Raw genomic sequence first — 56476 nt, 5'->3', positions numbered from 1 at the left:
GGGCCGCCGCGTCGCGCACGCCACCGACGAGGCCGTCCTCGACGTCGCCCCGCCCGACGAGGGCTGGGTACCCACCGGTGAACTGCCCTTCGAGACCCGCCGGGGCTACGCCGCCGCGGCCGGCCGGGACGGCGACCCGGACAGGGGCGAACTCCTCGTCGTCAAGGGGGCCCCCGAGACGATCCTGCCCGCCTGCCGGGACCTCCCCGGCCACGCCTGGGACACCGCCCACGAACTGGCCGGGCAAGGGCTGCGCGTCCTCGCCGTCGCCCGCCGCCCCTGCCGGGCCGACGACGCCGAAACCGAACTCGACGCGCCGCTCGCGGACCTGGAGTTCAGCGGCTTCGTCGCCCTGGCCGACGTCCCGCGCGACACCTCGCACGCCCTGCTCGCGGAACTGCGCCGCTCCGGCATCCTGCCCGTCATGCTCACCGGCGACCACCCGGAGACCGCCCGCGCCATCGCCCTGCAACTGGGCTGGCCGGAAGAGACCGAAGCCGTGACCGGTGACGAACTCGTCGCCATGGAGCGCCGCGAACGCGTGCGGGTGCTGCGCGGCGCGGGCGTCATCGCCCGGGTCGCACCCGAGCAGAAGCTGCACGTCGTCGAGGCCCTGCAACAGGCCGGTCGAGTCGTGGCGATGGCCGGCGACGGTGCCAACGACGCCGCCGCCATCCGCGCCGCCGACGTCGGGGTCGGCGTCGAGTCCCGCGGCTCCGCGGCCGCCCGCAACGCCGCCGACCTCGTACTCACCACCGGCGACCTGTCCGTGCTCGTGGACGCGGTCGCCGAGGGCCGCGCCCTGTGGCGCAGCGTCGCCGACGCGGTGAGCATCCTCATCGGCGGCAACGCCGGCGAGGTCGGCTTCAGCGTCCTCGGCACCCTGCTCGCCGGCGCCTCACCCCTGTCGACCCGTCAGCTGCTGCTGGTCAACCTGCTCACCGACATGTTCCCGGCCATGGCCGTCGCGGTCACACCCAGCAGCGACCCCTCGACCGCGGAACACGCCGCGACCGGCCCGATGGGCCTCGACGTCCTCGGCGCGCCCCTGCTGCGCTCCATCCGCCGCCGCGGCATCACCACCTGCTTCGGCGCGGTCGCGGCGTACATCATCGGCCGCCTCACCCCCGGCACCGAACGCCGGTCCACCACCATGGCCCTGTGCGGCGTGGTCGGCGCCCAGCTCGTGCAGACCCTCTCCGGGCGGCGCCACAGCACCCTGGTGTGGGTCACGGCCCTCGGCTCGGCCGCCGTTCTGGCCGCCCTCGTCCAGACCCCCGGCGTCAGCCACTTCTTCGGCTGCACCCCGCTCGGCCCCGTCGCCTGGGCCGGCGTCGCCCTGGCCATCGCCCTGTCGGCCCTGGCCCCCCGCCTGGAGCGCCTCCAGGCGGTCCACACCCTCTACGACGGAGCGGCACGACTCGCCCTGCGCCTGAACGACCTGAGCCGGCAGGCCCGGGAGCTCTTCCGGAGCGGGATCGCCGCCCCGGTGGCGTAGCGGGCGCACACAGCAGGAGGCCGCCACCACCACATGCAGTGGTGGTGGCGGCCTCCTCACGTCCGGTCAGACCTCGCCGCGCCAGGCGCCCGTCTCCGCCCCGCGGGCCTCCATGAACTCCTTGAACCGCTTCAGATCACCGGAGACCTGCCGCGTCACGAACCCGAGCTTGTCGCCCACGGTCTCGGCCACACCACTGGGGTCGAAGTCCATCTGCAGCATGACCTTGGTCGTGTCCTCCTGGATCCGGTGGAACGTCACCACACCGGCCTGCCGCGCCTCGCCGCCCACGGTGGTCCAGGCGACCCGCTCGTCCGGGACCTGCTCGGTGATCTCCGCGTCGAACTCCCGCTTCTGTCCGCCGACCTTCGTCACCCAGTGCGTGAGGGTGTCGGTGCGCTGCTCGATGCGCTCGACGCCGTCCATGAACTCGGGGAAGGACTCGAACTGCGTCCACTGGTTGTACGCGGTGTGCACCGGCACGCGGACCTCGATGGATTCCTCTACCTGCGACAAGGCGATACCTCTCTTTCTCGTACGTGAGCGGCGGACGGGTACCAGATCTCGCGCCGCTCACTCATCGTCATCGCGAGTTGTCCGACCAGGTGTCTTTTCCGCTCTCGCTGGTACCCGGCCCGCACCTACGGACCGGGAGGTGATCGCCATGACGGACACGCACCGCACGGCCCCTGCCGCTCCCCGCACGGGGAGCGCGCCGGCGGCCGGGGAAGAGCCCGTGAGCGAGCTGGTGCAGCGGGCCACCGAGCAACTGACCGACCTGGTGCGCGGCGAGATGCGCCTCGCTCAGGCGGAGATGACCGAGAAGGGCAAACGCTTCGGTAAGGGCGGCGGCCTGTTCGGCGGAGCCGGCGTACTCGGCTTCGTCACCCTGCAGGCCCTGGTCGCCACGGTGATCGCCGCCCTGGCCGTACCGCTGCCGGTCTGGGCGGCGGCGCTGATCGTCACGGGCGTACTGGCCGTCGCCACGGGCCTGACGGCGCTGGCCGGCCGCAAACAGGTGCGCAGCGCCACCCCGCCCGCCCCGCAGCGGACCATCGACAGCGTGAAGGCCGACGTGGCCGAGATCAAGGAGAGTGCACAGCGATGACCCAGCCTCCGCACGACGAGCCGAGCGCCCGCAGCCAGGAGGAACTGCGCGCGCAGGTCGAGCAGACCCGCCACGAACTCGGCGACACCGTCCAGGAACTGGCGGACCGGGCCGACGTCAAGACCCGCGCCCGTGAGAAGGCCGTCGCGGTCAGGGAACAGGCCGGGGTCAAGGCCGAGGAATGGGGCGGGCAGGCCAGGACCAAGGCCGCGCACGTGGCCCACATCGTCGAGGAGAAGCTGCCCGAGCCGGTGAAGCAGAAGGGCGCCGCCGCCGCTCAGGGCGCGAAGGAGAAGGCCGCACAGGCCGAACAGGTCTGGCAGGACAAGGCTCCGCAGCAGGTGCGCGACCACCGGGCCGCGCTGCTGGCGGGCGCCGGTGCCGTCCTCGTGGCCTGCCTGCTGATCCGCCGTCGCGGCAACCGCTGAGCGTCGGCGACACCCGGCCCCCGCCGCCGCTTGCGGTGACGGGGGCCCAGGCGGCAAGGTCGGTGCCGTGGCCACCTTGCTGATCGTCCATCACACGCCCTCGCCCCACTGCCAGGCGATGTTCGAAGCCGTCGTCTCCGGGGCGACGGACCCCGACATCGAGGACGTGCGGGTCGTCCGCGTGCCCGCGCTGTCCGCCACCGCCTCCGACGTCCTCGCCGCCGACGGCTTCCTCCTCGGCACTCCCGCGAACCTCGGCTACATGTCCGGTGCCCTCAAGCACTTCTTCGACCAGGTCTACTACCCGTGCCTGGACGCCACCCGCGGGCATCCCTTCGGCTACTGGGTGCACGGCGGCAACGACGTCACCGGAGCGGTGCGCGGGATCGAGTCGGTGACGACCGGCCTCGGCTGGCGTCGCACCGCCGAGGCCGTGACCGTGACCGGCGAGCCGGACAAGGGCGACCTCCAGCGGTGCTGGGAACTGGGCGCGACGGTCGCCGCCGGACTCATGGGCTGAACCGTCCGGCCCCCGTCAGGTCTCGTCCAGTCGGCGCCGGTCCTGCTCGTCCCACTTCGTGGTGTCGCGCGGCTGGGTGTACGGCTCGGCCTCGGGCGGATGACCGCCGGCGATGGCCCGCTGCCGCACCGTCTCCGCGTCGAACTCCAGACCCAGCAGGATCGCCAGATTGGTGATCCACAGCCACACCAGGAAGACGATGACGCCGGCCATGGTGCCGTAGGTCTTGTTGTACGAGGCGAAGTTGGCCACGTAGAACGCGAAACCGGCGGAGGCGATCAACCAGATCAGCAGGGCGATCAGACTGCCCGGCGTGATCCAGCGAAAGCCCTTCACCTTGGCGTTCGGGGTCGCCCAGTACAGGATCGCGATCATGGTCGTCACCAGCAGGACCAGAACGGGCCACTTCGCGATCGACCACACCGTCAGCGCGGTGTCGCCGATCCCCAGAGTCGTCCCGACCTGTCGGGCCAGCCCACCCGTGAAGACCACGATCACCGCACTGATCACGGCCATCACGAGCAGCACGACTGTCACGGCGACCCGCACCGGCAGCAGTTTCCACACCGGCCGGCCCTCGGGCATGTCGTAGACGGCGTTGGCCGAGCGGATGAACGCGGCCACGTAGCCGGACGCCGACCACACCGCCAGCACCAGACCGACGATCGCCATCAGCGAGCCGATGCCGGCGTTGCCCTGCAACTGCTCGACGGCCCGGGTGATGATGTCGCGGGCCGAGCCGGGGGCCAGTTGCTGGACGTTCTCGAGCACCTTGTCCGTGGTCGACTTGCCGGTGAGGCCCAGTATCGACACCAGCACCAGGAGTGCGGGGAACAGCGCCAGCACGCCGTAGTAGGTCAGGGCGGCTGCCCGGTCGGTCAGCTCGTCGTCCTTGAACTCCCGCAGGCTGCCCTTCAGCACCGCGCCCCACGACTTCCGGGGCAGGTCGGACGGCGTGTCCGGCGCCGCACGCTCCACCTCGGGGCTCGGCCCGGGCTCCTCGGAAGCGGAGGCGGGGGTTTCCCGGCGTTCCTCCTCCGGAGTCTCCCGGCGTTCCGTCTCCGGAGTCTCCCGGCGTTCCGTCTCCGGCGTTTCCCGGCGTTCCCCCTCGATCCCCGGGCGTGGGCTCTCCCGAGGTGGGGTTTCAGTCTCGTGATGTTCTTTTCGTCCCGGAATATGCAGCTTCACCATGTGAGCCGGGTAACCCCGGGCGGGACCCTTAAGCCGCGCTGCTTCGAGCTGGGCTTGAACTGGGCTCAATGGGGTTGAGGGAGCGCTCCCACCACGTGCACGATGCCGTCATGACCACAGCGCCCGTCATCCGCCCGTACCGCCCCGAGGACCGGCCCGCCCTCGACGACATCTGCATCCGCACCGCCCATGACGGGGGCGACAGCCGCCCCCACTACTCGGACCCGGGCATCTTCCCGGCGACCTTCGCGGCGCCGTACGTCCATCTGGAGCCGGACCTGGCTTTCGTGCTGGACGACGGGCGGGGGCAGGCGGTCGGCTACATCCTCGGCGCGGCCGACACCCCGCGCTTCGCCGAAGCCTTCCGCACCGCATGGCTGCCCCTGGTCGCCGGCCGCTACCCGGAGCCGCCCCGGCCGCCGCGCACCCCGGACGAGGCGATCGCGGGCCTGCTGCACCACCCCGAACGGATGGTGCTGCCGGAACTGGCCGCCCACCCCGCGCACCTGCACATCGACCTGCTGCCCGAATGGCAGGGCCGCGGTTACGGACGCCGCCTGATGCGGACGCTGCTGCAGGCCCTTCAGGACGGGGGAGTCCCGGCCGTCCACCTGGCCATGGCGACCGCCAACACCCGGGCCCGGGCCTTCTACGACCGCATGGGCTTCGAGGAGATCGACGTACCCGAGCCGGGTGCGGCCACCTACCTGGGACGCACCACGAAGGAACTCGACCGGCTCTGACCGACACGGAAGTGGCGCAATCACACATTGCCGACCCGGGCCATCGGGTGCAATGTGCAAGATGGGAGCGCTCCCACTTCGAAAGATGATCGAAAGTACGAGGACTGAACGCACGGCAACCCCCACATCCGAAAGAGAGAGATCATGAATTGTCATGGTCATGATGTAAGACTCCCCGGTCTCACATCCCGTCTGACGCTAGCCCTGAGCGTGCTGCTCGCCGCACTGCTCAGCCTGATCCCCTGGAGCGGCACCGCCGTCGCCCACGGCTCGGTCGTCGACCCGGCCTCGCGCAACTACGGCTGCTGGCTGCGCTGGGGGAGCGACTTCCAGAACCCGGAGATGGCCCGTCTCGACCCCATGTGCTGGCAGGCGTGGCAGGACAACCCCAACGCCATGTGGAACTGGAACGGCCTGTACCGCAACGGCTCCGGCGGGAACTTCCAGGCCGTCGTCCCCAACGGCCAGCTGTGCAGCGGCGGCCGGACCGAGGGCGGCCGGTACAACTCCCTCGACACGGTCGGAGCCTGGAAGACGACGGACATCACCGGCAACTTCACCGTGAAGCTGTACGACCAGGCCAGTCACGGCGCCGACTACTTCCTGGTGTACGTCACGCGGCAGGGCTTCGACCTCGCCACCCAGCCGCTGACCTGGAACGACCTCCAGCTCGTCAAGCGCACCGGCAGGTACGCGCCCAGCCAGAACTACGAGATTCCCGTGAGTACTTCGGGGCTGAGTGGCCGGCACGTCGTGTACACGATCTGGCAGGCCTCGCACATGGACCAGACCTACTTCCTGTGCAGTGACGTGAACTTCCGCTGACCTGCGCGTCCCCGCCGGGCGGTGCGTCCGGCGGGGCTCGGGCCGGCCCGGGCTGCATGAGAATTCCCCGAAAGTTTTCGAGGTGAGTGAACACACCGGTGCTCCCGTACGTATGGGGCGAGGGGATTTTCATGCCCGGCACGCCACAAGCGCAGGAGAGCACCCTTGGGACGCAACACGCGAAGACGCCCTACCGGCCCACGACGCGCGACCTTCGCCGCATTCGCACTGATCCTGGGCGGCGGCGGCCTGATGGCCGCGAACGTCTACGCCTCCGCCACGGACGGCGGTTCGGGCGGTGAGTCCGCCCAGACGCGGTCCGGCGCGGGGGAACGGACCGCGGGCGCCACGATCGACTGCCCGGACGTCGGCGGCAAGCTGACCTCGGTTCCCGAGCAGGCGCGGGGGGAGGTCGACAAGGAACTCGCCCTCCTGGACGAGCAGATCGCCAACGCCTATCAGCGGCTGAGCGAATCGGCACAACAGGTGCGGCAGGATCCCGGCTTCGCCGGCAACGCGATCGTGAACCCGCTGAAGGAGAAGCGGACCGCGACCCTCGAACGCATCGCGATCGCCATCGACCGCGTGGGGGACCGCCCCCAGGGGCTCGAAGCCCTCGCCGCCTGCACCGTGGAGGACGGCAACCAGGCTCCCGCGCAGGGCGAAGGCCAGGACGGCGGTGGCGCCGAGCAGCCCGGCCAGGAGCAGGGCAACGGCCAGGGCCAGGGCCAGGGCGCCAACGGCGGACAGGCGGGCAACGGCCCCGTCGCCGCCGACTTCGCGGACATCAAGAGCGTCCAGCCCAACGTGAACGACCCCCGCCAGAAGGGCAACGCGTCCCGCGGCTCCTTCGCCACCAGTTGCGGAGTGAACGACAACGGCCTGTTCAACTCCGACAACATCATCGCCGCCCCGGGCGTCACCAACGGCGCCCACCACTTCCACGACTACGTCGGCAACCAGGCCAACAACGCCTTCGCCAGCGACCAGGACCTCGCGAACGCCGAGACCAGCTGCGACGACCAGGGCGACAAGTCGTCGTACTACTGGCCCGTCGTACGCCTGCAGAACGGCACCCAGGAGCAGGACGCCGACAAGCCCGGCGGCGGCATCGAGGGCAACGCCGGCGAGATCGTCACGCCGAAGCAGGTCACGCTGACGTTCGTCGGCAACCCGCGCGAGAAGGTCGCGGCCATGCCGCGGCTGCTGCGCATCATCACCGGCGACGCCAAGTCGTTCGTCAACGGCCCCGCCAACGCCAACGCCTCCTGGAGCTGCACCGGCTTCGAGGACCGGCAGCTGAAGGACAAGTACCCGCTGTGCCCGCAGGGCAGCGACGTCGTGCGGACCTTCAAGTTCCAGAGCTGCTGGGACGGGCGCAACATCGACAGCGCCAACCACCGCACCCACGTGGCGTTCGCGGACGCCGCCGGCACCTGCCCGTCCGGCTTCCGCCCCATCCCGCAGCTGGTCCAGCGCATCGTCTACGACATCGACGCGCCGAGCCTGAACGACGGCGGCCGTACGACACCGCTGTTCGCGGTCGACTCCTTCCCGGAGCAGCTGCACAAGCCGGTCACGGACCACGGCGACTTCATCAACATCTTCGACGAGAAGCTGATGGGGGAGATGGTCGACTGCATCAACGACGGCCGCACGTGCGGCGCCGGAGCGGGCGGCGGGCAGACCCCGGCACCCGGCGAGGAGCCCCAGGAGGAACCGACGAACACCCCTGAGGCCCCGCAGGAGCAGCCGACCAAGACGCCCGAGGCTCCTCAGGAGGAGCCGACGAAGACCCCGGAGGCCCCACAGGAGGAGCCGACGCAGACGCCCGGCGCCCCGCAGAGCGGCAACGGCGGCGGGAAGCCCGGTGACAAGGGCGACGGCGGTGACGACGGCAGGGGTGAGGCTGCGAAGCCCCCGGCGGACAAGCCGGCCCCCGAACCGGAGCCCGGCGACGCGTCCACGGCTCCCGGCGACGCCGGGCCCGAGGTGAAGGCGACCTCCTCTGCCGACGGCGGCAACGCCGCGGAGCAGGACGGCGGTTCGAAGGGCGGCGACGGCCAGGACACGGACGGCCTCGGCCAGTCCCAGGCCGTCGGCACGGCGACCAGTGCCGCGCCGACCCCCTCGGTCCCGTCCCGGACCGAGCCGCAGGCGGTCGGCGAGGGCGGCCTGGCCGACACCGGAGCCCAGCTCTGGCCGGCCGCGGCCGGCGCCGTCCTGGTCATCGCGGGCTTCGTCGTCCTGCGCCGGGTGCGGCGCGGCTAGGAGCCACGCCCGGGCGTGAGCCACGAACGGCGGCGGGGTCCCACCGGACCCCGCCGCCGTTCCGCGTGCCGGGCCCAGGCCGTACCCCGGCACCCTTCGACGGCCGCCGAAGCACCCACCCTCTAGCGTGACCCCATGAACCTCACCTGGAACGGCGCACGCGGCGGAGCGGCAGCGTGACGCCGTGGGAGATGACCGCCGTGCTGGCCGCCGGCACGGGCGCCGGGGCCGTCAACGCCGTCGTCGGCTCGGGGACGCTGATCACCTTTCCGGTCCTGCTGGCCACCGGACTGCCCCCGGTCACGGCCACGGTGTCGAACGGGCTCGGCCTGGTCCCCGGTTCCATCACCGCGGCCGTCGGCTACCGCGAGGAACTGCGCGGCCAGGGCAGGCGCGTCCTCCTGCTCGGCATCGGTGCCGTGCTGGGCGGCCTCGCGGGCGCCGTGCTGCTGCTGACCCTGCCCGCGTCGGCGTTCGAACGGATCGTGCCGGTCCTGGTGGGTCTCGCGCTCGTCCTGGTCGCGTGCCAGCCCTGGATCGCGAAGAGGGTGCGCCGCCGCCGCGCGTCGGGCGGTCCCGTCCGCCGCGACGGCGGCCCGCTGCTGTTCGCCGGGCTGACGCTCGCCAGCGTCTACGGCGGCTACTTCTCCGCCGCGCAGGGCATCATCTACGTCTCCCTGATGGGCATGCTGCTCGACGAGACGCTCCAGCGGCTCAACGCCGTGAAGAACGTGCTGGCGGCCGTCGTCAACACCGTCGCCGCCCTGCTGTTCCTGTTCTTCGCCCACTTCGACTGGACGGCCGTCGTGCTCATCGCCGCCGGATCAGCGCTCGGCGGCCTGATCGGAGCCAGAACGGGCCGCCGCTTCAGCCCCGCTGTTCTGCGGACCCTGATCGTGTCGGTCGGCACCCTCGCCCTCGTCCACCTGGTGCTCCGCTGACGGGCTCGTCCGACCGGCGCGTTCGCGGGGCGCCCGGCCGGGAGGGCCGTCGGTCCTCCCACCCGGGCGCCCGGTACGGATCAGGGGCGGCGCCGCTGGTCCCCCTGCTCGTCGGTTCCCTCTGAATCGATGCGTTCCTTGCGGACCTCGCCGGTGACGGTCTCCTCCTCCGTGACCTCTTCCGTGCTCAGGCGGACCCGCTCCTTCGGCACAGCCCTGGTCTCCACCACGGGCTCTTCCTCGTAGAGGGTGACGTCGTGTTCCGCCTCGGTGATGTCCGGACCGGTCATCGCCCTGTCCCGGTTGGTGTCGCTGACCGGCTCGCGCTCGACGCGGACCTCTTCGTGGCGTACGGGCACGGTGTACTGCTGCTCTTCGGTGACGACGTACTTGTGCAGCCGTGCCCGGCCGGCCTCGCGGCGTTCGACACCGACGTGCATTTCCTCCTCGGACCGCGTCATCGCGTCGTCGGCGGTGCCGGTGGTGCCGGTGGTGCCGGTGGCCTGGCCGGTGCCGGAACGCGGGTCCTGCCAGGCGGCGTTCCAGTCGATGCCGTAATACTGGTACAGGCGCTCCTCCTCCTGCTCGGACAGGTGGCCGCCGGCGTCTATGTCGACGTTGGGCGCGTCCTTGACCTGGTCCTTGGCGAACGGCACCTCGAGGTGGTCCTCGACGAAGGCCGCGTCGTGGATGGGCACGAAGGACTCGTTGGTGCCGAACAGGCCGGTCCGTACGCTGACCCACTCGGGCTCGCCGGTGACGTCGTCGAAGAAGACGTGCCTGGCATCGCCGATCTTGTCGCCCCTGGCGTCATGGACCGGGTGGTCCAGCACGGTGGGGATCTGCTCTCGGGTGATCATGTGCACTCCTGAACTCTTGATGGACAGGTCCCGGTCGACCGGCCGGGGTGGCGGAATCAGCGGTCGGCTCCGCCGAATCCGCCCCCGCGCGCGCCCTGTCCGTCCTTCGCGGAGCGCATGGCTCCCGCGGTGGCGGCGAGGGCGAGCAGCAGGGCGATGACGCCCGTGATGATGTTGTTGACGACCGTGCGGGTGGTGTCGACATTGCCTGCCACCACCCATGGCGCGACGACCGTCCACACGCCCAGGGCGCACGCGGCCCACGCCATGCTGTGCGTGCGGTCGTAGGCACGGCCGAAGCCGCCGCTCATCAGCAGGGCGTAGCCGATGCCTGTGATGAGGTTGGTGACGGCCAGCCGGGCGAAGCCGCCGCCGTTGAATCCCACGATCCAGGGGGAGGCCGCGAGGTAGAGGCCCGTGAGCAGGGCCAGCGTCTCCACCATCTGCGCCCGGGGGGTTGTCGTGGCGCGCTCGGCCAGCGTGTGACGCTGGCGCATGTCGAGGATGTCGGGGTGGGTTTCCATGGTCGACCCGGAGCTGGGTGACGTCACTGCAATCGCCTCCGGAGACAGGGGGTCCGTTCTTGGTCGTGCCGGTTTCCGAGTACGGCAGGTCAGGCGGGCTGGGGGATGCCTACGGTCCGGGGCTGCGGGTCTGCCCGCGTGTCTCCTCGGCCGTGGTCTGGGCGGACTGACGGGCCTGGTCGGTGACCTGCCCGGCCTGTTCCCGGGCCTGTTCCTTGGTGGCGCGGGCGGCTTCGGAGGCGGTGTCCTTGACCTCCTGGGCGGCCTGGCGGCCGGCCTGGGTGGCGTCCTCCTTGAGGTGCTGGGCGGACTCCAACGCGGCCTGTTTCACCGGCTCGACGGCCTGCCCGGCCCGCTGTGCGGCCTGTTCCTCGGCCTGCGAGGTGGGCAGCAGTGAGGCGGTCAGCAGTCCGGCGCCGAAGGCGATCAGGCCGGCCGCCAGCGGGTTGCCCTGGGTCTGCCGCATCGCCTGCTCCGGTGCCTGCCGTGCCGCCTCACCCGCCTGCCCGGCGGCCTGACGAGCGGTGCCGGTGACCTTCCCGGCGGCCTGACGCGCGGTGTCCGCGGCCTGGCCGGTGGTGTCCTGCAGCGACTGGGCGGCCTGCTGTGTGCGGTCGGCGCTCTGGCCGGTGATCTCCGTGGCGCTGCCCATCACGCGCTCCCTGACCCCGTGCAGCGCGCCGCGGACGCGCCGGGTGCGACGCCGTACCATCCGGCGGGGGCGGGCGCGGTCGGCCAGCCGGGAGACGTCCTCGGACAGTCTCTCCCGCGTGGATTCGATGTCGGCCCTTATCTGGTCGGGTGCCGTGCCCATTGCATGTCCTCCTTCAGCGTCTGCATGGTCTGCTCCGGCTTCGGCGACACGGTGCGCATCTGCGCGCGGCCCCGGCGGTAGAGGACCAGGCCGATCACCGCCCATATCGCGGTGACGATCAGCGCGGCCCATCCCGGGTCCATGACGTTGGCCAGGGCGAACATCGCCGCCAGGGTCAGAAAGACGGCCACCATGTAGCCGGCGAACCCGGCGCCGCCGAACATCCCGGCGGCCTTGCCCGCCTTGGTGGCCTCTTCCCGGATCTCGGCCTTGGCCAGTTCCGCCTCCTGGTGCAGCAGCTGCTGCACGTCCGACGTCACCGTCGACAGCAGTTCCCCCACCGAGCTGTCCTCCTGCCCGCGGTGCTTCGGGGCGTGGCGCTGCGGGGCGTGTGGCGTGAGCGACGACATCTATGCCTCCCCGTGACCCGGCAGCCCCGGCGGCGCCGCGTCCCCGGGCAGGCTCTGCGGGCCGGAGGTGCGCGGCTGCGCCGACGGGTTCGAGCCGGAACCGTCGGCCTTGCCGCCGGCCTTGGCGAGCCGTCCGACGGCGAACCCGGCCAGTACCGCCCCGCCGAGGAAGGCGCCGGGCCGGCGGCGGGCGAAGTCCTGCAGGTCGCCGACCAGGCCGCCCACGCCCCGCGTGTCCAGGTAGTCGGCGGCACGGTGACCGCGGTCGGCCGCCTGTGTCACGAGGCTCTTGGCGGGTGAATCCGTGTCGGCGCCGTCCGCGAGACCGGACAGGTCGTCCGCCCACTGCCGCATCACCTGTGCTCCGCGTCGCGCCTGGCTCTCGGCCTCCTCGGTGACCCGTGTCCGCAGGTCACCGGCCATCGCGCCGGCCTGTGCCCGGGCCTCACCGGTTACGGCTCTGACCTGGTCGGTGGCCGTGCCGACGACCTCACCGGCCCCTTCTCTGGCCTGCCCGGCCGTGGCCGACGCCTCCTGCTTCGCCGTCTGTCCGGCCTGCTGAGCACGACTGGTGCTCGCATTCGCCATCTCGCTCATGGGTCCTCTCCCTCAGGCACCGCCCGTGGATTTCGATCTCGTCAGGAACCGGTCCGCGCGCGGCGACGGCAGACGCCGTCCACCACCGCGCTTCGGCGCGTCCGGCCGGCTGCCGGGGGCTCGCCGCCGGCACTTCGTACTCCGGCGTTCGTCCCACACGCACCCTCCTCGATTAACCACACCCGCCAGGCCAAAACAGCAAAAATGGGACTTTTCGGGTCGAGGGGTTCAGGGTGATGTGTGCAGCCGCCTCAAACAGCCGATACCGCAAGGGAGTTGGAGCGCGCCTCAGTGGGCCGCCGAGCCTGCCCCGGCCTGTGCTCCTTCGGCGTCGATGTGCGGCAGGGCCCGGTCCAGCCACCGCGGCATCCACCAGGCGTGCCGCCCGAGCAGTGTCATCACGGCCGGCACCATGAGCAGGCGTACGACGGTCGCGTCGATGAGCACGCTGACGGCCAGCCCCAGGCCGAGCATCTTGACCACGATGTTGTCGCTGACGATGAACGCCGCGAACACGCTCACCATGATCAGCGCGGCGCAGGTGATGACCCGGGCCGTGATCTCCAGGGCATGGGCCACGGAGGCCTTGGCGTCCCCGGTGCGCAGCCATGCCTCGTGGACGCGGGAGAGCAGGAAGATCTCGTAGTCCATGCTGAGGCCGAAGATGATGGCGAACATCATCATCGGCACATAGCTCTCGATGGGCACCGTGCCGTTGACGCCGAGCGCGGGACCGCCCCAGCCCCACTGGAACACCGCGACGACCACACCGTAGGAGGCGGCGATCGACAGGACGTTCAGGACGGCCGCCTTGACGGCGACGAGCAGCCCCCGGAACACGGCCAGGATGATCAGGAACGCCAGGCCGACCACGACGAGGATGATCACGACCAGCCGGGAGGCGACGATGTCGAGGAAGTCGACCTGGGCCGCCGTCGTACCGGTGACATAGCCCTTGGCGTCCGTGCCCTGAACCGCGTCCGGCAGCGTGTGGTCGACCAGACGATTGGTCAGGTCCGTGGTCGTGGCGCTCTGCGGGGACCGCGTCGAGTAGACGGTGCCGACCAGGACATCGCCGTCCTGTGTGGGGGTCAGGGGGGTGACGACGGCGGCTCCCTGGACCGAGTCGAGCGACTGCTGGGCCTTCGAGGCCAGGCCGGAACGCTGCGAGCTCGGCACGTCGGTCTGGTCGATGACGACGGTGAGCGGTCCGTTGGACCCGGGCCCGAACGCGTCGGTCATCAGGTCGTAGGCCCGCCGGTCGGTGAAGGACGTCGGATCGGCGCCGTCGCCGACGTGGCCGAGCTGGATGGAGAGCACGGGGATCGCGAGCACCACGACCACGGCGACACCCGCCGACAGGAACCACAGCGGTCGGTGCTCGACCCGCTGCGCGTACCGGTGCCAGGTGCCCTGCGGTGTCTCGCCCGCCGCGGTCTCGGCGACGGGACGGCGCACCCGGTAGCGGTCGATGCGGCGGCCGACGAGTCCGAGCAGGGCCGGGACCAGGGTGAGCGCGCCGACGACGGCCGAGACGACGGTGACCGCGGCGGCGAGCCCGAGCAGACCGATGAACCCGACCCCGGAGGCCGACAGGCCCGCGAGCGCGACGATCACCGTGCAGCCGGAGACGAGGACGGCGTGACCGCTGGTGGCCGCGGCCTGCCCGGCGGCCCGTACCGGGTCCGCGCCGTCGGCGAGGTTCTGCCGATGGCGGGTGATCATGAACAGGGCGTAGTCGATCCCGACGCCGAGCCCGATCATGGTGGCCAGGGTCGGGGAGACCGTCGCGAAGGTGAACGCGGCGGCCAGCAGGCCGAGCAGCGCCAGACCGCCGACGATGCTGATGAGCGCGGTGAGCAGCGGGACGACGGCGGCGATGACACTCCCGAACCCGACCAGCAGCACGATGACGGCCACGGCGAAACCGATCAGCTCGCTCACCCGGTCGTCGGCGTCAGGCCGGGCGAGTTCGCCGAGCGGCCCGCCGTACTCGACCTGCGCACCGGCCGACCGCAGCGACTGCACGGCACTGTCGACCCCGTTCAGATAGTCGTCGCCGAGCGTCGAGGGCTGCACGTCGAACCGGACGGTGATGTACGCCGTCTTCTGGTCGTCGGACAGCGGCCCGACGTTCTGCTGCTGCGACTGCCCCGAGGACGACCCCGGCGCGGACAGCGGGTTCTGGGCCGACAGGACGTGCGGCAGCTTCTCCAGGTCGGCGACCGTGGCCGAGACCTGGGAACTCAGCGCGGTCAGGGCCTGCCGGTCGTCGTGCAGCACGATCTGGCTGCTGTAGCCGCCGGCTTGCGGATCGTGCGCCTTCAGCACGTCCAGGCCCTTCTGGGACTGCGCCTGGGGCAGGGAGAAGTTGTCGGAGTACTCCCCGCCGGCCACCCGGCTGACGACCTGCAATGCCACCAGCGCCACCAGCCAGGTGATGATGACGATCGCGAAGTGGCGTGCGCACCATTCGCCCAGCCGCCGCAGCACGCCCCCACGCGCGGCCTTCTGGTCCTCTTCACCGGTGCGGCTGTGCGGCATGGACGTCGTCTCCTGTGTCGGCCGGGAGGTGCGATGCCGTCCCATTAGAGGCGCGCCGGATCACTCCGGCGTTCCAGGCACGCGGGCTCCACGGGACTCCGGGCGCCCGTTCCCCCGAAAGGCCCGACCCCGTGAACGGCTCTCACGCCCCGCCCGCCTCAGCGCTCCCGATCCGAGCGCCACACCGAGCCCCACCAGCGCGCTGCCCGCCCCCTGCGCCGGTCCGTAGGAGCCCGTGCCGACGAGCGGTGCGGTGCAGGCCGCCGCCACCGGGATGAGGCCGGAGAACAGGGTGGCGCGTTCCGCGCCGATCCGCTGCATGCCCATGTACCAGCACACGAATCCGACCACGGTGACGACCACCGCCTGCCACAGCAGCGCGGCCGTCTCGACGCTGTCCGGACGCCGCAGCCAGCCGGCGCCGTCGACGAGCAGCCCGACCGCCGCCGACTCCAGCGCGGCGATCGCGCACACCGTGGCGGACAGCAGCCGGGGGCCGAGCGGCCGCAGTACGGGAACCGCGAGCACGGCGAATCCGACCTCCCCGGCCAGGGCGCACACGGAGAAGGCGATGCCCGTGGCGTCCGCGCGCCCCCAGCCCTGAACCGTGAAGGCGCCGACGGCCACGAGCAACGCCCCGTACAGCACCGCCCGTTGGGGCCTGCGCCCGTCCAGCAGGGGCACGAGCACGGCGACGGCCACCGGCGCGCAGCCCACGAACACCCCGGGCACCGCCGGTTCCGCCGTGCGCTCGGCGGCGATGACGGCCAGGTTGAAGCCGACCATGCCGACCGCCGCGAGCAGGGCGAGACGGCCCCACTGACGGGGCGTCAGGGATCGCAGCCGGCCGGCGGCGCCCTTCCCGGCCACCGGGACCAGCAGCAGGCAGGCCAGCCCGTAGCGCAGGAACTGGCCACCCGCGTAGGGTAGTCGCCCAGGAGGCTGTTGGCGGTGAAGGACCCTCCGACGAGGACGCAGGCGAGCGCGGCGAGCAGGGCCCCGCGCGTGGTCGTGGTGTTCATACGGGCGACGCTAGGCAGCCGGGCGGCCCGGCAAGGAGTCCACTTCCATGCCTGCTTGGTGGACCGATTCCCGGCCGGGCCGGTGGCGGTCAGCCGATGTGGTAGCTGTCGCCGTAGACCTTCCAGTCCAGCGGCGGGTTCAGGTCGAGGTCGCGCCGGCGCAGGAAGACGCGCTGCGCCGTGTCGACCCGGCTCGTGTCGCTGTGCGCCTCCTCCTGCTTCATGGCCCACACCCGTGCGTCCAGGAAGGCGTCGAGGTACGTCACCTCGTCACCGCCTTGCGCCGGTGGCTTCGCCGTCCTCAGGGCCCGCCCGCGGATGTTGCCAAAGCTCAGGGGATCGCCCCCGTCGCCGTGCATGACGATGGCGTCGTAGTAGGCGAACTGGCCCAGCACGCGCAGCCCGTCCGCCTTCCCCTGCCGCACCGCCGGGCCGAAGTACACCCGGTCGCGCTCGTCGTCCTGGGCGCGCCGGAACTCGGCGTCACGTGCCGCCCGGCGCCAGTCGCCGGGGAAGCCCGGGTCGAGCCCGTCGTGCGAGTCGGAGCCGTCGACCTGGCGCAGGGCCGGCAGGTACTTCGCGAGGACGTTGCCGGGCTTGCGGTCGGCGTAGAGCTCGACGAGGTCCAGCATGTCGCCGGTGCCGGAGCAGAACCCGATGATGCCGGCGGTGTAGCCCCGGCCGTCGCCGATGTCCTCGATGTACTGGTACTGCGCCTTCCAGTCGAGAGAGGAGTTCTCCGCGCTCGACACGAGTTGCATGGCGATCTCCTTCTTCGCCGGGTCGTCGAGCCCGATCGCGCGCACGGACGCCGTGGCGTGCGGCGGGTTCGGCAACGGGGTGGCCGCGAGGGCCGCGCCGAACAGCGCCAGGACGGTGCGGCGGCTAGCGGGGGCCGAGAGGTGTCTCACGGTGCCTCCAAGCAGAGTGGGGGGTTGGAAGAGCCGGCCGTGCAGAACTGATAGGAAGGTTTCCTATCACCGAGAGGCCACAAGTGGAACCGTCGAGTGGAAAGTTCGTACGGGTGAGCACATGCACGCTCGCCGGGCACCGGCGGCAGCGCGACTTGCGCGGCTGAGCCGCGCGGCGGGAACCATGAGCCCCTCTCGCACGTCAACTCATTGCCCACCAAGGGCCGAACGGTCGGACCGACCAGCCGGAGAGGGGAATCGCCGTGGACGAGGCGACGTCGCAGCAGGGGAGCGAGGCGGAGGGCGCCGCCCGCCGGGCCCGCTTCGGGGCACTGCCGGAGCCGGTGCGCGTGGAGGACATGGTCGAGGAGCGGGCGGCCAGCGTGCCCGACCCGGCGCGCACCGCGTACAACCAGGACGAATGGCTCGTGCGCTACTGCCTGTGAGGCGTCCCGCCCGGGCGGGACGCCGGGGCCTGTCGTTTCACATCAGGCCCCGGGCGCGGCTCTCGCGCCCAGGTCGCGCAGCCATCGCACGACGTCGTCGGCGTCCTGGGCGCGGGCGATGTCGAGCGGGGTCATGCCGTCATAGCCGCACCAGTCGGGATCGGCGCCGCGTTGGTGGAGGTACTGCGCGGTGGGCAGGTGCCCGCCGTGGCAGGCGCCCCAGAAGGCGCTGGTGATCTCGTCAGGTGACGGCGGCTCGTCCGCCTCGACGCATGCCCGGACCCGGTCGAGCAGACCGAGCGTGGCGGCGTCCTGGAGGGTGACGCGGGCGCCGTGCTCGACGAGCCGGTGGGCGGCGCGCCACTGGCCGAACCCCCGGGCGTCGGCGAGCGGGGTGCCACCGCCGATCACCGCCCCGGGCGCTTCGATGTCGGCCCCGGCCGCGATGAGCGCGTCCAGGACGGGCACATCGTTGCTGCTCGCGGCCCAGTGCAGCGGCGTCTCGGCATGCGCCCCGATGAAGCGGGCCCGGGGATCGGCCCCGGCGGCGACAAGAGCCGCGACCACCTCGGGGCCCCTGGGGAAGTGACCGGGCCAGTCGGTCGCGATGTGCAGCAGACCGCGCGTGCCCTTGCCGTCCTCGCCCTGCTCGGTGATGCGTGCGGTGGCGAGACCGGGGTGGCCGGCGAGCAGCTGCCGCAGCCCCGGCAGATCCCCGGCCCGGATCGCCTCCGTGACGGCGACGGCCAGCGGGTCGTGCGATGTCAGCGTCTGCAAACCGGCCTCCCGTTGCCGCCAGGGCTCCCGATTCTGCCAGCCGGCGTCCGCGTACACGGCCATCCGCATGAAACGGCCGGACCACCGCCCCCGGCAACCCTGCCGCCGCGCCCAGGACCCTGAACATTCAGCGGCAAACCGGGCACCCGTCCCGACGACATGCCCACACGCTCCGCCAGGCGTAGCGTCCGGGTAGGAGCGGGAGGACACCATGCCCGTGAGCGACGAGCACCCCGGCGGCGCCGGATCGCTGGACGACGCCCTGGGGGCGGCCCTGGCCGAGACCGTGCGCGGTACCGGTGCCTCGATCGGCGGCCTCTACCTCATCGAGGAGGCGGAGCCGGTGCTGCGCCTGGTGGCCCTGTGCGGTCTGCCGGTGGCCTTCACCGCCCCCTGGCAGCGGCTGCCCTTGACCGCACCCGTCCCGGTCGCCGACGCGATCCACGACGACGCACTGGTCAGCGTCGCCTGCCAGGACGAGATGGCCCGCCGCTACCCCCGCGCCGCCGCCGTCCTGCCCTACCCGTTCGCCCTGGCCGCCGTCCCGCTGACCGGCGTACGACGCTCCTGGGGCGGCCTCGTGCTGATGTGGCCCGCGAGCCGGCCGCGCCGGGTCACGCCACGCGAACGCGGTCACCTCACCTCCAGTGCCCGCCGCATGGCCCGCCTCCTGGACGACGCCGCCCAGCCGCCGTCCCTGCCCGACCTGCCGCGCGTCGTCCCCGTCGACGCCACACGCCACCCCGGGCAGACCGGTCTGGCCGCCGCCGACTACCTCGAACGCCTCCCCGAGGGCGCCTTGGCCCTCGACCTGGAGGGCCGCATCACCTTCGTCACCGCCACCGCGGCCCGCCTGCTCGGCCGTGGCGCCGACCGGCTCCTGGGCACCCGGCCCTGGCAGTCCCTGCCCTGGCTCGACGACCCCGTCTACGAGGACCACTACCGCACGGCGCTCGTCAGCCGCGCCCCCGTCTCCTTCACCGCGCCCCGCCCATCGGACCAGCCGCTGACCTTCCAGCTCTACCCCGACACCAGCGGCATCAGCGTCCGCGTGCTGCCGAGCGCGGAGCAGGCCGAGGACCCGCCGCCCGCCGGCGCACGGCCGCCCGTCGCGGCACCGACGGGACGCCTCTACCAACTCGTGCACCTGGCGGCCGCGCTCACCGAGGCGGTGACCGTGCGCGATCTCGTCACACTGATCGCCCACCAGATCCTGCCCGCGTTCGGCGCCCAGGGCCTGGTGCTGTCCGGCGTCGACGCCGGACGGCTGAAGATCACCGGCTACCACGGCTACCCGGCCGACGTCATGGAGCGGCTCGACGCCCTGTCCCTGGACACTGACCTCACTCCCGCCGGCCAGGTCCTCGCCAGCGGCACCCCCGCCTTCTTCGCCCACCCCGCCGAGCTGGCCGCCAGCTACCCCGAAGCACCCCAGATCAGCGGCAAGCAGGCCTGGGCGTTCCTGCCCCTGATCATCTCCGGCCGGCCCGTCGGCTGCTGCATCCTGTCCTACGCCCGGCCGCACACCTTCACCGCCGACGAACGCGCCGTCCTCACCTCACTGTCCGGCCTGATCGCCCAGGCCCTCGACCGCGCCCGCCTCTACGACACCAAACACCGGCTCGTGCACGAACTGCAGAGCGCCCTGCTGCCCCGGGCCCTGCCGCGGCTGCCCGGCCTCGACGTCGCCGCCCGCTACCTGCCCGCCGGCCACGGCACCGAGGTCGGCGGGGACTTCTTCGACATCCTGCGCCTGAACGACACGACCGCGGCCGCCGTCATCGGCGACGTGGAAGGCCACAGCGTCGCCGCTGCCGCCCTCATGGGCCAGGTCCGCACCGCCATCCACGCCCACGCCACCGCCGGCGCCGCACCCGGCCAGGTCCTCGCCCGCACCAACCGGCTTCTGGCCGACCTCGACTCCGAACTGCTCGTCTCCTGCCTCTACGTCCACCTCGACCTGGGCCGCCACCAGGCGTCCTTCGCCAGCGCGGGGCATGTGCCGCCGCTGCTGCGCCACGCGCGGCAGCCCGCCGGGGTCCTCGACGTCGAGCCCGGCCCGCTGCTGGGCATCGACACCGGCGCGCACTACCCGGTCACCACCGTGCCCCTGCTCCCCGGCACGACCCTCGCCCTCTACACCGACGGCCTGGTCGAACTCCCCGGCACCGACGTCACGCGCACCACGACCGACCTCGCCGGGCACCTGGACACCGCCGACGGGCACGACCTGGAACGGCTCATCGACGGGCTCGTCCGCCACACCACACCCACCGGACAGCACACCGACGACATCGCGGTACTCCTCCTGCGCGCCTCCCGCCCGCGCGACAAACCGGCGTGAGAGCGCCGCCCGAACCGACCCGTCAGACCTGGCCCGGGTAGTCGGCCCGGACCCGCCGGGCCACATCGCGCAGCTTGAGGTTGTGGTCCTGGGAGATGCGCCGCAGCACGCCGAAGGCATCGTCCTCGCTCAACTGATGGCGTTCCATCAGGATGCCCATGGCCTCGCCGATGGCGTGCCGGGTCTCCAGGGCGTGCTCGAGCTGGTCGACGGTACGGGCGGTGGCCAGCGCCACCGCGGCATGCGAGGCGAGCAGCCAGCCCGCGGCCTCGATGTCCGCGCCGAAGGCCCCGGGGCGGCGCGAGTACAGATTCAGCGCGCCGAAGTTCTCTTCCTCGGTGTAGAGCAGAACGCCGGTCATGCTGCCGATCCCGAGGTCGCGGGCGGCCTTGCTGTATCGCGGCCAGGAAGGCTGCGGCCGGGTCATGTCGGCGATACGGAACAGCCGCTCGCCGTCCACGCGGCGGGCGGCGTCGAAGCACGGCCCCTCGCCGAGCTCGCCTTGGAGCCGGTCCGACTCCGCGACGATGTCTCCGCACACGGCCAGCGTCACGGCCCGGCCCTTGGAGACCGTCAGGATCCCCGCCGCGTCGCACCCCTCGACCAGTTTCACCGCGGACGCCGCGATCGCGTCAAGCGTCGCCTGGACCGAATCCTGCGCGACCAGATCCCGGGCGAGCTGCGCCATCTGCTCGGCGTACCGCTGCCACTCCACCACCACCACCGCCTTGCTCGCCGGTGCCGCCCACGGTACTCCGCACCGCTTCGTACGGCCGTTCGTCCGATCAGCCGGGCACCGGGCGGCATGCCCGGGAGCCGAGTGCCGCGATCACCGGTACGCCGTCAGCAGCAGCGCCACGTCGTCCGGCCGCTCCCGGGCCTGCCGTGCGGTCCCCACCAGCCGGTCGGCGAGATGCTCCACCGAGTCGGCCGGGGTCTCGGACAGCCGGCGGCGGACCGCGTCGATGCCCGTCTCGATGTCGCTGCCGGGCCGCTCCACCAGCCCGTCGGTGTACAGGGCGAGAACGCTGCCGGGGGCCAGGGTGAGCGCGGTGACGGGGTACACCGAGTCGGGCTGCACGCCCAGCATGACGCCGCCCGCGAGATCCAGCGTCTCGGCCCGCCCGTCGGGGTGGCGCAGCAGCGGCGGGGGATGGCCGGCCCGCACGGCGAGGGCCCGTCCGGTCCGCGGGTCGAGTTCGATGTAGCAGCAGGTGGCGAAGACGTCCGACTCCAGCTCGGTCAGCAGCCGGTTGGTGTGCGTGATGACCTCCTGCGGCGGGCGCTCGCTCGCGGCGAAGGCGTGCACCGCGCTGCGCAGCTGCCCCATCACCGCGGCGGCGCCGACGCTGTGGCCCTCGACGTCCCCGATGACCAGGGCCACGCCACGGCCGGTGGTGATCACGTCGTACCAGTCGCCGCCGATCGCCATGCCCTGCGTGCCGGGCAGATAGCGGCCGGTGGTGCGCAGGCCCTCGACGGCGGGCAGCCGGTGCGGCAGCAGCCCCTCCTGGAGGCCGCGGGCGACTGCGGACTCCGAGTCGTAGAGCCGGGCCCGCTCCATCGCCTGGGCGGCCAGGCCGCTCAGGGCGGTGAGGGCGGAGCGCTCGTCGGGGGTGAAGCGGTGCGGGGTGTCCCAGCCGAGGATGCAGGAGCCGACGGAACGACCGGAGGCGATCAGCGGCAGGAACGACCAGGCGTTCATACGGTCCAGGGTGATGCCGGGATAGGCGAGGGAGAGGTCCTCGGGCGACTCGAAGAAGAGGGGGAGCCGCGTGGTCAGCGCGTGGACGCCGGGCAGCTGCGTGTCGAGGGTGACGCCTTCGAAGGGGGTGAGGAAGCCCTCCGGGTATCCCGACTCCCACAGCAGGTACATCCGGCCCTCGCGGACGGTGTACAAAGCCAGTTCCCGGGCGCCGAAGGCGGGCAGCAACTGCTCGGACACGGCCCGGCAGACGTCCTGCACGGTGACCGCCTCGGTGAGGACGCTCGCCATCTGCACCACGTGGTAGAGCGCTCCGGCACGAGCGGCGGCGACCGGGCCGGGCGGGGGCGTGACGGCCATGACGTCGAGACCGGTGGCGGAACCGGCCTCCGGCCCCTGGTCGGCCCCGGTGGGCGGCCCGGTCGGAAAGACCCGGCCGGTCAGCCCGTGCACGTCCGGGTACAGCACGAAGCTCAGCCAGATCCCGTCGGGATGCCGGACGAGGAAGGACACCTGCTCCTGCGACAGCATCGCGGCCCGGTAGCGGTCCTCGTACGCGGGGTCCCGGAGCCAGGTGATCACCTCCCACGGATAGCGGCCGAAAAGCTCCTCCCGGCCGCAGCCCAGCAGCTCCTCGCAGCGGCGGTTGGCATACGTCAGGCGGCCGTCCTGGTCCAGCGAGAAGAGCCCGTCGGGCAGCCGCTCGGCCGCTTCGGCCGCGGTGAGTCCGCTGCCCGCGTCCACGAGGGCGCCCACCAGGATTCGCCCGGAGCCGGCGCCGCCGTGCACGAGGTGGCCCCACAGTTCGACCGGCCGGTAGCCGGTGTTCCCCTCGCCCCTGGACTCGTCCCGCACCCGGAAGTGCCGGGACCTGACCCGTCCGCCGGCCAGCGCGTCGTGCCGGCTCTCCCGCAGCTCGTGCAGGTCGTCGGGGCTGACTCGGGCTTCGATGTCCGCGATGGTGCCGCCGTAGCCCGCCCGGTCGATGCCCAGCAGTTCGAGGGCCTCGTCGTCCGCCGTGCACCGGTCGCTGTCCAGGTCCCAGTCGATGAGCCCGACCCGGACCGGGTGGGCGGCGGAGGTGGGCAGCCGCACGCTGATCGGCTCGTCGTCGTACTCGACGCGGTGGGCGGCGGAGCCCGGGCCGGGCCGGCGTGGGGCGAGGCGGTCGAGGCCCTCTTCCATGGCCCGCTCGGCGGGTCGCAGCGCCAGATCCACCGTCTCCGCGTCCATCGGCGGCCGGGCGGCCGAGCGCAGCACGACCAGGACGCCCACGGTCTCGCCGCCGGAGCGGACGGGCTGGTAGGCGGAGCCGAACGAGTAGGGCAGCCCGGCGGTGAAGTGCGGGAAGCGCACCATGCTGGCGCGCTCGTCCGGCAGCCACAGTGTCTCCTCGCGCCGGTAGGCCTCCGCCATGGGCAGAGCACCGCCCACCGGCACCCGCCACCAGCTCTTGAGCAGCGAGCGGGGCACCCCGGTGACCATCGCGAGGACCAGCGAGCGCCGGTCGCGGGAGCGCAGGTACACCAGTCCGCCGTAGCCGTCGAGGTCCCGCACGGCTTCCACCAGCGGAGCCGTCAGGGCATCCTCGATCCGGCCCGTGTCCCCGCTCGGGACCCGGCCGTCAGCCCCGTCCCGGCGCCGGCCACCGGCTGACCGTGGCCCGTCCGGTACGGCGGCTGCCTCATCCATGTCGCGTCCTCCCGGTACGGACGCACCGGACACCAATCGCTCCCCACCAGGATGTGCCATGCTCGGCGGTCCGGCGCGGTAAGTGCAACCTTTCGGTCCCCCCGGCCGTCTCACCCGGCAACAACCACATGCAAGCCTCGGGGGCGGCAATGGTACGAATCAGAAGAGCATGCGCGACTCTCGCGCTCGTGGGCGCGACGGTAGCAGTGGCGGCGGTCCCGGCCGGCGCCGCACAGGTCACCACCGCGCGGTCCACCACACAGGCCACGGCGTGTCCGACCGGCTGGGGAAGCCTCGCCAAGTCCGACGCCGCCTCCGCGGTCGCTTCGGTGACGAACGTCAGGACCGGCCGTCACACCTGCTTCGACCGGATGGTCGTCGACGTGCCCGGCGCGGGCAGCGGCGTCGGCTACACCGTCCAGTACGTCGAGCGGCTCTACCAGGACGGCTCCGGCCGCCACATCCCCGTGGCCGGCGGAGCCGTCCTCGAGGTGCGGGTGACCGCGCCCGCGTACGACCCGGAGACCGGCGCGGCCACGTACCCGGGCCGGGTGGCGCGCCCGCTGCCGGGCGTGGACCTCACCGGTTACCGCACCTTCCGGGACACCCGGTTCGCCGGCAGCTTCGAGGGCGACACCCAGATCGGCCTCGGCGTCCGCGCCCGGCTGCCCTTCCGGGTGCAGCAGCTGGACGACCGCGTCATCGTGGACGTCGCCCACAGCTGGACCGCCACGGGCTGACCGGACCACACCGCGCCCGGCTCCCCGGAGCCGGGCGCGCCGGTCTCAGCCACCGCGCAGCCGGCCCACTTCCTCAAGGGTCCGCGCCGCCGCACCGGCCAGGCGGGGCCGGTTGCGGACGAAGCGCCGGGCCGCCCGGGCGGGCTCCCGGCCCAGCCAGTGAGCGGCTCCCCCCGGCACCGCCCGTACCACCGCTCCTTCGTACACGCGCAGGTCACGTGTCTTGAGCGACTCCTTGTAGCGGGCCGGACCGCTGCCCAGGTCTAGGGTCTCGATGCCGTCGGCCGCCGCGGCCTGAAGCATCTTCAACTGCAGCACGAGACCGGGGGAGTACTTGGCGTAGGCGCGGTCGTAGGCCGGGAACCACCAGGACAGCACCGTGCGCGACCGCAGCCCGAAGTGCGCGGCCACCGGCCGGCCCGCGGTGTACAGCACGGACAGCACGCCGCGGCACTCCGGTTCCTCGCTCTCCCCGAGCAGCCCCACCAGCCGGGTGATCCACTCCTGGGCGAACCGGTCCCGCCGGCCGGTCCGCCGGTACTGTGCCGACTTCCACTCCATCAGCGCCCGCAGCGCACCGGGGTCCCGGACGTCGTACACGAAGCGCACCTCGCCGACCTGCCGGACCAGCTTGCGCTCCTTGGCCAGGGTCTGTCTGAGGAAACCCGGCGACTGCGCCCGCAGCCGTCGCGTGTACGCCTCGAACCCCTCGCCGATGTCGACGACCGGGGAGGGGAGCTCCTCGGCCGCGTGCGGCACGAACGCACCCTGACCGGCTTCGAGGTTGTCGAACTCGAAGGACGACAGCCCGCAGACCCGTAACAACCGGCGTGCGTCCAGCCGGATCCCGGGGCGCAGCACGGCCCCCTGACTGTCGGACACTCCCAGTCCGATGGCCCGGCCCCGCCCCAGCGTCCCGGTCTCGTAGGGGAAGAACCCCACCGGGGCACCGTCGTCCTGCAACACCGCCACTCTGGCCCCCCGCCTGACCTGCCCCACCGCCATGGTGAACGCCGGGTCGAGGAAGGGATTCGCCGGGGCGCCGGACTCCGTCCGGATCTCCCGCCACATCTTCTGGTCGTTCGGGCCCAGTTCGTGCGGCCGCAGAACGAGAACGCGCTTTCCAGGCAACTCTGCCTCCTGTGTCATCGGCGTGGGGACACACGAAGGCCTGCACATCGCCGTGTACCGGCACCGGGCAGTACTCGGGCCGCACGGCGCAGGCCCTGGTCGGTACTGCCGTCACTCAGCAGCGAAACGTCTGCAACCGGGCAGCGCTCGGGGCGGAACGGACCGCTCCCGCACCCGGGCCCGTCCCCGCCGCACACAGGTGCGTACGCCCCTGGCCCACCACGGCCGCCCCGGTCACCGCCGGGCTCACCCCGGCAGCGCCCGCGGCCCGCGGCGTCCGCGCCGCGAGCTGCCGCCCGGACGGCTCCTTCTCACACGGACACGGCTCTTCGGCCCCTTCGGCCCGGGCACCCGAAGCCGCGTGCGACTGCGTCGCGTCCGCCGCCGCCGTGACGGCCACGGCCGAGCGCCCGTCGCCCGCGAATCCGGGGACGACGAGTTGCAGCAACAGCAGGCAGACCACCAGGCCCACCGCCGCTGCCCAACGTCGCCGCACCATCAGACCCCCGACCTGCGTTCCGGCGGGGGAGTACGGAGTGGACTCGACCCCCAGGGCCGGCGCCGGACCAGGCCCCCCACACGGCCGGCTGCGCCTTCCAGTAGGCCGAGCCCGACTCCGCCTCGTCAAGCCCTGGTGTGACGATTCGTCCCACTCGGCCGCTTGCCGCCGGAAATCCAACGGAAAGCGCTGCCGTCCAGCGGGTGCTCAGCCCCCGGCGTTCAGCACCTCGCCCGGCCTCGGCGACCGCAAATTCAGCGGCTCGTCGAATCCGCTGAACGACGTGGTGGTGTGCTGCGCGGCGCTCTTGTACACCGTCTTGAGCAGATACGGCTCGCCCTCCTCGGCCACGTAGAAGGTGTACGTCCCTTCCTTGTCCGCCTTGTCGGTCACGATCAGCTGGACGGCCTTCGTGCCCCCGACGCGGGCCGAGTCGCCCTTCCTCGCCGTGCCGAACGAGTCGAAGGGCCGTTTGCAGGAGGTGAGTCCGTCGCCGCCCGAAGACGCCGGGTCCACGGGCGTCTTCACCCACAGCTTCTGTTCGCTGGTGACGCCCGGGTTCTTCTTCCACTTCTGCAGATAGGCGCGGTTCGGACGGACGTAGTCGGTCTTGTCCAGACGGATCTGCTCCAGGGCGCCGCCGCCGGACCAGGTGGTCTTGGACCTGCACCGGCCGTCCAGATCGGTCACGAGGTGGCTGGTGACCGTGCCGCCGCTCGTGGTGCGGTTGGTGATGTCCACGGTGACGGAGTCGAGCTTGCGCATCGTCGCGTTGGCCTCGTCGAGGATGTCGCCGGCGGATCTGTCGTCGCCGGAGCCGCCGGCTCCGCACCCGGCCAGGGCCCCGCTCGCCAGCAGGCAGAGCGCGGTCGTCGTCACGGTAGCCATGGCCCGCACGGAGCCCCCTGTTGTTCGTGTCGGCCGGTGATCAGCAGAGGAGCCTACCGGCTCGCCTCGGCGTCAGGTCTCCTGGACCGGCTCGACTCCCACTTCATCGTCCGTCGGCGATGCAGGCCACCTCGTCGTCGGGAGGCGAGCGCGCATGCCGATGCGCCCCGGCGCGCGGAACCGCGCCCAGGAGGCCGCGTACGCTACCGATGGCTCCGCCCTCAGGGATCTTCACGTCTGACGTGCCCGGCGGCAGGGGAGCCATCCAGGATGGCAGTGGCAGAGCCGACGCGTCGGCGGGCACCATGGTCACGGCCGGGCGCGGTCCCGGGAGTCGGCCCGCGCCGGCCTTCGAGCGGAGGACGAGATGGAATCGGCGATGGACGAACGGTTTCACCGCCGGCAGAGATGGGCCGCCAGGGGCGCCCTGGCCGCGGCCGCCCTGGCGGCCTTGCTGCCGCTCTTCTCCGGCGGTCTGCGAGGGCTGCTCCTGCTCGTGGCGGGCCTCGCGGGACTCGCCCTGACCGCTGCCGCGCTCTGGTGGGTCCTGTCCCGGCGGGGAGCGGTCCGCATCGCGTCGGCCGCGCTCGCCGTCGTCGCACCCGTCGGCCTCATCACCCTCTTCGCCGCCGCGAATCTGCTCTGGGTGGTCTTCCTGTCCCTGCTCCTGTGGTGCGGGGCGGTCTGGAGCGGCCGCTACGCCCTGCGCAGCACGGGCCTGCGGCCCGTACGGGTCAAGGAATACCGCACCCCACCGCCGCTGCACCCCTTCCTGCTGCTCAATCCGCGCTCCGGCGGCGGCAAGGTCGAGAAGTTCAACCTGCGGGAGAAGGCCGAGGCGCTGGGCGCCCGGGTCGTCCTGCTCGACCCGGGCCGGCAGCACGACGTCACCGCCCTGGCCAAAGCCGCCGTGGCCGACGGAGCGGACCTCCTGGGCGTCGCGGGCGGCGACGGTACCCAGGCGCTGGTCGCCGCCGTCGCCGCGGAACACGGCCTGCCCTTCCTCGTCATCGCCGCCGGCACGCGCAATCACTTCGCCATGGACCTGGGCCTGGACCGGGACGACCCCTCCACCTGCCTCGACGCCCTCACCGACGGCGTCGAACTCCGCGTCGACCTCGGGTTCGCCGAGGACCGCCCGTTCGTCAACAACGCCTCGTTCGGCGTGTACGGGGCCGTCGTCCAAAGCCCCGGCTACCGCGAGGACAAGGTGGGCGCGGCCCTGGAACGACTGCCCGACCTGCTCACCCGGCAGAGCGGCCCGCGCCTGACGGCCACCGCCGACGGCATCACCGTCGCCGACCCGCAGGCGATCCTGGTCAGCAACAACGCCTACCGCATGGACGACCCCTTCGGCTTCGGCCGGCGCGAGCGGCTCAACTCCGGGCGGCTGGGCGTGCTGGCCGTCCGCGTGGACAGTGCCGTGGAAGCGGCCGAACTCCTGCTGTCCCCGCGCCCGGAGGGACTCACCGTGCTCACCGCCCAGCACGTCGTCGTCGACGCCGACGAACCGCAGCTGGAGGTCGGCCTCGACGGCGAGGCGCTCACCATGGCCGCCCCCGTCCACTGCCGCATCGCACGCCGCGCCCTGCGTGTCCGGGTGCCCCGCAACCGCCCCGGAGTCCCCGAGGCGCCTCCGCGTCTCGACTGGCGCCGGCTGCGCAAGCTGGCGGCCGCGGTCGGCCGCACCGCCGTGCCCACGCGTTCCCGGCGCACCTGAGCGCCGTCACGGCCGTCATGTACGAGGTCCCCCATGCGATGCGGCATGGGGGACCTCGTACGGTGCGCTGTCGCTCACGCCACCTTCGGCCCGGCCTGCTGCACCACCTCGAAGGACCACAGGGTCGAGCCGCTCGCCGCGGGCTTCGGCCGTTCGCCGCCCTCGCCGCCGCCCTGGTGCGCGGACTTCATCGGCCCCTCCATCCAGGCCTGGAACGACTCCTCGTCACGCCACCGGGTGTAGACGAGGTAGGTGTCGGTGCCCTCCACCGGGCGGAGCAGCTCGAACCACTCGAACCCGTCGGAGTTCTCCACGGCGTGCGCGCGGGAGGCGAACCGCTTCTCCAGCGTCTCCCGCTGCTCGGCGGGCACGGTCAGCACGTTGATCTTGACTACGCTCATGGGCCCCATCTTGCCCGATGGCGCATGTGGGCAGGGTGAGCCTCCCCGCTCCCAGCGTTTTGAACGCGTTCAAATATGGGCTAGGGTCACTCTCACACCTCGAGGGGGAGACCTTCATGAAGTTCGTGATACCCGGCGGCACCGGACAGGTCGGCACCGTCCTCAAGGGCGCGCTGAGCGCGGCCGGACATGACGTCGTGGTGCTCAGCAGGCACCCCGCCGGGCCCGGCGAAGTGCACTGGGACGGCGCGACCCCGGGCCCCTGGGTGGCCGAGATCGACGGCAGCGATGTCGTGGTCAACCTGGCCGGCCGGAGCGTGAACTGCCGCTACACGCCCGCCAACCTCCGGCAGATGATGGACTCGCGGGTCCACTCCGCCCGGGTCGTGGGCGAGGCGATCGCCGCGGCGGGCCGGCCGCCCCGGGTCTGGCTGCAGATGAGCACCGCGACCGTGTACGCCCACCGCTTCGACGCGGCCAACGACGAGGCCACCGGCGTGATCGGCGGCACCGAACCCGATGTCCCGGGCTACTGGGGGTACAGCGTCGACATCGCCAAGGCCTGGGAGCGGGAGCAGGAGAGGGCCGGCACCCCGCACACGCGGAAGGTGGCCCTGCGTGCCGCCATGGTGATGAGCCCGGACCGCGGCGGCGTCTTCGACGTCCTGCTGCGGCTGGCCCGGCTCGGCCTCGGCGGCCCCGTGGGCGGTGGCGCCCAGTACGTGTCCTGGATCCACGACCGGGACTTCGTCCGGGCGGTCGAGTTCCTGGTCGCCCGGGACGACATCGAGGGCCCGGTCAATCTCGCCGCTCCCGGGCCCCTGCCGCAGCGCGCCTTCATGCGCGACCTGCGCGCCGCGTGGGGCGTCCCGGTGGGCCTGCCCGCGACGCGCTGGATGGCGGAGATCGGCGCGTTCGTCCTGCGCTCGGACACCGAACTGCTGCTCAAGAGCCGCCGGGTCGTCCCCGGCCGCCTGCTCGAAGCGGGCTTCGCCTTCGAGTACCCCGAGTGGCCTCGGGCCGCGGAGGACCTCGTACGGCGCCTCCGCGGCCCGGCAGCGAGGTGACCTCGGGTCAGCTCTGCCGCTTGCCCTGCTCCAGCGCCTTGCCGGTCATGTCGGTGACCTGTCCGGCCGGCGGCTCGTCCGCCTCCACCTCGGTACCGAAGTCGGTGAAGTCCATGACCGTGCGCACCGTGACCTTCTCGGGCGCGGACGAGGCGTCGGTCGAGGACCGCTGGGTCGCCTCCGGGGTCTTGATGGTCATGTCGATCTGCTGACGGCGCATCCGGCCCTCGTCGTCCAGCCAGACGTCCATCGGCAGGGTCGGGCCGACCTGCTTGCGCAGGGTGTCGCCGTTGGGCAATTCGGCGATGTCGACGGAGACGCGGTAGTGCGTGGTCTGCACACCGTCGATCGTGGCCGTGCCCTTCTTGGTCACGTCCTTGTCGGTGATCGCCTTGGCGTACGCCGCGGACTGCGCCGGATCACTCATGGACCGGTCGCCCGTGCCCTGCTGTGCGACGACCTTCCCCAGGTCGATCTTGATCCAGGGCTTGCCGGCGGGCGCCTGCCCCTTGGGCAGCTTCTGGTAGAGGACCTGGTCGACAACCCGTTGCTCGATCCGCTGCCCCTGCACCGTGAGCGTCATGACGCTGTCGCCGTCGTCCAGGTCCACCGCGCCCTGCCCGTTCGCGGTCTGCGAGGCGCCCTGGGCCGAGGTCCGCACCCGCAGCTTCACCTTGGCGGTGTCCTCCTCGGCCGTCTTGTCGTAGGCCGATCGCACCGCCTGCGTGCCCTGCTCCCGCGCGCCGGCGCTCGGTGTCGCCGAGCCGCCCCGCGCGTCGTCGCCGGAGTCGCCGCAGCCGACCAGCACAGTCCCCGCCAGGACTCCGGCGACGCCTAAGGCACAGACCCGCCTGCCGTTTCCCGCCCTGCCCATCGAACCAGCTCCTCTCAGGTGCGTGTGGTGCGACCCAAGTGCCCAAGCCGGGCATGAACACACCTGTGTGTCCGAGGAGTTGGATACCGGGAGGAATGGGCGCCCGCCGTCAGCGGCGGCCCTTGAGCTTGCCGAGCAGCCGCTGGGCCTGGGCCCGCTTGCGGGGGTCGGCCGCGGCCCTCCGTGCCTGCTCCGCGGCCCGCCGCCCCTGCGGGCTCCGGGCGAACTGCTTGAGGCGATCCAGCATTCCGGCCATGACGCACCTTCCTTCCTGTAGTGATGTCGCTTGCCTGTAGTGCGCCTACCCCTTCGGCGAGGTGCTCAGGCACACCCCCGCCCGGTCGGTGCGCGACCGAATGTGTTTGCCGCCGGAGTCAGAGGCAAGTCGGTGTCCATGACTGAAGAGAACAAGCGCACGAATCAGAAGCCCACCACCGTACGGACCGCCGAGTCCAAGGCCCGCCGCACGGCGGACAAGGCGACCGCGCCGGCGTCCCAGGCGGCGAAGGGCGCCGCGGACAAGGCCGGTGAGGCGGCGTCAGCGGCCAAGTCCGGCGCGGAGCGCTCCGCCGAGACGGCGAAGGCGGCCGCGCAGACCGCGGCCAAGGGCGTCGAGGCGGGCCGCCAGGCGGTCGTCACGGCCTCCGGCCACGTCGCCACCACCGCGAAGACGGCCTGGACGGTCATCGCCCACCGCAAGATCGTGGCCGCGGGCGTCGGAGCGGGCCTGACCGCCCTGAGCGCGGCGTCCTACGCCGTCGGACGTCGTGCGGAACGCGGCGCGCACGGCCCCCTCACCCGGCTCACCGGCGGGCGGATCTGAGCACGGCCGGCGCGATGGACGTGCCGGCACGAGGGGAGCGGGCGGCGCGACGCGCCACCGGGTGGCCCGGTGGTCCGTGGCGCCGCCTCCTCGTGCCCCGTGCCGCTCCCTTCCGCGTGGTCTGGCGCACATCCGTCCCTCACCGGGGCGCCCCCCTCGCGCGTCACCGCCGTGACGAGGAAGGATGAGACCGCAAGCGAAGGATCAACCCATGCGGAGGAGCGGGCCCATGCAGCACGAGCGAGCGGGAAGTCCGGCCGGACCCGAGGATCTCGTCGATGTCGCTCGGCTGGTCACCGCGTACTACGCGCTCCGCCCCGACCTGGACGACCCGGGGCAGCGCGTCGCGTTCGGGACCTCCGGACACCGCGGATCGTCACTGGCGAGCGCGTTCAATGACGACCACATCGCCGCGACCAGCCAGGCCATCTGCGAGTACCGCGCCGGCCAGGGCATCGACGGCCCCCTCTTCCTGGGCGCCGACACCCACGCCCTCTCGGAGCCCGCGCGTGTCACCGCCCTGGAGGTGTTCGCCGCCAACGAGGTGACCGTGCTGATCGACGACGCGGACGGCTACACGCCCACCCCGGCCGTCTCGCACGCCATCCTCACCCACAACCGCGGCCGCCCCACGGGCCTCGCGGACGGCGTCGTCGTCACGCCCTCCCACAACCCGCCCGCCGACGGCGGTTTCAAGTACAACCCGCCCAGCGGAGGCCCCGCCGCCTCCGACGCGACCTCCTGGATCCAGGACCGGGCGAACGAGATCATCCGGGGCGGCCTGAAGGACGTACGGCGCGTCCCCCACGCCCGCGCCCTCGCAGCCCCCACCACCGGCCGCTACGACTTCCTCGGCACCTACGTCGCCGACCTGCCCGGCGTGCTCGACCTCGACGCGATCCGCGCGGCCGGCGTCCGCATCGGAGCCGACCCGCTCGGCGGGGCGTCGGTCGCCTACTGGGGCCGCATCGCCGAACAGCACGGCCTCGACCTGACCGTGGTCAACCCGCACACCGACCCCACCTGGCGGTTCATGACGCTGGACTGGGACGGCAAGATCCGCATGGACTGCTCGTCGCCGTACGCGATGGCCTCGCTCATCGAGCAGCGCGACCGCTTCCAGATCTCCACGGGCAACGACGCCGACGCCGACCGGCACGGCATCGTCACCCCCGACGCCGGCCTCATGAACCCCAACCACTATCTGGCCGTCGCCATCTCCTACCTCTACGCCCACCGCGACCGCTGGCCGGCCACCACCGGCATCGGCAAGACCCTGGTCTCCTCGGCCATGATCGACCGGGTCGCCGCCGACCTGGGGCGCGAGCTGGTCGAGGTGCCCGTCGGCTTCAAGTGGTTCGTGGACGGGCTCGCCGGCGGCACCATCGGCTTCGGCGGGGAGGAGTCGGCCGGGGCGTCCTTCCTGCGCCGGGACGGCTCCGTGTGGACCACCGACAAGGACGGCATCCTGCTCGCGCTGCTCGCCTCCGAGATCACGGCGGTCACGGGGAAGACGCCCTCCGAGCACTACGCGGCGCTGACCGCCCGCTTCGGTGAACCGGCGTACGCGCGCATCGACGCCCCCGCCTCCCGTGAGGAGAAGGCCCTGCTCGCCAAGCTCTCCCCGGCCCAGGTCAGCGCCGACACCCTGGCCGGGGACGCGGTCACGGCGGTGCTCACCGAGGCCCCGGGCAACGGCGCGGCCATCGGCGGCATCAAGGTGACCACGGACAACGCCTGGTTCGCGGCCCGCCCCTCGGGCACCGAGGACGTCTACAAGGTCTACGCCGAGTCCTTCCTCGGCCCCGACCACCTCGGCCGGGTCCAGGAGGAGGCCAAGGCCGTGGTGCTGACGGCCCTGTCCGGCTGACCCCGGGCACACCACAGCCCGGGCCACCCTCACGCGGCCCGGGCTGTGGCGTGTCGTGCCCTCCGGACCGTTCGCACCGTCTCCGAGGGAGCAGACCAGGAGGTAGGGGACGTTCCCGTCGGGGGTCGTGCCCCGCCAGGGCTGGACGACGAGGGAACCCAGGTCGTCGGTGGGCACGGACTGCGTTTCGGGTGAGATCGTGGTCCCGCGGAAGCGTATCGGCGCCCCGCGAGACGCCCGGCCCACCGTCACCCGACTGGACCAGCTCCCGCCGGGCACAGTGACCGCCGCGATACAGGACACTGGGTGAAGATCCGACCGGGAAGGACCGACACGTGATCATCTTCGGCACCAAGGGATATCTGTACCAGCTGGCGATACTGACGCTGGTGTGCGGGCAGTGCGGAAACCCCGCCGCCCACACGCTCAGGAAGCGCGTCACGAAGTTCACCCTGTTCTTCGTCCCGCTGTTCCCGATCTCGACGAAGTACCTGACGCAGTGCACCTTCTGCGGCACGGAACAGAAGCTGACCAAGGAGCAGGCGGAGCAGCTGCAGACCCAGAGCACGAACGGCCCGAGCGGCCAGGCACAGGGGCAGCCGCAGCAGCACGACCGGTTCTGACTCGGACACGTTCGCCGCGGCCGGGATCACCCCGGCCGCCGCCGGCCTCGTGAAGCCGCCGCGAGTCGCGGAGTGCGCCCTGTAGTTGGGGCCCGGACCCGCGCGCCGACACAGGGCGGAGCGGGTCTCCCCGGCACCGCGTGGCCCCCGAGCTCGGCCACGGCTTCCGCTCGGAAAACGGCGAGGGCCGCCGCCCCCTCCGGCCTGAGCCGTACCGGCTCGGCACTGATCACATCCGATGTGGCAACCGGAGCATCCCGGGTACTCGGTCTTCGCGGGCCCGGACCTGTGTGGGCCGATGGGCCTCCTGCAGTCGATCAGTGAAAACGGAGGCATTCAGATGAGCACCATCAAGGAAACCGTGGAAGTCGCCGTCCCCGTCCACACCGCCTACAACCAGTGGACGCAGTTCGAGGAGTTCCCGAACTTCATGGAGGGCGTCGAGGAGATCAGGCAGCTGGACGACCGCCACAACCACTGGACCACCAAGATCGGCGGGGTACGGCGCGAGTTCGACACCGAGATCGTCGACCAGCTGGCCGACGAGCGGGTCACCTGGCGCACGACCAGCGGAGACACGCACCAGAGGGGCTCCGTCCGCTTCGAGCGCCTCGATGACACCCACACCAGGGTGGAGCTCGTGATGGATGTCGAGCCCAGCGGAGCCGCGGAGAAGGCCGCGGACATGATCGGCACGATCGACCGCCGGGTGAAGGGCGACATGAAGCGCTTCAAGCAGTACATCGAGGAGCGCGGAGTCGAATCCGGCGCATGGCGCGGCCGCGTCCAGCCGGGCGGCCCCAGCGGTTCCGGCCCCATCCTCTGACCCAGGCGCGCACACTGCGAACCCGGCCTCCACGGTGAGGCCGGGTTCTTCTGTGCCCACAGGTCCCGCCCCGCGCGCAGAGAACGTGGAGTTTCGGCCAACGTCATGACATGCACCTGTCCATATCGGCCTCCTGGTGGCACGCTGCCCCCTGACCGTCCGCAGTGACACCCCTGCCTGACCGGGTGGGCGGGCTTCCCGCCGCCCGGCCCCCACAGCAGAAGGAGACCGCGTGATAGGCCGAACCCGCAGCCCACGCCCGTCCGGCGGCAGCACCCGCGTCCGCCGCTCCGCCCTCGGCGCGCTCGCCGGCGTCGCCGCGCTCCTGGCGACCGGCGTCACCGCAGCACCGGCCGGCGCCGCACCGGACCCCGGCGTGACGACGCCCTCGGCGCAGGAACGCGCCCTGGCCTTCTGGACCCCGCAGCGGATGCGCGAGGCCACCCCGCTCGACCTCCTCACCGTCGACCGCTCCGACGTACGGTCACCGGCACCCCGCAAGGGCAGGACGACGGTCGTGGCCCCCAGCGCGCCCGCCTCCGCCACGGGACCCCTGGCCTTCCCGCACGGCGGCGGACCCTGGTCCGGCGGGGGAGCGGTGGCCAAGACCGCGGGACGGGTGTTCTTCAGCTACCAGGGCCGCACCGCGTCCTGCTCCGGCAACGCCGTCACCAGCGCCAACAAGAGCACCGTCATCACCGCCGGCCACTGCGTGAAGATGGAGGGCGCCTGGCACACCAACTGGGTCTTCGTGCCCGGCTACCACGACGGGCAGCGCCCGTACGGCACCTGGACCGCGTCCAAGACCCTGTCCACGCCGCAGTGGACGGCCAGTGAGGACATCAACTACGACATCGGCGCCGCCGTCGTCGCCCCGCTGGACGGGAAGAAGCTGACCGACGTCGTCGGCGGCCAGGGCCTGGCCTTCAACACCGGCTACAACAAGGCCATGTACTCCTTCGGCTTCCCGGCCGCGGCGCCGTACGACGGTGAGAAGTTCATCTACTGCAGCGGCACCACCACCCGCGACTTCCTGCTGTCCAAGGACCACGGCCTGACCTGCAACATGACCGGCGGCTCCAGCGGAGGCCCCTGGTTCACCCAGTTCAGCGAGGCCACCGGGACCGGCCTGCAGTCCTCGGTGAACAGCTTCAAGTACAACTTCCTGCCGAACGCCATGTACGGCCCGTACTTCGGCGCGGACGCTCAGAACCTGTACCAGAGCGCCCAGTCGTCCTGATCCGCCACTCACCGGGAGCCGGGTCCTCCACCCTCACGCGTGGCGGAGGACCCGGCTCCGGGCCGTCCGGCGACGAGTCGACCGGCCCTCGCCGACAGGCGCCGCTGGCCGCGTGTGACGCGGAGAGCACGGGCGATCGGAATTCCGCGGGGATGCGTTGGGCATGCATCGATCGTTCCTGCGGGAGTCGGCGCAGCCGGACCCGGAGCGGCGCGCCGCGGCGTTGAAGGGGCTGGGGAGGGCCGGCCGGGCCGCGCACGTGCCCGTGCAGTTCGACGGCGGTTCGGGGCCGCGCGCCCGGTCGCCCTGGGGACGGCCCCGTGCGCCGTCCCCCTGCGGCGCCTCACCGCCGGGGCGCCGGCCCCCGCCCCGCGTCGCGCCACGAGCGACTCTCACCGCCGCGGCCGCGCCCGGGAGTTGGCCCTCGGCCCGGCCGAGGAGACGGTGTGGCCCCGGGCCCGGCCTCGCTGGACCGGCTCACGTCGTGACTGCTCCGCCCTGACGAGACGGCTTCACCCGGGGAAAGCGGCGGTGCAGCCCGATCGCCACGGGAGCCGCGGTGAACACCGAGGAGTACGTCCCGACGGCGAGGCCGACGAGCAGCGCCAGGGCGAAGTCCGTGAGTGAGGAGCCGCCCAGCACCGCGAGGGCGGTGAGTATGAACGCCGCGCCCATGCCGGTGTTCACGGTGCGGGGCAGGGTCTGCACGATGGCCTGGTTCACGATGCCGGGGAACGGCGACCCGAGGCCGCGCCGGTCCAGTTCCCTGACGCGGTCGAAGAGGACGACGGAGTCGTTGACGGAGTAGCCGATGACGGTGAGCAGTGCTGCCAGGAACACCCCGTCCACGGGCTTGCCCAGCCAGGCGAAGACCCCGTTGAACGTACGGATCAGCTCGGCTACCTCACCGCCGCCGGAAGCGGGCAGGCGCTGGCCGGGGCGCAGCAGGTCCACGGTGGTCATCAGCTTGGTGAGCCGGTCCAGCGGCGCCAGGCCGAGCCGCAGCAGCGCGGCGTTCGCGACGAGCATGACGCCCAGACCGCATCCCGGCACCGGCGCGGTCCACCCCGTCCAGCGCGGCACCATCATCGACACCCCGGGCTGTTCCCGGATGCTGCAGCGCCTGCTCGGCGACCGGCTGCCCAGGTTCACCCGCCCCGTGGTCATCGTCACCACGCCCGTCCTGGACGGGGTCGCCTACCGCACCCGGGCGCGCAGCGGTGGAGGTGCTGCGGCCCCGCAGCGTCCTGACCGTCCCCGGTGCCCGGAGCATCGCCCTGGCCGCGGACGTGGACATGTCCCGGCCGGTGATCGTGGTCGACATCGGCGCCCACCTCACCGAGGCGGTGCTGCTGTGCGACGGCGCCGTCACCGACGCGCACCGCAAGCCGTGGGCACCAGCGACCTCGATGAGACGACCACGCCCGAGCAGATCGTCGAAGCGGTGGTCGCGATGCTGACCGCGATCCGCCGCCACGACCGCACCACGCGGACCGCCGGTGCCCTGCGGCGCGGCATCCTCCTGGCCGGTGGGGGAGCCCTGCGCCCCCGAGATCACCCACCCCCTCACCGTCCGGCTGAAGGCACCGCTGCGGATCGTCCCGGCCCCGCACACCGCGGCCGTCCGCGGCGCCGCCATGTTCCTGCAAGCCGCCCACACCCACCCCTCGGCCTCTCCGACGCTGTTGCCGTCGTCCATGGCGGCGACTACACCGCGTGCTTGTGACTGCGACACGCCGTAGAAAAGTATGGTCGAACTCGTTTACCGAGGAGGACTTCTGATGCGCAGGGTGACCTATTCGATGAACGTCTCGCTTGACGGCTACATCGTCGGGCCGGACGGCGGGTTCGACTGGACGACGCCCGACGAGGAGGTCTTTCGCTTCTGGATCGACGAGATTCGAGACGTCGGCGTCCACCTGTTGGGACGTCGGCTTTACGAGACGATGCTGTACTGGGAGACCGCCGACCAGGATCCCTCGTTCGACGACTCGATGCGCGAGTGGGCCGCGCTCTGGAATCCGCTCCCGAAGGTGGTGTTCTCCAACACGCTGTCGGCGGTGCGGGGCCATGCCCGCCTGGCCTCGGGCGGCCCGGTGGAGGAGATCGAGCGGCTGCGTGCCGAGCCGGGAGAGGGAGACATCGCGATCGGCGGCGCGACTCTCGCCGCCGAGGCGGCAGCGTCCGGCCTCATCGACGAGTACCGGGCCATCGTCTACCCGGTGCTGGTCGGCGGCGGCATTCCGTTCTTTCCCCGACAGGAGCGCCGGGTGGACCTGGAACTCGTCGAGACCCGCACCTTCAGCTCGAACGTCGTCTACCTCCGCTACCGCGTGGTGCGCTGAAGGGTCAGCACACTCCGCACCGGCACAGCACAGGACTTCCCTCTGTGGGGGAAGTCTCGTTCGCCGGAAGATCCCCAGGTCAGCATCAGTGTCGTCGACCCCGCCCGGCCTCGAACGGACACTCCAACCGGTGTACCGAAGCGCCCAAATCCAGCGTCCTACTAAGATTTCCGGTTTGTTACCGAGCTGGAGCCGGACAACCCCAGGCACACCTGCGGGCCCGCCAGCGCCCCGGAGTCGTCCGGGATGGAGACGCGAGGACCGGATGGCAGCCATAAGGGAGAGCGACGCTCTCGGCCTGCTCGGCGAAGAGCTCGGCTCGGAGATCCAGCAGGAGTTCGGGGACGCGGCCCGCTTCTCGGGGCGTCCGGCGGCCCCACCGCGCACGCTCGTCGACGTGTTCGAGGCGTCCGTGCTGTCGCATCCCGACGAGCCCGCCCTGGACGACGGCACGAGCGGTCTCACCTACCGCGCGCTGGCCGCGGAGGTGGAGCGGCTGCGCCGACGGCTCGCCTCCGCCGGAGTCGGGCTCGGGGACCGGGTGGGGGTCCGGGTCCCGTCCGGCACCAACGAGCTCTACACCGCGATCCTCGCCGTGCTCGCGGCCGGTGCCGCATACGTCCCCGTCGACGCCGAGGACCCCGACGAGCGGGCCGACTTGGTGTTCGGGGAGGCGGACGTACGGGCCGTCATCGGGGCCGGGCACGAGATCACCGTGCACGGCGCCGGCGAGGCCCCCGCCGCACGCCCCGGCATCGAGCACGACGCGTGGATCATCTTCACCTCCGGCTCCACCGGGAAACCCAAGGGTGTCGCCGTCTCGCACCGCAGCGCCGCCGCGTTCGTGGACGCCGAGGCCACGCTGTTCTTGACCGAGGAGCCGCTCGGCCCCGGGGACCGGGTCATGGCGGGACTGTCGGTGGCGTTCGACGCCTCCTGCGAGGAGATGTGGCTGGCATGGCGTTACGGCGCCTGTCTGGTGCCGGTGCCGCGTGCGCAGGTCAGGAGCGGCGCCGATCTCGGGTCCTGGCTGGTCGAGCAGGAGATCACCGTCGTGTCGACGGTGCCCACGCTCGCCGCGCTGTGGGAGCCGGAGACCCTCAACGACGTACGGCTGCTGATCTTCGGCGGTGAGGCCTGCCCGCCCGAGCTGGCCCAGCGGCTGGTGACCGAGGGGCGCGAGGTCTGGAACACCTACGGGCCGACCGAGGCGACCGTGGTGGCCTGCGCCTCGCTGATGAGCGGTCAGGAGCCGATCCGGATCGGGCTGCCCCTGGACGGCTGGGAACTGGCCGTCGTCGACGAGACCGGCGAGCCCGTCCCCATGGGCGGCAGCGGGCAACTGGTCATCGGCGGGGTCGGGCTGGCCCGGTATCTCGACACCGACAAGGACGCGGAGAAGTACGCGCCCCTTCACTCCCTGGGGTGGGAGCGGGCGTATCGCAGCGGCGACCTCGTCAGGGCGGAGCCCGAGGGGCTGGTCTTCCTCGGGCGGGCCGACGAGCAGATCAAGCTCGGCGGACGGCGGATCGAGCTCGGTGAGGTCGATGCCGCGCTCCAAGGCCTGCCCGGGGTCGCCGGAGCCGCGGCCGCCGTACGGACCGCTCGCAGCGGCAATCAGCTCCTCGTCGGGTACGTCGTCACCCAGGACGGGTGGGACCACGCCGGCGCCGTCGAGAAGCTGCGGGCCGAACTGCCCGCCGCGCTCGTGCCGTTGCTCGCGCCGGTCGAGGAGCTGCCGACCCGCACATCGGGCAAGGTCGATCGGAACGCGCTGCCCTGGCCGCTGAAGGACCTGGAGACGGGCGGTCCCACGGAGCAGCTCTACGGCACCGAGGCATGGCTCGCCGAGCAGTGGACCGAAGTGCTCGGCATCCCGGTCACCAGCGCCGGCGACGACTTCTTCGCGATCGGCGGCGGCAGTCTGTCCGCCGCCCAGCTCACCACCCGGCTGCGCGCCCGCTACCCGAGCGCGGCCGTCCTCGACGTCTACCAGCAGCCGGTGCTGCGCAAGCTGGCCCGGCGCCTGGAGAAGTCGGCGCGTGACGACGAGGCCCGGCGCACCGTCACCCCGGTGCCGAGGCGCGCCCAGGCAATCCAACTGCTGCTCCTCGTCCCGCTGTTCACCCTCCTCGGCCTGCGCTGGACCGTGGCACTGGCCGCGCTCGGTAATCTGCTGCCCGCCTACGCGTGGCTGCCCACGGCCCCCTGGTGGCTCCTCGCGGTCGCCGGCGTCGCCCTGTTCAGCCCGCCGGGGAGGCTCGCCCTGGCCGCCGGCGGCGCACGGCTGCTGCTCCGCGGCGTGCAGCCCGGCCGGTACGCACGCGGAGGCGGCGTACATCTGCGGCTGTGGACCGCCGAGCGGCTGGCCGAGTTCAGCGGGGCGACGTCGCTGACAGGATCGTGGCTGGAGCGGTACGCGCGAGCCCTGGGCGCCAAGGTCGGCCCGGACGTCGACCTGCACTCGCTGCCGCCGGTCACCGGCATGCTCAAGCTGGGGCGTGGCGCGGCCCTGGAGTCCGAGGTGGATCTGTCCGGCTACTGGCTGGACGGCGACCGGCTGGAGATCGGCACGGTCAAGGTGGGCGCGCACGCCGTCGTCGGCACCCGCAGCGTGCTCTTCCCCGGCGCCCGGGTGGGCAAGCGGGCCGAGGTGGCGCCCGGGTCCGCGGTCGCCGGGCAGATTCCCACCGGTCAGCGGTGGGCGGGCGCGCCCGCGGTCAAGCTGGGCAAGGCCAAGCGCAACTGGCCCGGGGAACGGCCGCGGCGCGGGACGTACTGGAGCGTGATGTACGGCCTCACCGGCCTCGCGCTGACCGCCCTTCCGGTGCTGGCGGGGCTGGCCGCGCTCCTCGTCACCCGGGTCTTCGTCACGCCGGGATCGGTCCTCACGGGCGCCGCCCTGGCCGTCGTCCCGGCGACGCTCACCTACGGACTGACGTACGCGGTGCTGCTGCTGATCGCCGTACGGCTGCTGAGCCTGGGGCTGCGTGAGGGAACGCACCCGACCCACAGCCGGGTCGGATGGCAGGCGTGGACGGTCACGCAGCTGATGGACCGCTCGCGGGAGACGCTGTTCCCGCTGTACGCCGGGCTGGTCACGCCGGTGTGGCTGCGGCTGCTCGGCATGCGAATCGGGCGTGGCGCCGAGGTGTCGACCGTGCTGGCACTGCCCACCCTGACGACGGTCGGCGAGGGCGCGTTCCTGGCCGACGACACCCTGACCGCTCCGTACGAGCTCGGGGGTGGCTGGATGCGGATCGGTCGGGCCGAGATCGGACGGCGGGCCTTCCTCGGGAACTCGGGCATGACGGCGTCGGGGCGGAGCGTGCCGGACGGCGGGCTGGTCGGCGTGCTGTCGGCGACGCCCAAGAAGGCCAAGAAGGGCACCTCGTACCTGGGTCTGCCGCCGGTGAAGCTGCCGCGTGCCGCCGCCGACGGCGACCAGAGCCGTACGTACGAACCGCCGGCCCGGCTGCTGTGGGCGCGCGCTCTGGTGGAGCTGTGCCGGATCCTGCCGGTGTTCTGCTCGGCGGGTCTGGCGGTGCTGACGATCGCCGCGCTGTGTGCCCTGGGGGCCTGGGCGCCGCTGCTGTCGGGGCTGGTCCTGCTCGCGGCGGGAGGGTGCGCGGCCTTCGTGTCGATCGTCGCCAAGTGGTCGCTCGTGGGGCGGCACCGCAGCGGGGAGCATCCGCTGTGGTCCTCCTTCGTATGGCGCAACGAGCTGGCGGACACCTTCGTCGAGGTGCTCGCCGTGCCGTGGCTCGCGGGCGCGGTGCCGGGCACGCCCGTGATGACCGCCTGGCTGCGCGGTCTGGGCGCACGGATCGGCAAGGGCGTGTGGGTGGAGAGCTACTGGCTGCCCGAGACCGATCTGGTGACGCTCCAGGACGCCGCCACCGTGAACCGGGGCTGCGTCCTTCAGACGCACCTCTTCCACGACCGGATCTTGCGGACGGATACTGTGGTCCTCCGTGAGGGCGCGACGCTGGGCCCTGGCGGGATCGTCCTGCCCGGCAGCACGATCGGGGCCCGTACGACGCTGGGTCCCGCGTCGCTCGTCATGGCCGCGGAGTGCGTCCCCGACGACACCCGCTGGCTCGGCAACCCGATCGAGGCATGGCGTCCCTGAGCGCGGGCCACTCGGGGCCGGAGGGCGACGGACCGGCACGCAGGGGCAGCAGCGCAGCGCAGGGAGAACAGACGGCAGTGGCAGTCCAGCAGGCGGCGGGCGCGGACCCGTACTTTCCGGAGCACGGCGACCCCCGCTACCGGGTGCACCGGTACGAGCTCGCGCTGGACTACCGCCCGGGCCCGAACCGGCTGTCCGGGACGGCCCGCATCAACGCCATAGCGGGACGGGCGCCGCTCACGGAGTTCGTGCTGAACCTGGCCGACTACAAGATCGGCCGGGTGCGGGTCGACGGACGGCAGCCCCACTACACGCATCGCGGCGGCAGACTGCGCGTCCGCCCGGCCAAGCCGGTCCGCTCGGGGGCGCCCTTCACGGTCGAGGTGCAGTGGTCGGGCAACCCGGAGCCGGTGAACAGCCCCTGGGGCGGGCTCGGCTGGGAGGAGCTGGAGGACGGGGCGCTCGTGGCCAGCCAGCCGATCGGGGCGCCGTCGTGGTACCCGTGCAACGACCGGCCCGCCGACAAGGCGTCGTACCAGCTCTCGATCACCACGCCGTCGGCGTACGCGGTGGTGGCGGGCGGACGTCTGCTGACCCGGACGACGAAGGCGAGCACCACCACCTGGGTGTACGAGCAGTCGGCGCCGACGTCCAGCTATCTGGTCGGCCTCGCGATCGGCAAGTACCAGACAGTGCTGCTGGGCGACCCCGGCCCGGGCGGGGTCCCGCAGCACGGGCACATCCCGGCGCAGCTGCTGGGCGACTTCTCGCGGGACTTCGCCCGCCAGCCGCAGATGATGGAGGTGTTCCAGGAGCTGTTCGGGCCCTACCCGTTCGACGAGTACGCGGTCGTGGTGACCGAGGAGGAACTCGACGTGCCCGTCGAGGCACAGGGGCTGTCGCTGTTCGGCGCCAACCATGTGGACGGGGCGCGGGGTTCGGAGCGGCTGGTGGCGCACGAGCTGGCCCACCAGTGGTTCGGCAACAGTGTGTCCATCGCCGACTGGCGGCACATCTGGCTGAACGAGGGGTTCGCGAAGTACGCGGAGTGGCTGTGGTCGGAGCGCTCGGGCGGGCGTACGGCACAGCAACTCGCCTCCGCCGCGCACCGGTTGCTGTCGCCGCTGCCGCAGGATCTGCGCTTGTCGGACCCGGGGCGCAAGTCGATGTTCGACGACCGGCTCTACGAACGCGGCGGACTCGTGCTGCACGCGGTGCGCTGCGCACTGGGCGACATCGCCTTCTTCCGCATGCTGCGCGGCTGGGGGCAACTGCACCGGGGCGGCACGGTCACGACCGCGGCCTTCACCTCGCACGTGGCGCGCTTCTCGACCGAACCGGTGGAGGAACTGCTGCAGGCGTGGATCCACGGGACGACGCTGCCGCCGCTGCCCGGGGCCGGGGGGCCGGCGGCGAGCTAGGATCCGCCCGCCCTCGCGGCTCCGCCGACGGCGTCAGCGGGGGATGCCCACGGCGTCGAGGTACCGGTGCATGACCTCTGCCGGGAGGCGCGGGTTGCTCAGGGCAGGGGAGGAGAGCTCCGGGTCCTCGCAGCTCTTCAGGACGAGGTCGACCGGCAGGGCGGGGTGCGCGGCGGCCATGGCACGCACGCGTCTCTCGGGATCGGCGAGCAGCCGGGCCACCACGGCGGCCGGTGCTCGCGTGTCGACTCCCACCAGCCATCGCTTCTCGGGGTCCGGGTCATCGGCGAAGCGCCGGCCGGCACCCGCACGCGGGAAGCCGGGGTGGCCGAGCAGACCGCCTTTGGTGATGACCTTGCAGTCCAGGTAGGTCTGCAGCACGACCTCGCCGTCGACGGTCGGCTGGTTCTCGCACAGGAGGAGCCTCACGGGGTAGTCGTCGTCCTGGGAGAGCGGTTCGACGGCGTCGGCGGGCAGGTGCGCACTGCAGGCGGCGCTGCGGCGCAGGAGGATGTGGGCCGACCGGGCGCATCGGCGCAGCATGTCGGGATCGGCGTAGCGGCGCACCCACTCGACGGGAGTGAGCCGGTCGGCCGGGCTGATGGCGATGTCGACGGCGGCACGTTCGGTCTCCGTCAGCTCGGGCCGTACCGAAACGGCCAGCCGGACGCTGTGCGCGTCGTCTTCGGCCAGCGGACGGACGATGTCGATGGCCACGCCGAGGTTGGCGGCCAGTTCGCGCCGGTCTGCCTCTTCACCGCTCGCCGCGAGCCGTTGGGCGGTCGCCGTGCTCATGGCGCCGTAGCGGATCACGTCCTGCCGGTCGAAGGGGCCGAGGCCCGCGTCGAGCAGGAGGTCGGTGTACCGCGCGTCGTGGCGGCAGGCCTCCCTCATGGCTGCCTTGCGCACGTTCTCGTCGGCGTCGTGGAGGAGACGGTTCCGGGTGTCGTCGGAGAGCAGGGGCCACTGGCGGCAGGCTGCCTGCCGGAGTTGCGCGTCCTGGTGGTCGGCGAGACGGGCGACCAGGTCCGGAGCCGTGTACCGGCAGGTGGCCGCGCTCCGGCGGACCCGTGCCTCCTGGTCGGCGAGCAGGCGCTTCTGGGCGGACAGGGGGAGGGGCTCCACGGGGATGCGGAACCAGTCGGGTCCGTAGGCCAGAGCCTCGCGCACCCGTGCGTCGGGATCGTCGATGAGCAGGGCGCGTTGTTCCGGCGTCACCGAGGGGTTGGCCGCGAACGCCGACCGCAACCTGTGGTCGGGGTGCGCGACGATCGCGTCGACCACCTCGTCCGGCAGAGCGCGCCAAGCTATCGCGTCCCAGGCCGCGACGGCTTCCTTGTGCAGCAGCCGGGTCAGCACCTCGACCGGTGCCGCCGGATTGCGCGCGATGGCGGCGATCGTCTCGCGGTCAGGACACTTGTCGCACATGGCTCCCCCTGTTCGCCGGCGAAGGACGCAGGCCCGCAGATTGTGCTCGTGTCGTGAATACGAGGTCAATGATCACTTCCGTCCAGGCGCTGATTCGGCCCTGGTTCCCGCAGTCGGGTTGTCCGGGCGGCCCGCACAGGGGTACTCGACGAGGCCGCCGGTTCGGTGGCCAAGGCGCGCGGAGGCGCCAACGGGCCCTGACCGCAGGCGGTTTCGCAAGGGCGCAGGAGTGGAGGACGGATGACGGTCGACCTGGTGGGCTTCCTCGGCGTCGTGCTGGTGGCGTACTTGGTGCCGGGCCCCGACTTCCTCGTAGTGGTCAGATCGGCGGCCGAGGATCCCTCGAAAGGCAGAGCCGCGGCACTGGGCGCCCAGACCGGGCTGTGCGTGCACATGGTGGCCGCCGCGGCCGGTCTCTCGGTGATCGCCACCCGCTCACCCGTGGTGTACGACGGGATCAAACTGATGGGGGCGGCCTACCTCGTGTATCTCGGTGTGCGGGCCGTACTGGCCGCCCGCCGGGCCGCCCGGGAGAGGCGCGGCGCGCACGGGGTCGCGTCCCACGCCGCCCCCCATGAGGGGGACCCCGCACAGGGGCGCTTCCGGTCCGGCTTCACTCAGGGGTTCCTGACCAACCTGCTCAACCCCAAGGCCGCGCTGTTCTTCCTCAGTATCCTTCCGCAGTTCGTCGACGGCGACGGATCTCCGGCACGGCAGATCTTCTTCCTCGGCATGCTGGACGTCGTCATCGGCGTCGCCTATTGGTTCGCCCTCGTCGTCGTCGCCGCTCGACTGCGAGCCCTGCTGGCCAGACCGAAGGTCCGCCACCGCTGGGAACTGACCACCGGCTGGTTGTTCATCGCCATCGGCGTCACGGTCGCGACCGCCGCCTGACGGCCCGGCCCGACAGGGCACTTGAGCCGGCGTGACGTCCGAAGCGCGTTCACGCGATCAGTGACACCGTTTGACGGATTCAGCGGTGACCTTGCCGGGCAATGGGCTAAAGAATGTCATGAGCACGACTGCCCTTCCCCCACAAGGAGGTCGATCATGCACGTCCGTATGCTGACCGGCGGCCTCGCCGCCGCCTGTCTGGTGTCCGTGTCCCTGACGGGTGGCCAGGCCGCTGCCGCCGCCCCCCGAGCCGCGGATGCTCCTCCGGCCGCCCGTGTCCTGACCTACGACGCCAGCGGCTCCGCGGAGTTCAGGAGTGCCGTCAACCGGGGCGCGGCGATCTGGAACGAGAGTGTCGACTCCGTCGAGCTACGCCCGGCGGCAACCGGGCAACGAGCGAACATACGGGTTCTCGCGGACAACGGCTGGCCGCGCGCCCTGCCCACCACCCTGGGCAACGGCACCGTGTACATCGGGCGCCAGGCCGTCGACCAGGGTTACGACACGATCCGCATCTCCTCGCACGAGCTCGGGCACATCCTGGGTCTGCCGGACCGCAAGCCCGGCACGTGCTCAAGCCTGATGTCCGGTTCCAGCGCGGGCACTTCGTGCACGAACCCGTATCCGAACGCGGCGGAGAAGGCGGAGGTCGAGGGGAACTTCGGCAGCGCACTCGCCGGGCGGGCCCCTGCGGTGCGTACCGGGGTGCTCGTGGACTGACGCGTGCGCCGCCATACGTGAAAGACCCCGCGCCCTGGCTGGATCGCCCGCCGTCGATCAGTGGCAGCAGCCAGTCGCGACGGCTCCCCTGCCACTCTGCCTGACGGCGGGGGAGCCGGACTTTCTTCATGCCGGGTCGGCTGTGACCGGCGTGTCACTCGGGAAGGAGCGCGTCACCGGCGGCAGCCGCACCTCACGCAACGCGCTGCGGCACCGGGCCATGGCCCGGTGCCCGGCGGCTGTGCCCTCGGGTCCAAAGCCGCGCCGGTCCTCCACCAGCCCCGCGTCGACCGTGCGCTCGGGCGGACCACGGGTGTTGTGCTGATCGGCTTCGGCTTCGGCCTCGACCTCGCGGTCGCCGGCACCGCCGGCTTGACCGGCACTCCCGGGGCGATCGCCGCACATGAGCCCGCCAGGAGCCCCGCAACGAAGGGCGCACCTCCCGTGGCGGTCGTACAAGACCGGTGACATTGCCGGTCCCCGCGCGGTGGCCGGTCCCTGACAGTGGCACGGCCAGCCCGACGGCGGTGCCCACCGCGGGCACGCGGCGGACGCCCCAGGTCCCGCCTGCCCGCGCACGGCCACCCGCCGCGACAGAGAGGACGACTCGTCGTGCAACTCCACCCCCACACCGACTCACCCACGCCCACCCGCGCCACCCGCGGCCGCCGAGCCGGGCGCCGGGCCGGACGACTGGCCGGCGCCGCCGCGGCACTCGCCCTGGCCATCGGCCTGGGACCCCTGACCAGCCCGGGGGCCCACGCCGCGGACAACCCCTACGAGCGCGGCCCGGCCCCCACCACCTCCGGCATCGAGGCGCTGCGCGGCCCGTACGCCGTGTCGCAGACGTCCGTCTCCTCCCTGTCCGTCACCGGGTTCGGCGGCGGCACCATCTACTACCCGACGAGCACCAGCGACGGCACCTTCGGCGCGGTGGCCATCTCGCCCGGCTACACCGCCTACGAGTCGTCCATCGCCTGGCTCGGACCGCGTCTGGCCTCGCAGGGCTTCGTGGTGTTCACCATCGACACCCTCACCACGCTCGACCAGCCCGAGTCCCGCGGCCGTCAGCTGCTGGCCGCCCTGGACCACCTCACCCAGCGCAGCTCGGTGCGCGGCCGCGTCGACGCCTCTCGCCTCGGCGTCATGGGTCACTCGATGGGCGGCGGCGGCAGCCTGGAGGCCGCCAAGTCGCGTCCGGCCCTCCAGGCGGCCATCCCGCTGACCCCGTGGAACCTCGACAAGACCTGGCCCGAGGTCACCACGCCGACCCTGATCTTCGGAGCCGACGGAGACACCATCGCCCCGGTCGCCTCCCACGCCGAGCCCTTCTACTCGAGCCTGTCCTCCTCGCTGGACCGGGGCTACCTGGAGCTGAACTCGGCGACGCACTTCACACCCAACTCGTCGCACACGACGATCGCGAAGTACAGCGTTTCCTGGCTCAAGCGGTTCATCGACAACGACACCCGCTACGAGCAGTTCCTGTGCCCGCTGCCCCGGCCGGGCCTGACCATCGAGGAGTACCGGGGCAACTGCCCGCACGGTTCCTGACGTCCCGGGCCCCCGACTGCGGAGCCGCGGCAGCGAGGGGGACCGGCGGCGGACGCGTGCGACGCTTCCGCCGCCGGTGTCGTGCCGGGGCACACGCGAGACGGCCGGCCGTTGGGCCGCGGCACAATCCACCCGCCGGCCATACTTTGCTCAACCCGCAGGTGGAGCCGCGGATCGGCCCGCCGGGACGCGCGGACGTCAGGCTTCCGGTCTTCCTTACGCGCAAGTAACCTCCGATGGGTGACGGGAGACAGAAGCAGAGTGCGGACGGCCCCCCGCGCAGGGAGCCGGAACGGCCGGGGCGCCGCCCGGTCGGCCGCCGAGGACCGCGGCCACGGCGAACTCGCGCGCGGCAGACGGCAGTTCCTCGACGGTCCGGTGGACGACGCGCGCGAAACCCTGCTGCTGGCCGCCTCCCTGCTGGCCGCCGATGCCCCGGACCGGGCCGAGGCCGCACGCCTCTGCGCGGTGGACGCCGCCTGGGCGTCGGGCGACGTCATGGTCTGTCTGAACACCCTCGACGGCACGGACACCTCAGGGCCGGCGGACGAGCACGCCGCACCAGGCACCGCCACGGCCGAGGTCTTCGCCGATGAGGGTGGCGCCTTGCCGGCCGACGAGTACGGCACCACGTCCGAGGCCTTCGCCGACAGGGGTGGCGCCCCGAGGGCCGACGAGTACGGCGCCTCGACGACCGAAGCGCGCGGCGCCCCGGCAAGCCGCGGGGGCGGCGCCCCCGCGGCGGTGCGAGACGCCGACGGCCCGCCATCGGCCGACCCCACAGAACCCACCGTTCCCCCCACAGAGGGCGGGCAGCCGAAGCTCGCCGGCGCCGCGCCGGGGCCGGGGTGGGCCCGCGACCCGTTCTTCCGGGACTACCGCGACGGCATGCGGGCCCTGCTGGCCCGGCGGCCGGAACACGCCGCCGGGCCGTTGCGGCGTGTACTGCACCAGGCGCGCCGTGACGACCGGCCCGAGCGGCTCCTGCGCGCCGCGGCGGCGGCCTTGCTGCTCGGGGACGTCCACGCGGCCCGCACCGCCGGGGCCCGTGCCCTCGCCGCCGCCCGCAACGCGGAGTGCGTCGCGTCCGAGGCGCGCGCCCTGGAATACCTGGCCTACGGCGAACTGCGTGCCGGCCGCCATGCGCAAGCGCGCGCCCACGCGGAGGAGGGCGTGCGCGCGGCGCTGATGGCCGGCCACCGCAACACCGCGGCGAGCCACCGTGCGATGCTCGCCCTGGCCGCTTCGATCGAGGGGGACACCGCCGCGGTCGCCGGGTACGCCTCGGCCGCCCTGGTCACCGCCCGTCGCCACGGCCTGGCCCAGACCGCGACCCTGGCCGAGTGGGCCACCGCCCGCGCCGATCTGGCCCGCGGCCGCCCCCTGGACGCCGCCGACCGGCTCGGCCCGCTCGTCGGACCCGGCCCCCGGCGTGGTCACTTCGCCGTCTGGATGCTCGCCGTGCCCTGCTTCGTCGAGGCCGCGGTGCTCGCCGGGCAGCCGGGGGACGCCCGGGGGATCGTCGCGGACCTCGCCCGGTGGGCGGCCTTCGGCGCCGATCCGCACGCGCCGGCCCAGCTCGCGCGCTGCCGCGCCCTGCTAGCCGCGGACGACCGCGAAGCCGACGGACACTACCTGCGGGCGCTTGCCCTGCACGACGAGTCGGGCGGCGATTTCGAGCGTGCCCGCACCGAGCTCCTGTACGGCCGGTGGCTGCGGCGACGCCGCCGGCTGCGGGAGGCCCGAAGCCGGCTCGGAGCCGCCCTGGTCGCCTTCGAGCGCTGCGGCGCCGGGGCCTGGGCCGATCAGACGCGCGGCGAACTGCGCGCCAACGGAGCCACGTCCGGGAAGGAGCCGGCCGCAGGGCTCTCGCGGCTGACGCCGCAGCAACTGCGGATCGCACGCCACGTGGCCGAGGGCGCCACCAACAGGGAGGTGGCCCAGCGGCTGGCCGTCAGCACCCGCACGGTCGACTACCACCTGCGCAATGTCTTCGCCGCTCTCGGCGTGCGCTCCCGCGTCGAACTGGCCCGCATGGTCGACCAAGAGCACCGCTGAACCCCCGGAAATCTCGGCGGCCCCATGGAGAAGACGCCGCACGACCCTGGGGACCGACCGGACGGTATGCCATTCTTCGAAGCAGCACTACGCGGGTGACGACGGCCGTACGGGCAGCGCACCCGCCGGACGCCGCTGCGCCCGGACGGCCCGGGGGCCGCCGGAAGGCCGAAGTCGGGGGAGGACCGCCATGCATCCTGCCGCACGTGTACGTACGACGTTCCGCAGCGGGCCCACACCTGTTCCGCGGTCGCAGCCGCAGCCGCGGTCGCGACGGATCCGGTCGCTGATCGACGCCGACGCGCTGCGAGTCCTGCACCGGGCCGCCCGCGTCCTGCTCGACGACCTGCCGGACCTGACCGACCGGCTGCTGGCGGTCCTGAGCGAGCAGGAACCGGCCTACCGGATCGCGCTGGAGAACGACCATGGCGCCACCTGGCAGGAGGTGTACCGCTCGTTGCGACACAGCGTGACCTCGCTGCTCGACCCGCGCGGCACCCGTGAGGCGGCCCACCGCTGCACCTGGCGGATCGGCGTCACCCGGGCCGAGCAGGGGCTGCCGCTGGACGCCCTGCTGCACGCGTTCCGGCTGGGCGGGTCCCTGGTGTGGCAGCGGCTGGTCGAGGAGACCACCCGCTCGGACCCCGAGGACATCCGGCTCCTCGTGCACGTGGCCACCGACGTGTGGAACTTCGTCGACGAGCACTGCACCCTCGTGGCGGACGCCTACCGACAGGCCGAGCGGCAGCTTGCCTGGCGGCGCGAGAACAGGGTGCGCCTGCTGGCGGCGGCCCTCCTGGACGGCACGAGCCGGATCGCGGACCTGCCCGAGACCGCCGAGAGACTGTGCCTGCCGGAGCACGGCCGGTACGTCGTCGTCGCGGTCGCCTGCGGCCGGCCGCAGGACCCCCCGCTCGCCGAACGCACGTACTGGCACTCAGGAGTGGACGTCGACTACGGCATCGTCCTGGTCGGCGACGCGGCGGACCGGGAGAGCGGTGAGGACGACCCCGACCCCTCGGCAACGCCCGCCCTGCCCGGCGACGGCCCCTCCGGATGCCGGATCGGCGTGGGCAGCGCCGTGACGGGACTCGCCGCCGTCGGTGACGCCCGGCGCCTGGCCGACCTGGCCCTGAGCATCTGCCCGCCCGAGGGCGGCACGGTCCGGCTCACCGAGCACCTGCCCGAGGCGCTGGTCGTCTCCCGTCCGGAACTCGGCGCGACCCTCACCGAGCGGGTGCTCGGCCCCCTGCTGCGCCTGGAACCGGCCGACCGGGACGTACTGCTGGAGACCCTGGTCGCCTGGTTCGCCTGCGAGGGTTCCGCCCAGCGCGCCGGTGAACGGCTGTACTGCCACCGCAACACCGTCCTGAACCGGCTGCGCCGCTGCGAACAGCTCATCGGCCGCTGTCTGGCGCGCCCGCACGACGTGGTGGAGATCAGCCTCGCACTGACGGCACGCCGACTGCTGCGCGGCTGACCGGACCGTCCACCCGCGCCGCGCGCGGCGGGCCGCACGCGGCGCGCGTCTCCTGCCTCTCGCTGCCCCGGCACACCGCCGACATGCACCTGCCGACGTCCTGCGGCAGTGCGCACCCCGCCCGGCGCACTCCCGCGCCGTACGTCCCCGCCCCTGGGCAGCCGCACAATCCCCGGCGACCCGCGTTGGGACCACGCAGCCACCCGGCCCGAACACCTGTACCGCCCGCCCGCGCCCGTGCTGTCGTGAGCTGCCCTTCCCCAGAAGCACCCGTGCCCGACGGCATGGATCCGAGGAGCCGTGATGCCCGAAGCACCACCGGACGAAGAGCCCGCCCTGCACGTCGAGGGCCTCGACGTGACCTACGGCCGCGCCCTGTCCGCCCTTCGCTCCGTGTCCCTGACCGTCCCGCACGGCACGGTCGTCGCACTGCTCGGCGCCAACGGCGCGGGCAAGACGACCTTGCTGCGGGCGGTGTCGGGCACCCTGCGCCTGCACCGCGGCGCGGTCACGGCCGGCCGCATCCGCTACGGCACGACGGAACTCGACGGGCGCGACCCGGTCACCGCGGTGCGCGCCGGAGTCGTCCAGGTCCCCGAGGGGCGCCGGGTTTTCGCCGGACTCACCGTCGACGAGAACCTGCGCTCCGGCGGCCTCGGTCTCGGCCGGCGCCGCCCGGACCAGGTCGCCGAGGCCCGGGAGCGGGTCCTCACGCTCTTCCCGCGCCTCGCCGAACGCACCCGGCAGGCAGCCGGGCTGCTCTCCGGCGGCGAGCAGCAGATGCTCGCCATCGGCCGGGCCCTCATGGCCGCGCCCCGCCTGCTCCTCCTCGACGAGCCCTCCCTGGGCCTCGCCCCGCAGATGGTCCACCGGATTGCCGAGGTCGTCCGCGAGATCAACGCCCAGGGCACCGCCGTCCTGCTCGTCGAGCAGAACGCGGGCATGGCGCTCTCCCTCGCCGACACCGCCCACGTCCTGGAAGTCGGCGAGGTCCGGCTCTCCGGCCCCGTCGACGAACTCGCCCGCACGGACGCCGTGAAGCGGCTGTACCTGGGCGAGACCCCCGAAGAGGGAACCGAGACCGCGCAGAGAGCCGGAACCACCGAGGGGCAGGGAGCCGCGTGACCGTCCGCACCACCGCACCGCCCGAACTGACCGTGACGGACGTGACCGTCCGGTTCACCGGGCTCACCGCCCTGGACGCGGTGTCCTTCACCGTCGCCCCGGGCTCGGTCCATGCCCTCATCGGACCCAACGGAGCGGGCAAGTCCACCTGCTTCAACGTGCTGTCGGGCCTGTGCCGCCCTGCCACGGGCACCGTGCGCCTCGGGGACGCCGACCTGACCCGGCTGGCCCCGCACCGCATCGCCGCCCTCGGCGTGGCCCGCACCTTCCAGAACATCGTCACCACTCAAGGCACGGTCGCCGACAACCTGATGCTCGGCCGCCACGCCCTGTCCCGGGCCGGGTTCGCCGCCAGCGCACTGCGCCTGCCGCACGCACGGCGCGAACAACGCGAACACCTCGACCGGGCCCGCGTCATCGCCGGACTCACCGGCCTCGCACAGCACTTCGACCACCCGGTCGCCCTGCTCTCCTACGGCGACCGCAAGCGCGTGGAGTTCGCCCGCGCGCTCTGCCTGGAGCCCAGCGTCCTGCTGCTGGACGAGCCGGTCGCCGGGATGAACGCGGCCGAACGCGCCCGCACGGTAGAGGTCGTGCACACCGTACGCGCCGAACTCGGCCTGTCCGTCGTGCTCGTGGAGCACGACATGGGCCTGGTGATGCGGCTCGCCGACGAGGTCACCGTCCTCGACTTCGGCCGCGCCATCGCCCACGGCACCCCGGACGAGGTCCGCCGCGACCCCGATGTGCTGCGCGCCTACCTCGGCACCGGCGCCGAGCAGGAGGACGCGGCATGACCACCCTCCTGGACAACGTCTTCAACGGCCTCGCCCTCGGTGCGGTCTACGCCTTGGTCGCCCTCGGCTTCGTCATCATTTTCAAGGCCTCCGGCGTCATGAACTTCGCCCACGGCTCCCTGCTCCTGCTCGGCGGCTACCTCACCGCCGTACTCCACGACGACCTCGGCTTCGCCGGGGCCCTCGCGGTGTCCGTCCTGGCGACCGCTGCCGTGGCCGGCGCCATGGACCGCTTCCTGCTCCAGGCCGGCGGGCCGGACCCGCACACCGCCCATGTGCAGACCATCGTCACCATCGGCGTCGACATCCTCATCCTCACCGACCTGTCGCGGCGTATCGGCGGCGACCTGCTCTCGCTCGGCGACCCCTGGGGCGACGCGGTCAGCGGCCTGGGGCCGGTGACCGTCGCGGACAGCCGTATCGCCGCGATCGTGGTCTCCACCGTGGTCATCGCCGGTGTCTTCGCCCTGTTCCGGTACACCTCCTGGGGCCTGTCGCTGCGTGCCGCGGCCGAGGACGTCGAGGCGGCCTCCCTGATGGGCGTACGGCTGGCGCGGATCCGCATGCTCGCCTGGTGCCTGGCGGGCGCGCTGGCCGCCCTGGCGGCGGTCTTCCTCGCCGCGTTCCCCGCACCCGGCCTGGAGCGCACCACCGGGCAGATCGCCCTGAAGGCGTTCCCGGCGGCGATCCTCGGCGGGATGGCCTCGCCGCCCGGCGCCCTCGCGGGCAGCCTGCTGATCGGCATGACCGAGGCACTCATCGCGGGCTACCAGACCGACCTGCACGTCCTGGGCGAGGGGTTCGGCGACGTCGCTCCCTACGCGGTGATGGTGCTGGTGCTGCTGGTGCGGCCGACCGGGCTGTTCGGCGGAAAGGCGGCCGTCCGTGTCTGAGCGACTCTCCCGCGCCCGCGCGACCCGTCCGGTCTGGACCGTCGTGGCCGTCACCGTCCTGTGCGCGCTGCCCTTCTACCTCGACGCGTTCTGGCTGCGCATCGGACTGTTCTCGATGGCGGCGGCCGTCGGAGCGGTGGGCCTGGGTCTGCTGTCCGGCACAGCCGGCCAACTCTCCCTCGGCCACGCCTTCTTCCTGGCCGTGGGCGCCTATGGCTACGTCTGGCTGGCCGGTGAGCCCGGTCCGGGCCTGCCCACCTCGGTGGCCGCCGTGCTCGCGGTCCTGCTCGCCGGGGCGGCCGGCGGGCTCTTCAGCCCCGTCGCCGGCCGGGTGCGCGGCATCTACCTGGGCGTCGCCACCCTGGCCCTGGTCTTCCTCGGGCACCACGTCCTGCTGACCGCGGACTCCGTCACGGGCGGATTCAACGGCCGCTCGGTGCCCCCACTGGAACTGGGCGGCTTCTCCTTCTCCACAAACTCCGAACTGACCCTGCTGGGCGTGCCGTTCGGCGCCGAGGAACGGCTCTGGTACCTGGGACTCGCCCTGCTCGCGGTCACCTGGTTCACCGCCCGCGGACTGCTCCGCGGCCGTCCCGGACGCGCCCTGGTGGCCCTGCGCGACAGCGAGACCGCGGCCGCCGTCATGGGCGTGGACGTCTCCCGCTACCGCTCGGCGGCCTTCGTCGTCTCATCGATGTACGCGGGCCTCGCCGGGGTGATGCTGGCCCTCTCCTTCCGCCGCGTGGTGCCCGACTA

49 protein-coding genes and 5 pseudogenes (2 of these 54 only partly in view) are annotated in these 56476 nt (G+C 72.5%); 31 read left to right on the top strand and 23 right to left on the bottom strand.

The window, feature by feature from the left end; translation table 11 throughout:
- Nucleotides 1-1498, top strand: the final stretch of a protein-coding gene (locus tag CEB94_RS02150; protein WP_175430522.1) for a cation-translocating P-type ATPase. The gene continues 2831 nt to the left of window position 1, outside the view; only the last 1498 of its 4329 coding nucleotides appear in the window; the start codon falls outside the window, past its left edge; it ends in the stop codon at nt 1496-1498.
- Between the two features lie 66 nt (nt 1499-1564).
- Here CEB94_RS02150 and CEB94_RS02145 read toward each other — a convergent pair whose 3' ends face one another.
- Nucleotides 1565-2014 (bottom strand): SRPBCC family protein, encoded by a 450-nt coding sequence (locus CEB94_RS02145; RefSeq protein WP_175430521.1) that lies wholly within the window; start codon nt 2012-2014, stop codon nt 1565-1567.
- Between the two features lie 148 nt (nt 2015-2162).
- On the opposite strand from CEB94_RS02145, the gene CEB94_RS02140 reads away from it, so the two are divergent.
- The 3 genes from CEB94_RS02140 (at nt 2163) to CEB94_RS02130 (ending at nt 3554) form a co-directional block, all read left to right on the top strand.
- A complete protein-coding gene (locus CEB94_RS02140; protein WP_175430520.1) occupies nt 2163-2606 on the top strand; it encodes a phage holin family protein in 444 nt (147 codons plus the stop codon).
- Nucleotides 2603-3034: a DUF3618 domain-containing protein gene (locus CEB94_RS02135; RefSeq protein WP_175430519.1), complete on the top strand. Its 432-nt coding sequence runs from the start codon at nt 2603-2605 to the stop codon at nt 3032-3034. The genes CEB94_RS02140 and CEB94_RS02135 overlap by 4 nt, the downstream gene beginning before the upstream one ends.
- Nucleotides 3035-3101: 67 nt before the next feature.
- Complete coding sequence (locus tag CEB94_RS02130; RefSeq protein ID WP_175430518.1) at nt 3102-3554, top strand: flavodoxin family protein; 453 nt, start codon at nt 3102-3104, stop codon at nt 3552-3554.
- 15 nt (nt 3555-3569) lie between these two features.
- Here the strand turns inward: CEB94_RS02130 and CEB94_RS02125 are convergent, their stop codons facing one another.
- Nucleotides 3570-4742, bottom strand: a complete 1173-nt coding sequence (locus CEB94_RS02125) for a YihY/virulence factor BrkB family protein (RefSeq protein WP_425472533.1) — start codon at nt 4740-4742, stop codon at nt 3570-3572.
- A gap of 113 nt (nt 4743-4855) precedes the next feature.
- Between CEB94_RS02125 and CEB94_RS02120 the strand changes: the two genes are divergently transcribed.
- The 4 genes from CEB94_RS02120 to CEB94_RS02105 all read left to right on the top strand — a co-directional run bounded on the left by CEB94_RS02120 (nt 4856) and on the right by CEB94_RS02105 (nt 9525).
- On the top strand, nt 4856-5488 hold the full coding sequence (locus CEB94_RS02120) for a GNAT family N-acetyltransferase (RefSeq protein ID WP_175430516.1): 633 nt from the start codon (nt 4856-4858) through the stop codon (nt 5486-5488).
- 144 nt (nt 5489-5632) lie between these two features.
- The gene (locus CEB94_RS02115; protein WP_175430515.1) at nt 5633-6313 is read left to right on the top strand and encodes a lytic polysaccharide monooxygenase auxiliary activity family 9 protein; all 681 of its coding nucleotides are present in this window, start codon (nt 5633-5635) and stop codon (nt 6311-6313) included.
- A gap of 252 nt (nt 6314-6565) precedes the next feature.
- Nucleotides 6566-8584 carry a DUF1996 domain-containing protein gene (locus tag CEB94_RS02110; RefSeq protein ID WP_246112120.1) on the top strand — a complete coding sequence of 673 codons (2019 nt, stop codon included), beginning with the start codon at nt 6566-6568 and terminating at the stop codon, nt 8582-8584.
- A 176-nt stretch (nt 8585-8760) separates the two neighbouring features.
- Entirely contained in the window at nt 8761-9525 is a 765-nt protein-coding gene (locus tag CEB94_RS02105; RefSeq protein ID WP_175430513.1) for a sulfite exporter TauE/SafE family protein, read from the top strand.
- 80 nt (nt 9526-9605) lie between these two features.
- Here the strand turns inward: CEB94_RS02105 and CEB94_RS02100 are convergent, their stop codons facing one another.
- The 8 genes and pseudogenes from CEB94_RS02100 to CEB94_RS02065 all read right to left on the bottom strand — a co-directional run bounded on the left by CEB94_RS02100 (nt 9606) and on the right by CEB94_RS02065 (nt 17207).
- The gene (locus tag CEB94_RS02100) at nt 9606-10385 is read right to left on the bottom strand and encodes a YsnF/AvaK domain-containing protein (RefSeq protein WP_175430512.1); all 780 of its coding nucleotides are present in this window, start codon (nt 10383-10385) and stop codon (nt 9606-9608) included.
- 56 nt (nt 10386-10441) lie between these two features.
- Entirely contained in the window at nt 10442-10909 is a 468-nt protein-coding gene (locus CEB94_RS02095; protein ID WP_175430511.1) for an SPW repeat protein, read from the bottom strand.
- Between the two features lie 109 nt (nt 10910-11018).
- Nucleotides 11019-11723 (bottom strand): DUF3618 domain-containing protein, encoded by a 705-nt coding sequence (locus CEB94_RS02090; RefSeq protein WP_175430510.1) that lies wholly within the window; start codon nt 11721-11723, stop codon nt 11019-11021.
- Complete coding sequence (locus CEB94_RS02085; protein WP_175430509.1) at nt 11699-12133, bottom strand: phage holin family protein; 435 nt, start codon at nt 12131-12133, stop codon at nt 11699-11701. Before CEB94_RS02085 ends, CEB94_RS02090 begins: the two co-directional genes overlap by 25 nt.
- On the bottom strand, nt 12134-12730 hold the full coding sequence (locus CEB94_RS02080) for a hypothetical protein (RefSeq protein ID WP_175430508.1): 597 nt from the start codon (nt 12728-12730) through the stop codon (nt 12134-12136). It lies immediately after the preceding gene.
- Nucleotides 12731-13018: 288 nt separating this feature from the next.
- A complete protein-coding gene (locus tag CEB94_RS02075; RefSeq protein WP_175430507.1) occupies nt 13019-15274 on the bottom strand; it encodes an MMPL family transporter in 2256 nt (751 codons plus the stop codon).
- 60 nt (nt 15275-15334) lie between these two features.
- Nucleotides 15335-16296, bottom strand: a pseudogene (locus tag CEB94_RS02070) (DMT family transporter).
- 89 nt (nt 16297-16385) lie between these two features.
- Nucleotides 16386-17207: a chitosanase gene (locus tag CEB94_RS02065; RefSeq protein ID WP_281292490.1), complete on the bottom strand. Its 822-nt coding sequence runs from the start codon at nt 17205-17207 to the stop codon at nt 16386-16388.
- 263 nt (nt 17208-17470) lie between these two features.
- On the opposite strand from CEB94_RS02065, the gene CEB94_RS02060 reads away from it, so the two are divergent.
- Nucleotides 17471-17653, top strand: a complete 183-nt coding sequence (locus tag CEB94_RS02060) for a hypothetical protein (RefSeq protein WP_102912459.1) — start codon at nt 17471-17473, stop codon at nt 17651-17653.
- 42 nt (nt 17654-17695) lie between these two features.
- On the opposite strand, the gene CEB94_RS02055 is transcribed toward CEB94_RS02060, so the two are convergent.
- Entirely contained in the window at nt 17696-18430 is a 735-nt protein-coding gene (locus tag CEB94_RS02055; RefSeq protein ID WP_246111683.1) for an ankyrin repeat domain-containing protein, read from the bottom strand.
- A 211-nt stretch (nt 18431-18641) separates the two neighbouring features.
- On the opposite strand from CEB94_RS02055, the gene CEB94_RS02050 reads away from it, so the two are divergent.
- On the top strand, nt 18642-20774 hold the full coding sequence (locus CEB94_RS02050; RefSeq protein WP_175430506.1) for a SpoIIE family protein phosphatase: 2133 nt from the start codon (nt 18642-18644) through the stop codon (nt 20772-20774).
- A 22-nt stretch (nt 20775-20796) separates the two neighbouring features.
- Here CEB94_RS02050 and CEB94_RS02045 read toward each other — a convergent pair whose 3' ends face one another.
- Nucleotides 20797-21462 (bottom strand): GAF and ANTAR domain-containing protein, encoded by a 666-nt coding sequence (locus CEB94_RS02045; protein ID WP_381106981.1) that lies wholly within the window; start codon nt 21460-21462, stop codon nt 20797-20799.
- A 141-nt stretch (nt 21463-21603) separates the two neighbouring features.
- On the bottom strand, nt 21604-24171 hold the full coding sequence (locus CEB94_RS02040; protein WP_175430505.1) for a SpoIIE family protein phosphatase: 2568 nt from the start codon (nt 24169-24171) through the stop codon (nt 21604-21606).
- A gap of 149 nt (nt 24172-24320) precedes the next feature.
- Here CEB94_RS02040 and CEB94_RS02035 point away from each other — a divergent pair, with 149 nt between their 5' ends.
- On the top strand, nt 24321-24911 hold the full coding sequence (locus CEB94_RS02035) for an AMIN-like domain-containing (lipo)protein (RefSeq protein ID WP_175430504.1): 591 nt from the start codon (nt 24321-24323) through the stop codon (nt 24909-24911).
- Nucleotides 24912-24956: 45 nt separating this feature from the next.
- Here CEB94_RS02035 and CEB94_RS02030 read toward each other — a convergent pair whose 3' ends face one another.
- The 3 genes from CEB94_RS02030 to CEB94_RS02020 form a co-directional block, all read right to left on the bottom strand.
- Nucleotides 24957-26060: a GNAT family N-acetyltransferase gene (locus tag CEB94_RS02030; protein ID WP_175430503.1), complete on the bottom strand. Its 1104-nt coding sequence runs from the start codon at nt 26058-26060 to the stop codon at nt 24957-24959.
- A gap of 97 nt (nt 26061-26157) precedes the next feature.
- Nucleotides 26158-26541 (bottom strand): hypothetical protein, encoded by a 384-nt coding sequence (locus CEB94_RS02025; protein ID WP_246111682.1) that lies wholly within the window; start codon nt 26539-26541, stop codon nt 26158-26160.
- Nucleotides 26542-26748: 207 nt separating this feature from the next.
- The gene (locus tag CEB94_RS02020; RefSeq protein ID WP_175430502.1) at nt 26749-27429 is read right to left on the bottom strand and encodes a hypothetical protein; all 681 of its coding nucleotides are present in this window, start codon (nt 27427-27429) and stop codon (nt 26749-26751) included.
- Between the two features lie 379 nt (nt 27430-27808).
- On the opposite strand from CEB94_RS02020, the gene CEB94_RS02015 reads away from it, so the two are divergent.
- Nucleotides 27809-29149 (top strand): diacylglycerol/lipid kinase family protein, encoded by a 1341-nt coding sequence (locus tag CEB94_RS02015; RefSeq protein WP_381106943.1) that lies wholly within the window; start codon nt 27809-27811, stop codon nt 29147-29149.
- Nucleotides 29150-29223: 74 nt separating this feature from the next.
- On the opposite strand, the gene CEB94_RS02010 is transcribed toward CEB94_RS02015, so the two are convergent.
- Nucleotides 29224-29550 carry an antibiotic biosynthesis monooxygenase family protein gene (locus tag CEB94_RS02010; protein ID WP_175430500.1) on the bottom strand — a complete coding sequence of 109 codons (327 nt, stop codon included), beginning with the start codon at nt 29548-29550 and terminating at the stop codon, nt 29224-29226.
- A 116-nt stretch (nt 29551-29666) separates the two neighbouring features.
- Here CEB94_RS02010 and CEB94_RS02005 point away from each other — a divergent pair, with 116 nt between their 5' ends.
- Nucleotides 29667-30617 carry a TIGR01777 family oxidoreductase gene (locus CEB94_RS02005; protein ID WP_175430499.1) on the top strand — a complete coding sequence of 317 codons (951 nt, stop codon included), beginning with the start codon at nt 29667-29669 and terminating at the stop codon, nt 30615-30617.
- Nucleotides 30618-30624: 7 nt separating this feature from the next.
- On the opposite strand, the gene CEB94_RS02000 is transcribed toward CEB94_RS02005, so the two are convergent.
- Together CEB94_RS02000 and CEB94_RS01995 are read right to left on the bottom strand one after the other, a co-directional pair.
- Nucleotides 30625-31491 (bottom strand): SCO4651 family lipoprotein, encoded by an 867-nt coding sequence (locus CEB94_RS02000; protein WP_175430498.1) that lies wholly within the window; start codon nt 31489-31491, stop codon nt 30625-30627.
- A gap of 109 nt (nt 31492-31600) precedes the next feature.
- Nucleotides 31601-31747 (bottom strand): hypothetical protein, encoded by a 147-nt coding sequence (locus CEB94_RS01995; RefSeq protein ID WP_175430497.1) that lies wholly within the window; start codon nt 31745-31747, stop codon nt 31601-31603.
- A gap of 138 nt (nt 31748-31885) precedes the next feature.
- Between CEB94_RS01995 and CEB94_RS01990 the strand changes: the two genes are divergently transcribed.
- On the top strand, nt 31886-32314 hold the full coding sequence (locus tag CEB94_RS01990; RefSeq protein WP_175430496.1) for a hypothetical protein: 429 nt from the start codon (nt 31886-31888) through the stop codon (nt 32312-32314).
- A gap of 229 nt (nt 32315-32543) precedes the next feature.
- A complete protein-coding gene (gene pgm, locus CEB94_RS01985; protein WP_175430495.1) occupies nt 32544-34184 on the top strand; it encodes a phosphoglucomutase (alpha-D-glucose-1,6-bisphosphate-dependent) in 1641 nt (546 codons plus the stop codon).
- A gap of 108 nt (nt 34185-34292) precedes the next feature.
- On the opposite strand, the pseudogene CEB94_RS42125 reads toward pgm, so the two are convergent.
- Nucleotides 34293-34361: pseudogene (locus CEB94_RS42125) on the bottom strand (hypothetical protein); the annotation flags it as partial.
- Nucleotides 34362-34519: 158 nt separating this feature from the next.
- Here CEB94_RS42125 and CEB94_RS01980 point away from each other — a divergent pair.
- The 3 genes from CEB94_RS01980 to CEB94_RS01970 all read left to right on the top strand — a co-directional run bounded on the left by CEB94_RS01980 (nt 34520) and on the right by CEB94_RS01970 (nt 36873).
- Nucleotides 34520-34807 (top strand): zinc-ribbon domain-containing protein, encoded by a 288-nt coding sequence (locus CEB94_RS01980; RefSeq protein WP_175430494.1) that lies wholly within the window; start codon nt 34520-34522, stop codon nt 34805-34807.
- Between the two features lie 340 nt (nt 34808-35147).
- On the top strand, nt 35148-35633 hold the full coding sequence (locus tag CEB94_RS01975; protein ID WP_175430493.1) for an SRPBCC family protein: 486 nt from the start codon (nt 35148-35150) through the stop codon (nt 35631-35633).
- A 232-nt stretch (nt 35634-35865) separates the two neighbouring features.
- Nucleotides 35866-36873, top strand: coding sequence for a trypsin-like serine peptidase (locus CEB94_RS01970; RefSeq protein ID WP_175430492.1), 1008 nt, complete (start codon nt 35866-35868; stop codon nt 36871-36873).
- A gap of 477 nt (nt 36874-37350) precedes the next feature.
- Here CEB94_RS01970 and CEB94_RS01965 read toward each other — a convergent pair.
- A pseudogene (locus CEB94_RS01965) lies at nt 37351-37749 on the bottom strand (protein translocase subunit SecD); the annotation flags it as partial.
- A 151-nt stretch (nt 37750-37900) separates the two neighbouring features.
- Here CEB94_RS01965 and CEB94_RS01960 point away from each other — a divergent pair.
- From CEB94_RS01960 to CEB94_RS01945, 4 genes and pseudogenes are all read left to right on the top strand, one after another.
- Nucleotides 37901-38615 (top strand): annotated as a pseudogene (locus tag CEB94_RS01960) (hypothetical protein).
- Nucleotides 38616-38654: 39 nt separating this feature from the next.
- The gene (locus CEB94_RS01955; RefSeq protein ID WP_175430491.1) at nt 38655-39218 is read left to right on the top strand and encodes a dihydrofolate reductase family protein; all 564 of its coding nucleotides are present in this window, start codon (nt 38655-38657) and stop codon (nt 39216-39218) included.
- Nucleotides 39219-39483: 265 nt separating this feature from the next.
- Complete coding sequence (locus CEB94_RS01950; RefSeq protein WP_175430490.1) at nt 39484-43350, top strand: Pls/PosA family non-ribosomal peptide synthetase; 3867 nt, start codon at nt 39484-39486, stop codon at nt 43348-43350.
- A 77-nt stretch (nt 43351-43427) separates the two neighbouring features.
- Nucleotides 43428-44771, top strand: a complete 1344-nt coding sequence (locus tag CEB94_RS01945) for a M1 family metallopeptidase (protein ID WP_175430489.1) — start codon at nt 43428-43430, stop codon at nt 44769-44771.
- Between the two features lie 33 nt (nt 44772-44804).
- Here CEB94_RS01945 and CEB94_RS01940 read toward each other — a convergent pair whose 3' ends face one another.
- Complete coding sequence (locus CEB94_RS01940) at nt 44805-46199, bottom strand: hypothetical protein (protein ID WP_246111681.1); 1395 nt, start codon at nt 46197-46199, stop codon at nt 44805-44807.
- 240 nt (nt 46200-46439) lie between these two features.
- Between CEB94_RS01940 and CEB94_RS01935 the strand changes: the two genes are divergently transcribed.
- A complete protein-coding gene (locus CEB94_RS01935; RefSeq protein WP_175430488.1) occupies nt 46440-47093 on the top strand; it encodes a LysE family translocator in 654 nt (217 codons plus the stop codon).
- A gap of 156 nt (nt 47094-47249) precedes the next feature.
- Nucleotides 47250-47813: a snapalysin family zinc-dependent metalloprotease gene (locus CEB94_RS01930; RefSeq protein WP_175430487.1), complete on the top strand. Its 564-nt coding sequence runs from the start codon at nt 47250-47252 to the stop codon at nt 47811-47813.
- A 126-nt stretch (nt 47814-47939) separates the two neighbouring features.
- On the opposite strand, the gene CEB94_RS01925 is transcribed toward CEB94_RS01930, so the two are convergent.
- Entirely contained in the window at nt 47940-48218 is a 279-nt protein-coding gene (locus CEB94_RS01925) for a hypothetical protein (RefSeq protein WP_175430486.1), read from the bottom strand.
- Between the two features lie 207 nt (nt 48219-48425).
- On the opposite strand from CEB94_RS01925, the gene bdeA reads away from it, so the two are divergent.
- The 7 genes and pseudogenes from bdeA to CEB94_RS01890 form a co-directional block, all read left to right on the top strand.
- Nucleotides 48426-49367, top strand: coding sequence for a bis(hydroxyethyl) terephthalate hydrolase (bdeA, locus tag CEB94_RS01920; RefSeq protein ID WP_175430485.1), 942 nt, complete (start codon nt 48426-48428; stop codon nt 49365-49367).
- A gap of 684 nt (nt 49368-50051) precedes the next feature.
- Nucleotides 50052-51425: pseudogene (locus CEB94_RS01915) on the top strand (LuxR C-terminal-related transcriptional regulator); the annotation flags it as partial.
- Between the two features lie 190 nt (nt 51426-51615).
- The gene (locus CEB94_RS01910; protein WP_175430483.1) at nt 51616-52905 is read left to right on the top strand and encodes a PucR family transcriptional regulator; all 1290 of its coding nucleotides are present in this window, start codon (nt 51616-51618) and stop codon (nt 52903-52905) included.
- Nucleotides 52906-53208: 303 nt separating this feature from the next.
- Nucleotides 53209-54030: an ABC transporter ATP-binding protein gene (locus CEB94_RS01905; protein ID WP_175430482.1), complete on the top strand. Its 822-nt coding sequence runs from the start codon at nt 53209-53211 to the stop codon at nt 54028-54030.
- The gene (locus tag CEB94_RS01900; protein WP_175430481.1) at nt 54027-54827 is read left to right on the top strand and encodes an ABC transporter ATP-binding protein; all 801 of its coding nucleotides are present in this window, start codon (nt 54027-54029) and stop codon (nt 54825-54827) included. The genes CEB94_RS01905 and CEB94_RS01900 overlap by 4 nt, the downstream gene beginning before the upstream one ends.
- Entirely contained in the window at nt 54824-55720 is an 897-nt protein-coding gene (locus tag CEB94_RS01895; RefSeq protein ID WP_175430480.1) for a branched-chain amino acid ABC transporter permease, read from the top strand. Before CEB94_RS01900 ends, CEB94_RS01895 begins: the two co-directional genes overlap by 4 nt.
- Nucleotides 55713-56476 carry the 5' portion of a branched-chain amino acid ABC transporter permease gene (locus CEB94_RS01890; RefSeq protein ID WP_425472415.1) on the top strand. The gene runs 376 nt beyond the window's last position, so only the first 764 of its 1140 coding nucleotides appear in the window; it begins with the start codon at nt 55713-55715; the stop codon falls past the right edge of the window. The genes CEB94_RS01895 and CEB94_RS01890 overlap by 8 nt, the downstream gene beginning before the upstream one ends.

The sequence above is a fragment of the Streptomyces hawaiiensis genome (assembly GCF_004803895.1).
GTDB lineage: Bacteria > Actinomycetota > Actinomycetes > Streptomycetales > Streptomycetaceae > Streptomyces > Streptomyces hawaiiensis.
This window is presented reverse-complemented; position numbering and strand designations above follow the sequence as displayed.

Coding starts and splice junctions, on each gene's coding strand:
- CEB94_RS02005 (WP_175430499.1), top strand. CDS start 29,667: ATGAAGTTCGTGATACCCGGCGGCACCGGACAGGTCGGCACCGTCCTC.
- CEB94_RS01955 (WP_175430491.1), top strand. CDS start 38,655: ATGCGCAGGGTGACCTATTCGATGAACGTCTCGCTTGACGGCTACATC.
- pgm (WP_175430495.1), top strand. CDS start 32,544: ATGCAGCACGAGCGAGCGGGAAGTCCGGCCGGACCCGAGGATCTCGTC.
- CEB94_RS01895 (WP_175430480.1), top strand. CDS start 54,824: ATGACCACCCTCCTGGACAACGTCTTCAACGGCCTCGCCCTCGGTGCG.
- CEB94_RS01950 (WP_175430490.1), top strand. CDS start 39,484: ATGGCAGCCATAAGGGAGAGCGACGCTCTCGGCCTGCTCGGCGAAGAG.
- CEB94_RS02010 (WP_175430500.1), bottom strand. CDS start 29,550: ATGAGCGTAGTCAAGATCAACGTGCTGACCGTGCCCGCCGAGCAGCGG.
- CEB94_RS02080 (WP_175430508.1), bottom strand. CDS start 12,730: ATGAGCGAGATGGCGAATGCGAGCACCAGTCGTGCTCAGCAGGCCGGA.
- CEB94_RS01930 (WP_175430487.1), top strand. CDS start 47,250: ATGCACGTCCGTATGCTGACCGGCGGCCTCGCCGCCGCCTGTCTGGTG.
- CEB94_RS02030 (WP_175430503.1), bottom strand. CDS start 26,060: ATGACACAGGAGGCAGAGTTGCCTGGAAAGCGCGTTCTCGTTCTGCGG.
- CEB94_RS02100 (WP_175430512.1), bottom strand. CDS start 10,385: ATGATCACCCGAGAGCAGATCCCCACCGTGCTGGACCACCCGGTCCAT.
- CEB94_RS02110 (WP_246112120.1), top strand. CDS start 6,566: ATGGCCGCGAACGTCTACGCCTCCGCCACGGACGGCGGTTCGGGCGGT.
- CEB94_RS02000 (WP_175430498.1), bottom strand. CDS start 31,491: ATGGGCAGGGCGGGAAACGGCAGGCGGGTCTGTGCCTTAGGCGTCGCC.
- CEB94_RS02015 (WP_381106943.1), top strand. CDS start 27,809: ATGGACGAACGGTTTCACCGCCGGCAGAGATGGGCCGCCAGGGGCGCC.
- CEB94_RS02035 (WP_175430504.1), top strand. CDS start 24,321: ATGGTACGAATCAGAAGAGCATGCGCGACTCTCGCGCTCGTGGGCGCG.
- CEB94_RS01910 (WP_175430483.1), top strand. CDS start 51,616: ATGCATCCTGCCGCACGTGTACGTACGACGTTCCGCAGCGGGCCCACA.
- CEB94_RS01925 (WP_175430486.1), bottom strand. CDS start 48,218: ATGTGCGGCGATCGCCCCGGGAGTGCCGGTCAAGCCGGCGGTGCCGGC.
- CEB94_RS02040 (WP_175430505.1), bottom strand. CDS start 24,171: ATGGATGAGGCAGCCGCCGTACCGGACGGGCCACGGTCAGCCGGTGGC.
- CEB94_RS02095 (WP_175430511.1), bottom strand. CDS start 10,909: ATGGAAACCCACCCCGACATCCTCGACATGCGCCAGCGTCACACGCTG.
- CEB94_RS02140 (WP_175430520.1), top strand. CDS start 2,163: ATGACGGACACGCACCGCACGGCCCCTGCCGCTCCCCGCACGGGGAGC.
- CEB94_RS02135 (WP_175430519.1), top strand. CDS start 2,603: ATGACCCAGCCTCCGCACGACGAGCCGAGCGCCCGCAGCCAGGAGGAA.
- CEB94_RS01995 (WP_175430497.1), bottom strand. CDS start 31,747: ATGGCCGGAATGCTGGATCGCCTCAAGCAGTTCGCCCGGAGCCCGCAG.
- CEB94_RS01905 (WP_175430482.1), top strand. CDS start 53,209: ATGCCCGAAGCACCACCGGACGAAGAGCCCGCCCTGCACGTCGAGGGC.
- CEB94_RS02090 (WP_175430510.1), bottom strand. CDS start 11,723: ATGGGCACGGCACCCGACCAGATAAGGGCCGACATCGAATCCACGCGG.
- CEB94_RS02075 (WP_175430507.1), bottom strand. CDS start 15,274: ATGCCGCACAGCCGCACCGGTGAAGAGGACCAGAAGGCCGCGCGTGGG.
- CEB94_RS01990 (WP_175430496.1), top strand. CDS start 31,886: ATGACTGAAGAGAACAAGCGCACGAATCAGAAGCCCACCACCGTACGG.
- CEB94_RS02020 (WP_175430502.1), bottom strand. CDS start 27,429: ATGGCTACCGTGACGACGACCGCGCTCTGCCTGCTGGCGAGCGGGGCC.
- CEB94_RS01935 (WP_175430488.1), top strand. CDS start 46,440: ATGACGGTCGACCTGGTGGGCTTCCTCGGCGTCGTGCTGGTGGCGTAC.
- CEB94_RS02050 (WP_175430506.1), top strand. CDS start 18,642: ATGCCCGTGAGCGACGAGCACCCCGGCGGCGCCGGATCGCTGGACGAC.
- CEB94_RS01975 (WP_175430493.1), top strand. CDS start 35,148: ATGAGCACCATCAAGGAAACCGTGGAAGTCGCCGTCCCCGTCCACACC.
- CEB94_RS02025 (WP_246111682.1), bottom strand. CDS start 26,541: ATGGTGCGGCGACGTTGGGCAGCGGCGGTGGGCCTGGTGGTCTGCCTG.
- CEB94_RS02120 (WP_175430516.1), top strand. CDS start 4,856: ATGACCACAGCGCCCGTCATCCGCCCGTACCGCCCCGAGGACCGGCCC.
- CEB94_RS01940 (WP_246111681.1), bottom strand. CDS start 46,199: ATGTGCGACAAGTGTCCTGACCGCGAGACGATCGCCGCCATCGCGCGC.
- CEB94_RS02085 (WP_175430509.1), bottom strand. CDS start 12,133: ATGTCGTCGCTCACGCCACACGCCCCGCAGCGCCACGCCCCGAAGCAC.
- CEB94_RS02045 (WP_381106981.1), bottom strand. CDS start 21,462: ATGGCGCAGCTCGCCCGGGATCTGGTCGCGCAGGATTCGGTCCAGGCG.
- CEB94_RS02115 (WP_175430515.1), top strand. CDS start 5,633: ATGAATTGTCATGGTCATGATGTAAGACTCCCCGGTCTCACATCCCGT.